Origin of the sequence: Peribacillus sp. NPDC058075, assembly GCF_042885195.1 — a bacterium.
Lineage (GTDB): Bacteria > Bacillota > Bacilli > Bacillales > DSM-1321 > Peribacillus.
In genome coordinates this window covers 322,211-370,329 of record NZ_JBHVSL010000003.1, presented here as the reverse complement: position 1 = coordinate 370,329, position 48,119 = coordinate 322,211, and the positions used below count along the sequence as shown (strand labels likewise).

General features: G+C 42.1%; 49 protein-coding genes, 2 rRNA genes, 1 pseudogene and 1 riboswitch (1 of these 53 cut by a window edge). Of the genes and pseudogenes, 42 read left to right on the top strand and 10 right to left on the bottom strand.

Annotated elements, in window-relative coordinates; all coding sequences use genetic code 11:
• The 15 genes from ACFVS1_RS22575 to purD form a co-directional block, all read left to right on the top strand.
• Positions 1-96: ribosomal RNA gene (locus ACFVS1_RS22575) — 23S ribosomal RNA — on the top strand; the annotation flags it as partial.
• A gap of 64 nt (positions 97-160) precedes the next feature.
• Positions 161-276: ribosomal RNA gene (gene rrf, locus ACFVS1_RS22570) — 5S ribosomal RNA — on the top strand.
• A gap of 551 nt (positions 277-827) precedes the next feature.
• Positions 828-1,028 carry an NETI motif-containing protein gene (locus ACFVS1_RS22565; RefSeq protein WP_095390347.1) on the top strand — a complete coding sequence of 67 codons (201 nt, stop codon included), beginning with the start codon at positions 828-830 and terminating at the stop codon, positions 1,026-1,028.
• Positions 1,029-1,102: 74 nt separating this feature from the next.
• A riboswitch (purine riboswitch) is annotated at positions 1,103-1,204 on the top strand.
• Positions 1,205-1,384: 180 nt separating this feature from the next.
• The gene (purE, locus tag ACFVS1_RS22560; protein WP_076372819.1) at positions 1,385-1,873 is read left to right on the top strand and encodes a 5-(carboxyamino)imidazole ribonucleotide mutase; all 489 of its coding nucleotides are present in this window, start codon (positions 1,385-1,387) and stop codon (positions 1,871-1,873) included.
• Positions 1,857-3,017 carry a 5-(carboxyamino)imidazole ribonucleotide synthase gene (gene purK, locus ACFVS1_RS22555; protein WP_387550644.1) on the top strand — a complete coding sequence of 387 codons (1,161 nt, stop codon included), beginning with the start codon at positions 1,857-1,859 and terminating at the stop codon, positions 3,015-3,017. The genes purE and purK overlap by 17 nt, the downstream gene beginning before the upstream one ends.
• Positions 3,014-4,306 carry an adenylosuccinate lyase gene (purB, locus tag ACFVS1_RS22550; protein WP_034306123.1) on the top strand — a complete coding sequence of 431 codons (1,293 nt, stop codon included), beginning with the start codon at positions 3,014-3,016 and terminating at the stop codon, positions 4,304-4,306. The genes purK and purB overlap by 4 nt, the downstream gene beginning before the upstream one ends.
• Positions 4,307-4,409: 103 nt before the next feature.
• On the top strand, positions 4,410-5,129 hold the full coding sequence (purC, locus tag ACFVS1_RS22545) for a phosphoribosylaminoimidazolesuccinocarboxamide synthase (protein WP_352926706.1): 720 nt from the start codon (positions 4,410-4,412) through the stop codon (positions 5,127-5,129).
• Entirely contained in the window at positions 5,122-5,376 is a 255-nt protein-coding gene (gene purS, locus ACFVS1_RS22540) for a phosphoribosylformylglycinamidine synthase subunit PurS (RefSeq protein WP_034306118.1), read from the top strand. Before purC ends, purS begins: the two co-directional genes overlap by 8 nt.
• Entirely contained in the window at positions 5,373-6,059 is a 687-nt protein-coding gene (purQ, locus tag ACFVS1_RS22535) for a phosphoribosylformylglycinamidine synthase subunit PurQ (protein WP_387550639.1), read from the top strand. Before purS ends, purQ begins: the two co-directional genes overlap by 4 nt.
• Positions 6,043-8,262: a phosphoribosylformylglycinamidine synthase subunit PurL gene (gene purL / locus ACFVS1_RS22530; protein WP_387550636.1), complete on the top strand. Its 2,220-nt coding sequence runs from the start codon at positions 6,043-6,045 to the stop codon at positions 8,260-8,262. The genes purQ and purL overlap by 17 nt, the downstream gene beginning before the upstream one ends.
• Positions 8,247-9,662: an amidophosphoribosyltransferase gene (purF, locus tag ACFVS1_RS22525; protein WP_241590149.1), complete on the top strand. Its 1,416-nt coding sequence runs from the start codon at positions 8,247-8,249 to the stop codon at positions 9,660-9,662. The genes purL and purF overlap by 16 nt, the downstream gene beginning before the upstream one ends.
• Before the next feature lie 42 nt (positions 9,663-9,704).
• Entirely contained in the window at positions 9,705-10,730 is a 1,026-nt protein-coding gene (gene purM, locus ACFVS1_RS22520) for a phosphoribosylformylglycinamidine cyclo-ligase (protein WP_241590148.1), read from the top strand.
• Positions 10,730-11,305, top strand: coding sequence for a phosphoribosylglycinamide formyltransferase (gene purN, locus ACFVS1_RS22515; protein WP_387550631.1), 576 nt, complete (start codon positions 10,730-10,732; stop codon positions 11,303-11,305). Before purM ends, purN begins: the two co-directional genes overlap by 1 nt.
• 18 nt (positions 11,306-11,323) lie before the next feature.
• A complete protein-coding gene (purH, locus tag ACFVS1_RS22510; RefSeq protein WP_387550628.1) occupies positions 11,324-12,859 on the top strand; it encodes a bifunctional phosphoribosylaminoimidazolecarboxamide formyltransferase/IMP cyclohydrolase in 1,536 nt (511 codons plus the stop codon).
• A 19-nt stretch (positions 12,860-12,878) separates the two neighbouring features.
• Complete coding sequence (purD, locus tag ACFVS1_RS22505) at positions 12,879-14,153, top strand: phosphoribosylamine--glycine ligase (RefSeq protein ID WP_387550625.1); 1,275 nt, start codon at positions 12,879-12,881, stop codon at positions 14,151-14,153.
• Positions 14,154-14,212: 59 nt separating this feature from the next.
• Here the strand turns inward: purD and ACFVS1_RS22500 are convergent, their stop codons facing one another.
• Entirely contained in the window at positions 14,213-14,470 is a 258-nt protein-coding gene (locus ACFVS1_RS22500) for a YgaP-like transmembrane domain (RefSeq protein ID WP_387550622.1), read from the bottom strand.
• A gap of 146 nt (positions 14,471-14,616) precedes the next feature.
• On the opposite strand from ACFVS1_RS22500, the gene ACFVS1_RS22495 reads away from it, so the two are divergent.
• From ACFVS1_RS22495 to ACFVS1_RS22420, 16 genes are all read left to right on the top strand, one after another.
• Positions 14,617-16,362 carry an adenine deaminase C-terminal domain-containing protein gene (locus tag ACFVS1_RS22495; protein WP_387550619.1) on the top strand — a complete coding sequence of 582 codons (1,746 nt, stop codon included), beginning with the start codon at positions 14,617-14,619 and terminating at the stop codon, positions 16,360-16,362.
• A gap of 43 nt (positions 16,363-16,405) precedes the next feature.
• Positions 16,406-17,443: a DUF3048 domain-containing protein gene (locus ACFVS1_RS22490; protein ID WP_387550616.1), complete on the top strand. Its 1,038-nt coding sequence runs from the start codon at positions 16,406-16,408 to the stop codon at positions 17,441-17,443.
• Between the two features lie 26 nt (positions 17,444-17,469).
• Complete coding sequence (locus ACFVS1_RS22485) at positions 17,470-17,784, top strand: YerC/YecD family TrpR-related protein (protein WP_034306094.1); 315 nt, start codon at positions 17,470-17,472, stop codon at positions 17,782-17,784.
• A 220-nt stretch (positions 17,785-18,004) separates the two neighbouring features.
• A complete protein-coding gene (pcrB, locus tag ACFVS1_RS22480) occupies positions 18,005-18,688 on the top strand; it encodes a heptaprenylglyceryl phosphate synthase (RefSeq protein ID WP_387550612.1) in 684 nt (227 codons plus the stop codon).
• 61 nt (positions 18,689-18,749) lie between these two features.
• The gene (pcrA, locus tag ACFVS1_RS22475; RefSeq protein ID WP_387550610.1) at positions 18,750-20,996 is read left to right on the top strand and encodes a DNA helicase PcrA; all 2,247 of its coding nucleotides are present in this window, start codon (positions 18,750-18,752) and stop codon (positions 20,994-20,996) included.
• A 103-nt stretch (positions 20,997-21,099) separates the two neighbouring features.
• Positions 21,100-23,106: an NAD-dependent DNA ligase LigA gene (gene ligA, locus ACFVS1_RS22470; RefSeq protein ID WP_387550607.1), complete on the top strand. Its 2,007-nt coding sequence runs from the start codon at positions 21,100-21,102 to the stop codon at positions 23,104-23,106.
• A gap of 11 nt (positions 23,107-23,117) precedes the next feature.
• Positions 23,118-24,287, top strand: coding sequence for a CamS family sex pheromone protein (locus ACFVS1_RS22465; protein ID WP_352926737.1), 1,170 nt, complete (start codon positions 23,118-23,120; stop codon positions 24,285-24,287).
• Between the two features lie 339 nt (positions 24,288-24,626).
• Positions 24,627-24,917, top strand: a complete 291-nt coding sequence (gene gatC, locus ACFVS1_RS22460) for an Asp-tRNA(Asn)/Glu-tRNA(Gln) amidotransferase subunit GatC (RefSeq protein WP_137018236.1) — start codon at positions 24,627-24,629, stop codon at positions 24,915-24,917.
• Positions 24,918-24,929: 12 nt separating this feature from the next.
• Positions 24,930-26,390 (top strand): Asp-tRNA(Asn)/Glu-tRNA(Gln) amidotransferase subunit GatA, encoded by a 1,461-nt coding sequence (gatA, locus tag ACFVS1_RS22455; protein WP_241590138.1) that lies wholly within the window; start codon positions 24,930-24,932, stop codon positions 26,388-26,390.
• A gap of 12 nt (positions 26,391-26,402) precedes the next feature.
• Positions 26,403-27,830, top strand: a complete 1,428-nt coding sequence (gatB, locus tag ACFVS1_RS22450; protein ID WP_251432209.1) for an Asp-tRNA(Asn)/Glu-tRNA(Gln) amidotransferase subunit GatB — start codon at positions 26,403-26,405, stop codon at positions 27,828-27,830.
• A gap of 165 nt (positions 27,831-27,995) precedes the next feature.
• On the top strand, positions 27,996-28,538 hold the full coding sequence (locus tag ACFVS1_RS22445; protein ID WP_387550602.1) for an RNA polymerase sigma factor: 543 nt from the start codon (positions 27,996-27,998) through the stop codon (positions 28,536-28,538).
• A complete protein-coding gene (locus tag ACFVS1_RS22440) occupies positions 28,535-29,002 on the top strand; it encodes a hypothetical protein (RefSeq protein WP_387550599.1) in 468 nt (155 codons plus the stop codon). Before ACFVS1_RS22445 ends, ACFVS1_RS22440 begins: the two co-directional genes overlap by 4 nt.
• Positions 28,995-30,059, top strand: coding sequence for a hypothetical protein (locus tag ACFVS1_RS22435; RefSeq protein ID WP_387550596.1), 1,065 nt, complete (start codon positions 28,995-28,997; stop codon positions 30,057-30,059). The genes ACFVS1_RS22440 and ACFVS1_RS22435 overlap by 8 nt, the downstream gene beginning before the upstream one ends.
• Positions 30,056-30,982: a LiaF transmembrane domain-containing protein gene (locus ACFVS1_RS22430; RefSeq protein ID WP_387550593.1), complete on the top strand. Its 927-nt coding sequence runs from the start codon at positions 30,056-30,058 to the stop codon at positions 30,980-30,982. Before ACFVS1_RS22435 ends, ACFVS1_RS22430 begins: the two co-directional genes overlap by 4 nt.
• A 179-nt stretch (positions 30,983-31,161) precedes the next feature.
• Positions 31,162-32,076, top strand: coding sequence for a diacylglycerol kinase (locus tag ACFVS1_RS22425; protein ID WP_241590133.1), 915 nt, complete (start codon positions 31,162-31,164; stop codon positions 32,074-32,076).
• A 62-nt stretch (positions 32,077-32,138) separates the two neighbouring features.
• Positions 32,139-32,714 carry a GNAT family N-acetyltransferase gene (locus ACFVS1_RS22420; RefSeq protein ID WP_387550589.1) on the top strand — a complete coding sequence of 192 codons (576 nt, stop codon included), beginning with the start codon at positions 32,139-32,141 and terminating at the stop codon, positions 32,712-32,714.
• 44 nt (positions 32,715-32,758) lie between these two features.
• On the opposite strand, the gene ACFVS1_RS22415 is transcribed toward ACFVS1_RS22420, so the two are convergent.
• Complete coding sequence (locus ACFVS1_RS22415) at positions 32,759-32,977, bottom strand: methionine aminopeptidase (RefSeq protein ID WP_352926759.1); 219 nt, start codon at positions 32,975-32,977, stop codon at positions 32,759-32,761.
• Between the two features lie 189 nt (positions 32,978-33,166).
• Between ACFVS1_RS22415 and rlmD the strand changes: the two genes are divergently transcribed.
• Both rlmD and ACFVS1_RS22405 read left to right on the top strand, forming a co-directional pair.
• Positions 33,167-34,537, top strand: coding sequence for a 23S rRNA (uracil(1939)-C(5))-methyltransferase RlmD (gene rlmD / locus ACFVS1_RS22410; protein WP_387550586.1), 1,371 nt, complete (start codon positions 33,167-33,169; stop codon positions 34,535-34,537).
• 193 nt (positions 34,538-34,730) lie between these two features.
• On the top strand, positions 34,731-35,252 hold the full coding sequence (locus ACFVS1_RS22405) for a YitT family protein (protein WP_352926765.1): 522 nt from the start codon (positions 34,731-34,733) through the stop codon (positions 35,250-35,252).
• Positions 35,253-35,260: 8 nt separating this feature from the next.
• Here the strand turns inward: ACFVS1_RS22405 and ACFVS1_RS22400 are convergent, their stop codons facing one another.
• From ACFVS1_RS22400 to ACFVS1_RS22380, 5 genes are all read right to left on the bottom strand, one after another.
• Entirely contained in the window at positions 35,261-36,121 is an 861-nt protein-coding gene (locus ACFVS1_RS22400) for a DUF421 domain-containing protein (protein ID WP_387550583.1), read from the bottom strand.
• A 30-nt stretch (positions 36,122-36,151) separates the two neighbouring features.
• A complete protein-coding gene (locus ACFVS1_RS22395) occupies positions 36,152-36,358 on the bottom strand; it encodes a DUF1657 domain-containing protein (protein ID WP_187050408.1) in 207 nt (68 codons plus the stop codon).
• Positions 36,342-36,503: a hypothetical protein gene (locus ACFVS1_RS22390; protein ID WP_387550580.1), complete on the bottom strand. Its 162-nt coding sequence runs from the start codon at positions 36,501-36,503 to the stop codon at positions 36,342-36,344. The genes ACFVS1_RS22395 and ACFVS1_RS22390 overlap by 17 nt, the downstream gene beginning before the upstream one ends.
• Before the next feature lie 9 nt (positions 36,504-36,512).
• Positions 36,513-37,517 carry a stage V sporulation protein AD gene (gene spoVAD, locus ACFVS1_RS22385; protein ID WP_352926770.1) on the bottom strand — a complete coding sequence of 335 codons (1,005 nt, stop codon included), beginning with the start codon at positions 37,515-37,517 and terminating at the stop codon, positions 36,513-36,515.
• A 288-nt stretch (positions 37,518-37,805) separates the two neighbouring features.
• Entirely contained in the window at positions 37,806-38,009 is a 204-nt protein-coding gene (locus ACFVS1_RS22380; RefSeq protein ID WP_352926773.1) for a DUF1657 domain-containing protein, read from the bottom strand.
• A 476-nt stretch (positions 38,010-38,485) separates the two neighbouring features.
• On the opposite strand from ACFVS1_RS22380, the gene ACFVS1_RS22375 reads away from it, so the two are divergent.
• Genes ACFVS1_RS22375 through ACFVS1_RS22365 form a run of 3 tightly spaced genes read left to right on the top strand, consistent with a single transcriptional unit; the run spans position 38,486 to position 40,208 of the window.
• A complete protein-coding gene (locus ACFVS1_RS22375) occupies positions 38,486-38,662 on the top strand; it encodes a hypothetical protein (protein ID WP_387550576.1) in 177 nt (58 codons plus the stop codon).
• Complete coding sequence (locus ACFVS1_RS22370) at positions 38,659-39,936, top strand: ammonium transporter (protein WP_387550573.1); 1,278 nt, start codon at positions 38,659-38,661, stop codon at positions 39,934-39,936. The genes ACFVS1_RS22375 and ACFVS1_RS22370 overlap by 4 nt, the downstream gene beginning before the upstream one ends.
• A 44-nt stretch (positions 39,937-39,980) precedes the next feature.
• Positions 39,981-40,208 carry a hypothetical protein gene (locus tag ACFVS1_RS22365; protein WP_352926782.1) on the top strand — a complete coding sequence of 76 codons (228 nt, stop codon included), beginning with the start codon at positions 39,981-39,983 and terminating at the stop codon, positions 40,206-40,208.
• A gap of 289 nt (positions 40,209-40,497) precedes the next feature.
• On the opposite strand, the gene ACFVS1_RS22360 is transcribed toward ACFVS1_RS22365, so the two are convergent.
• Positions 40,498-40,935, bottom strand: coding sequence for a hypothetical protein (locus ACFVS1_RS22360; RefSeq protein ID WP_387550570.1), 438 nt, complete (start codon positions 40,933-40,935; stop codon positions 40,498-40,500).
• Between the two features lie 249 nt (positions 40,936-41,184).
• Between ACFVS1_RS22360 and ACFVS1_RS22355 the strand changes: the two genes are divergently transcribed.
• From ACFVS1_RS22355 to ACFVS1_RS22335, 5 genes and pseudogenes are all read left to right on the top strand, one after another.
• The gene (locus ACFVS1_RS22355) at positions 41,185-41,841 is read left to right on the top strand and encodes a 5-bromo-4-chloroindolyl phosphate hydrolysis family protein (RefSeq protein WP_352926785.1); all 657 of its coding nucleotides are present in this window, start codon (positions 41,185-41,187) and stop codon (positions 41,839-41,841) included.
• A complete protein-coding gene (locus ACFVS1_RS22350; RefSeq protein ID WP_387550567.1) occupies positions 41,838-43,010 on the top strand; it encodes a toxic anion resistance protein in 1,173 nt (390 codons plus the stop codon). The genes ACFVS1_RS22355 and ACFVS1_RS22350 overlap by 4 nt, the downstream gene beginning before the upstream one ends.
• Before the next feature lie 11 nt (positions 43,011-43,021).
• The gene (locus tag ACFVS1_RS22345; RefSeq protein ID WP_241590121.1) at positions 43,022-43,591 is read left to right on the top strand and encodes a nitroreductase family protein; all 570 of its coding nucleotides are present in this window, start codon (positions 43,022-43,024) and stop codon (positions 43,589-43,591) included.
• A 623-nt stretch (positions 43,592-44,214) separates the two neighbouring features.
• Positions 44,215-44,292, top strand: a pseudogene (locus ACFVS1_RS22340) (SEC-C metal-binding domain-containing protein); the annotation flags it as partial.
• A gap of 318 nt (positions 44,293-44,610) precedes the next feature.
• A complete protein-coding gene (locus ACFVS1_RS22335) occupies positions 44,611-45,606 on the top strand; it encodes a S8 family peptidase (RefSeq protein ID WP_352926794.1) in 996 nt (331 codons plus the stop codon).
• Positions 45,607-45,657: 51 nt separating this feature from the next.
• On the opposite strand, the gene ACFVS1_RS22330 is transcribed toward ACFVS1_RS22335, so the two are convergent.
• Both ACFVS1_RS22330 and ACFVS1_RS22325 read right to left on the bottom strand, forming a co-directional pair.
• Positions 45,658-46,320: a YcnI family copper-binding membrane protein gene (locus tag ACFVS1_RS22330; protein ID WP_352926796.1), complete on the bottom strand. Its 663-nt coding sequence runs from the start codon at positions 46,318-46,320 to the stop codon at positions 45,658-45,660.
• Positions 46,321-46,338: 18 nt separating this feature from the next.
• Positions 46,339-47,973 (bottom strand): copper resistance CopC/CopD family protein, encoded by a 1,635-nt coding sequence (locus ACFVS1_RS22325; RefSeq protein WP_387550562.1) that lies wholly within the window; start codon positions 47,971-47,973, stop codon positions 46,339-46,341.
• 117 nt (positions 47,974-48,090) lie between these two features.
• Between ACFVS1_RS22325 and ACFVS1_RS22320 the strand changes: the two genes are divergently transcribed.
• Positions 48,091-48,119, top strand: the 5' portion of a protein-coding gene (locus ACFVS1_RS22320) for a hypothetical protein (RefSeq protein WP_387550559.1). It continues 475 nt past the right edge of the window; only the first 29 of its 504 coding nucleotides appear in the window; its start codon is at positions 48,091-48,093; its stop codon lies beyond the right edge, outside the window.

The following is a 48,119-nucleotide window of genomic DNA, read 5'->3' as shown; positions in this document are numbered from 1 at the left end:
TAAGATCCCTGAAAGATGATCAGGTTGATAGGTCAGAGGTGGAAGCATGGTGACATGTGGAGCTGACTGATACTAATAGATCGAGGACTTAACCAACGCTTTTTAAAAAATGAAATACCTTCTTATTATCTAGTTTTGAAGGAACAACGTTCCTTATATGTTTGGTGGCGATAGCGAAGAGGTCACACCCGTTCCCATTCCGAACACGGCAGTTAAGCTCTTCAGCGCCGATGGTAGTTGGGGGTTTCCCCCTGTGAGAGTAGGACGCCGCCAAGCCATTTCAAAAGATCAGCCATCCGGCTGGTCTTTTTTTTGTATTGATATACTTTCAGCTTTCGGGGAGAAGTGATGTAGATTAACATCTAGTTCGGCCTGTAGACTAATCTAGTCGACCTGTAACGAAATAGTTATACCCGCAGACTATTAATTTCCTCCAAAATTGGAAAAAACGACCTGGAACTTAATTTGATTCGACCTATCGTTAACACTTGAATTGAAATAATTCATGACAGTAAGATATGAATATGTACCGGATCATGGAGCAATGGGTAATTTTAAGAATCAGGCCATCGTAATTCAGAGGGGAAGAAGGGTAGGATATTGAAGGGGATGTATAAATTTATGGGTGCAGGTGCTTTGACGGAAGACAGGGATATCATATTCTGAGACATTATGGAATTTTCATTATAATGTAATCGGCTTTTTTGAAATGTATTCTTGTCTTTACTTGTTCTTTTCATTATACTAGGAAGAATTTATTAATGATAATAATGCAAACTGCAAGCTAAGGAAGACAGACAAAATAGAATCAAGGAAGGATCGGTATTGTGAGTAAAAAGAGTAAGGAAAAGTTTGAAGTTATCGAGGGCGAGACGATCGATGCATGTTTAGACCGAATTAAAGCGGCAGGGTATTTTCCTGTAAGGAGGACGGAAGAGCCTATCTTTGCCGAGAGAATCGAGAATGGCAAGGTCCATTATGTGCCAGTTGATCGAAAAATTGTATTTGAAGCAAAATTAATTGAGTAAAACACGAACGATTAATTAATATCATGTAAAATTATTCGATTTTAACTTGACATTAAAATGGCCGGAAGGTAAGATGAAGGTACATTAATACATCTCATATAATCATGGGGATATGGCCCAAAAGTTTCTACCTGATGACCGTAAATCATCGGACTATGAGAAAAGCATCTGACTATTTCGGAAACTAGCCAAGTCTTTTTGTGATTTTTCAAAGGGCTTTCTGTTCCGGACAGGTTGCTTTCTCAATGAGGAAGCAACCTGTCCGGTTTTTTTAATTTACATGTTATAGATAAAATGATAAGCGTCCGTCTGCATACCCGGGACGCCATAATATGAGTGTTGGAGGGAAAGATGATATGAAACCGCAAGTTGGGGTTATTATGGGAAGTGTCTCGGATTGGGAAACGATGAAGTACGCTTGTGAATCATTGGAACAGCTTGAGATTCCCTATGAAAAAAGAGTCGTTTCCGCCCACCGGACGCCGGATTTACTATTTGAATATGCAGAGAGTGCAAAAGATAGAGATATTAAAGTGATTATTGCCGGAGCAGGCGGGGCTGCACATCTTCCAGGTATGACCGCAGCTAAAACGATTGTCCCTGTGATAGGCGTGCCAATACAGTCGAAGGCATTAAATGGGATGGATTCGTTATTATCGATTGTTCAAATGCCTGGTGGCGTACCGGTTGCAACGGTTGCGATCGGAAAAGCTGGCGCAGTCAATGCCGGTTTGTTTGCGGCTCAAATATTAGCCGCTTTTGATTCTGACATTGCTGATAGGTTAGAGGCTTTACGAAACGAAACCAGAGAAAAGGTGTTACAGAGCAGTGAACAACTTAAATAATACAATCATTTTACCGGGACAGACCATTGGGATAATCGGCGGTGGGCAATTGGGCAGGATGATGGCCTTATCGGCTAAGGCATCGGGCTTTAAGATAGCGGTCCTTGAACCGACTGCTGAAGGTCCATGTGCTCAAGTGGCGGATATTGAAATCACTGGTGCTTATGATGATATCGAAGCATTGAAAAGATTGGCTGAGGTCAGTGACGTCATAACATACGAGTTTGAAAATATCAGCTCAGAAGCATTGGATTGGTTAAAGCAACATGCATTCCTTCCACAGGGCTCCGAATTATTAAAGCTGACACAGGATAGATTGACGGAAAAAAAAGCCATATCTGATGCGGGAGCTTCCGTTGCTCCATATCAGGAAATACAGGATATTTCAGAAATTTACCTTCATATAGAGAAATTAGGGTACCCTAGTGTGTTAAAAACGACGCGGGGCGGTTATGATGGAAAAGGGCAGTTGGTCATTAAGGAAGAAGCCGATATCAAAAAGGCTGAAACCCTGCTCAAAACAGGTAAATGTGTGCTGGAAGCCTGGATTCCTTTCGTAAAAGAAATCTCCATTATCGTGACGCGCAAGGCAAATGGCGAGGCAAGTCATTTTCCGATTGCGGAAAACATTCATATTGAAAACATTCTTCATAAAAGCATTGTTCCCGCCCGTATTAGTCAACAAGCTGAACGGAAAGCTATTAATGAAGCTTTGCAGCTTGCAGAGAAACTTGATTTGGTGGGGACATTGGCAGTCGAGATGTTTTTAACCGCTCAGGATGATATCATCATTAATGAATTAGCGCCAAGACCTCATAACTCTGGCCATTATACAATGGAAGCATGTGAGACCTCACAGTTCGAACAGCATATAAGGGCTGTCTGCAATTGGCCGCTCGGAAATACGGCGTTATTGAAGCCTGTGGTAATGATAAACATCCTTGGTGAGCATATCGGGCCCTTAATGGGCGAAATTCCGACGCTTTCAGATTGGAAGGTTCACCTTTACGGTAAGAAAGAAGCCAAAATTAAGCGAAAAATGGGTCATGTGAATATTTTACGTCCAACAATTGAGGAAGCTCTTTTGGAAAGTGATCGAAGCAAAATATGGAATCAACAGGTTGAAACGGAGGAAGTAAAATGATTGAACGTTATACCCGCCCAGAGATGGGAAACATTTGGACAGAAAAGAACCGCTTTAATGCGTGGTTGGAAGTTGAAATCTTAGCATGTGAAGCATGGTCTGAGCTAGGTGTCATTCCAAAAGAAGATGTGAAGCTTCTTCGTGAAAATGCCACATTCGATGTGGACCGTATCAATGAAATCGAAAAAGATACACGCCACGATGTTGTTGCCTTTACACGTGCGGTTTCTGAAACGTTGGGTGAAGAACGGAAATGGGTCCATTACGGACTGACTTCCACTGATGTGGTGGATACAGCTCTTTCATATGTGATAAAGCAAGCGAATGAGATCCTTGCCAAGGATTTAAATAACTTCGTGGAGATTCTGAAAAATAAAGCAAAAGAACATAAATACACAGTTCAAATGGGGCGTACACATGGAGTTCATGCTGAACCGACCACTTTTGGGTTGAAACTGGCTCTTTGGTATCAAGAAATGAAACGCAATGTCGAACGTTTTGAAGAAGCAAGAAAGAACATAGAGGTTGGGAAAATCTCTGGAGCTGTCGGAACTTACGCTAACATCGACCCGTTCGTTGAAAAATTCGTTTGTGAAAAGCTTGGCCTTGAAGCAGCGCCAATTTCAACACAAACATTGCAGCGCGATCGCCACGCACATTATATGAGCACATTGGCTTTAATTGCGACATCAATCGAAAAATTCGCAGTGGAAATTCGCGGCTTGCAAAAAAGTGAAACACGCGAAGTGGAAGAATTCTTTGCAAAAGGACAAAAAGGATCATCGGCAATGCCTCATAAACGGAATCCAATCGGTTCTGAAAATATGACGGGTATGGCTCGTGTCATCCGCGGTTACATGATGACAGCATATGAGAATGTGCCATTATGGCATGAACGTGACATTTCGCATTCTTCTGCTGAGCGCATCATCTTGCCGGATGCAACGATCGCATTAAACTACATGCTGAACCGTTTCAGCAACATAGTGAAGAACTTGACCGTTTATCCAGAAAATATGAAACGCAATATGGACCGTACGCTTGGATTGATTTTCTCACAACGTGTGCTGCTTTCCCTTATCGATAAAGGACTTGTCCGTGAAGAAGCTTATGATACGGTTCAGCCGAAAGCGATGGAAGCATGGGAGCTTCAGGTTCCATTCAGAAGCCTGATCGAAAAGGATGATAAAATCACGAGCTTGCTTACGAAAGAAGAACTTGATGATTGTTTCGATCCTACACATCACCTGAAAAATGTTGATGTAATCTTTGATCGTTTAGGTTTATAAAAGTGAAGGCGGCAAACATGGCACCTCTAAACGGTGATATGTTTGCCAAGCCTGATCAATGGCAGGAAGATTCATAATATTCACAATGTGGGGGTCTTGACAGATGGAAAAACGAGAATTGTTGTATGAAGGAAAAGCGAAACAGATTTTTGCAACGGACAACAGTGAAATTGTTTGGGTGGAATACAAGGATTCGGCAACAGCATTCAATGGTGAAAAGAAGTCAGAGATTGCCGGAAAAGGTAAGTTGAATAATCAAATTACTAGCTTACTATTTTCAAAGCTTGCCCAAGAAAATATCCCTTCCCATTTTATTGAAATGCTTTCCGACCGGGAGCAGCTAGTCAAAAGGGTATCCATCATTCCGCTAGAAGTCGTTGTCAGAAATACGGCTGCCGGCAGTTTTTCTAAAAGAACTGGCGTTGAAGAAGGCCAGCCGCTCAAGAAAACGCTGATTGAGTTTTACTATAAAGATGACGAACTCGGCGATCCTCTGTTAACGGAAGACCATATTGAAGAATTGGAACTTGCAAGCAAGGAAGATGTAGCGATTTTAAAAGAAAAGGCACAAGAAATCAGTATCGTCTTGACTTCCTTCTTTAAAGAGTTGGACATTAAATTGATTGATTTTAAATTAGAGTTTGGCAAAACCTCGAATGGAGACATTCTGCTGGCAGATGAAATTTCACCTGATACCTGCCGATTATGGGATATTAAAACGAACGAAAAGTTAGACAAAGATGTATTCCGCCGTGATTTAGGAAGTTTAACAGATGCTTACGAAAAAATACTAGCAAAGTTGGAGGGCACTCAACATGTATAAGGTTAAGGTATATATCACACTACGCGAAAGTGTACTAGATCCACAGGGAGCAGCAGTGCAACAATCACTTCATAGTTTGACTTATAACGAAGTTAGTGATGTTCGAGTGGGGAAATACATTGAACTTACAATTAAAGATACGGATCGTGATTTAGATCAACTTGTGAAGGAAATGTGTGAAAAACTATTGGCCAATACGGTAATTGAAGCTTACCGCTATGATGTTGAGGAGGTTATCACCCAATGAAATTTGCTGTCATAGTTTTCCCTGGTTCCAATTGTGATGTCGATATGTACCATGCGATAAAGGATGCACTGGGGGAAGAAGTGGAGTATGTTTGGCACTCTACAGACAATCTAGATCAGTATGATGGGATTCTTCTTCCTGGAGGTTTCTCTTATGGAGACTACTTACGCTCTGGAGCAATTGCAAGATTTTCGAATGTAATGGCTGAAGTCGTAAAAGCCGCACAAGCAGGAAAGCCTGTATTGGGTGTCTGCAATGGTTTTCAGATATTACTTGAAGCAGGACTTTTACCTGGTGCGATGCGCCGTAATGAAGGCTTGAAATTCATTTGCCGCAATGTAGGACTGAAAGTTGAAAATAATCAATCGTTGTTCACGACAGGGTATGAATTAAATGAAACGATTACGATCCCTGTTGCCCATGGTGAAGGGAATTACTACTGCGATAATGAGACATTGGCTGAATTAAAACAAAATAACCGCATCTTGTTCACGTATGATGGCGAAAATCCAAACGGAAGCTTGGAGCAAATAGCGGGAATTACAAATGAACAAGGAAATGTCCTCGGAATGATGCCTCATCCCGAACGTGCTGTTGATTCGCTGCTTGGCAGTAAAGACGGCTTAAAGATTTTTCAATCCATCGTAAAAAACTGGAGGGAATCACATGTTATTACAGCTTGAACCAAGTCCGGAAAAAATTAAATCGGATCGATTGTACGCAACTATGGGACTATCCGATGATGAATTTGCAATGGTGGAGAAAATCTTAGGCAGACTGCCGAATTATACGGAAACTGGATTGTTTTCGGTTATGTGGTCAGAGCATTGTTCCTACAAAAATTCAAAACCCATCTTAAGAAAATTCCCGATTACAGGGGAGAAAGTGCTACAAGGCCCTGGTGAAGGAGCAGGTATCGTTGATATCGGTGACGATCAGGCTGTTGTTTTTAAAATTGAAAGTCATAACCATCCTTCGGCAATAGAGCCTTACCAGGGTGCCGCTACTGGTGTCGGCGGAATTATCCGTGATGTTTTCTCCATGGGTGCCCGTCCGATAGCGATGTTGAACTCGCTTCGCTTCGGTGAACTAGACAATGATCGCGTGAAATATTTATTTAAAGAAGTGGTTGCAGGGATTGCAGGATACGGAAATTGTATCGGAATTCCAACTGTCGGCGGAGAGATTCAGTTTGATCCATCGTATGAAGGTAACCCTCTTGTCAATGCGATGTGTGTCGGTTTGATCGATCATAAGGACATTAAAAAAGGCCAAGCGCATGGAGTGGGCAACACAGTGATGTATGTGGGTGCCAAAACTGGACGTGATGGTATTCATGGAGCAACATTTGCATCTGAAGAGCTATCAGAGTCTTCCGAAGAAAAACGGCCTGCCGTACAAGTAGGCGATCCATTCATGGAGAAACTGCTTTTGGAAGCATGCCTTGAATTGATTCAAAATGATGCCCTTGTTGGCATTCAAGATATGGGAGCAGCGGGTCTTACAAGCTCATCTGCCGAGATGGCGAGTAAAGCTGGCTCAGGAATAAAAATGAACCTGGATTTGGTACCGCAGCGTGAAACAGGTATGACAGCCTATGAAATGATGCTTTCTGAATCACAAGAGCGGATGCTGATCGTTGTCACTAAAGGACGCGAACAGGAAATCGTCGACTTGTTTACGAAATATGACCTAGAAGCGGTTGCTGTTGGTGAAGTAACGGATGATAAAAACCTAACCCTTTCCCATCAAGGTGAAATCGTTGCTGAGGTGCCGGTTGATGCATTGGCTGAAGAAGCTCCGATTTATCATAAGCCTTCTGCAGAACCGCAATATTTCCGTGACTTCCAAAGCATGACGGCAGAAGTGCCAGTCATTGAAGATTATAAAGAAACATTGGTATCACTATTGAAGCAACCGACAATTTCGAGTAAAGAATGGGTCTACGACCAATATGATTACATGGTCCGCACGAATACAGTCGTCTCACCTGGATCGGATGCGGCGGTAGTGCGTGTACGTGGTACGAATAAAGCACTTGCCATGACGACGGATTGCAACTCCCGCTTTATTTATTTAGATCCTGAAACAGGCGGCAAAATCGCAGTGGCTGAAGCAGCCCGTAACATCATTTGCTCGGGTGCGGAACCTTTAGCGATTACGGATTGCTTGAATTTTGGGAATCCAGAAAAACCAGAAATATTTTGGCAACTGGAAAAAGCGGCGGACGGTATGAGTGAAGCATGCAGAAGCTTAAGTACTCCTGTAATCGGCGGAAATGTTTCCCTTTATAATGAAACGAATGGTGAAGCGATTTATCCGACACCTGTAGTTGGTATGGTTGGTCTGGTCAGTGACCTTAAGCACATCACAACTCAAACATTTAAAAATGAATCCGATTTGATTTATGTGGTCGGCGAAGCGAAAGTTGAATTTGGGGGCAGTGAATTACAGAAAATGCTCGAGGGTAAAATCTTTGGACGCGCTCCAGAACTTGATTTGGCTGTTGAACAAAAACGTCAGCAGCAAATTCTGACGGCAATCCAAAAAGGACTTGTTGCATCAGCCCATGACCTTTCGGAAGGCGGTTTGGCAGTAGCTTTAGCTGAATCTTTATTCGGAACTAGCAAACTGGGGGTAAAAGTGAATATATCCGGCGAACCTGTATCCGAATTATTCAGTGAAACGCAATCACGTTTCTTACTGTCCATCAATCCTGAAAATCAAGCGTCATTTGAAGCTCTTGTTGAAGATGCGATTTGCATAGGTTCAGTAACGGCTGATAATAAATTAGTCGTGGCAACAAGTGATAGCAAAGTATTGGAAGCGGACGTTGAAGATTTACAAACAGCTTGGAAGGGAGCCATACCATGCTTGCTGAAATAAGAAGCCTAAACGAAGAGTGTGGTGTTGTTGGAGTCTGGGGACATCCCGATGCTGCACAGCTTGCTTACTACGGTTTGCATAGCTTGCAACATCGTGGTCAAGAGGGAGCTGGCATCGTCGTGACGGATGGTGAGCAGATGTCCATCTCTAAGGGCGAAGGACTTGTCACAGAGATATTCACTGCGGAAAAAATGCAGGCACTTTCCGGGAGCGGTAAAGCGGCAATCGGCCATGTCCGTTATACAACGGCAGGCGGCGGCGGGTATCAAAATGTTCAGCCATTCCTGTTCAATTCGCATACAGGAGGGCTGGCCCTTGCTCATAATGGGAATATCGTCAATGCCCATCAATTAAAAGCACAGCTTGAAGGTCAAGGAAGCATTTTTCAAACGACATCTGATACGGAAGTTCTGGCCCATCTGATTAAACGCTCCGGCTACTCGGATGTAAGAGATTCCGTGAAGAACAGTTTAAGCATGCTGAAGGGCGCCTATGCCTTTGTCATCATGACCGAAAACCAAATGATCATGGCAAGAGATCCGCACGGCTTCCGTCCGCTTTCCTTGGGGAAAATAGGCGATGCATATTTCGCTGCATCCGAAACATGTGCACTTGATATTGTAGGTGCAGAATTCATCCGCGATATTGAGCCGGGTGAACTCGTTGTCATTAATGATGAGGGAATCACATCCGAATACTTTTCGCTTTCCAGCCAACAGGCAATGTGCACGATGGAGTACGTGTATTTTTCCCGTCCGGATAGCAACATTGATGGTATCAATGTTCATACGGCACGAAAAAATCTTGGCAAACAAATGGCACTGGAAGCAAGAATTGAAGCAGATGTAGTTACAGGTGTACCTGATTCCAGCATTTCGGCAGCAATAGGCTATGCTGAAGCTGCAGGCATTCCCTATGAAATGGGTCTAATAAAAAACCGGTATGTTGGACGGACTTTCATTCAGCCATCACAAAGTCTGCGTGAACAAGGCGTAAAGATGAAACTATCACCTGTAAGAGGGGTAGTAGAAGGCAAGCGGGTCATAATGGTTGATGATTCAATTGTCCGTGGGACAACGAGCAGAAGGATTGTCCGCATGTTAAAAGATGCCGGAGCGAAAGAAGTGCATGTAGTAATCAGCTCACCACCGATCAAGAATCCATGTTTTTATGGCATAGACACGTCTAAAAAGGAAGAACTGATTGCGAGCTCTAAATCCGTGGAGGAAATAAGGGAAATCATCGGTGCTGATTCCTTAACCTTTTTAAGTGTCGAAGGTATGGTCGAAGCAATTGGACGACCGTTTCCTGGAGAAACGCGCGGTTCATGCCTAGCTTGTTTCACCGGAAATTATCCGACTGAAATTTTTGAATACGAACGAGAAAAAACAAAATGTTAATCAAGTCGGCAATGATGATTGATTTTCGGAGGAGGATTTCAAATGGCTAATGCATATAAACAGGCTGGTGTGGATATTGAGGCTGGTTATGAAGCGGTAAATCGAATGAAAAAACATGTAAAGCGCACATTTCGTCCAGAAGTAATGAATGGTCTGGGCGGTTTCGGCGGCATGTTTGATTTATCTTCCTTGAACCTTAAAGAACCTGTGCTCATTTCTGGTACGGATGGAGTGGGTACTAAACTTTTGTTGGCGTTCATGATGGATAAACACGATACAATTGGAGTGGATTGTGTAGCTATGTGCGTCAATGATGTTGTCGTTCAAGGTGCTGCACCTTTATACTTTTTAGATTATATTGCCTGCGGTAAAGCAGATCCTGAACGAATTGAAATGATCGTCAAAGGAATTGCAGATGGCTGTGAGCAGGCGGGCTGTGCTTTAATCGGCGGAGAAACGGCTGAAATGCCAGGCATGTACGAGACGGAAGAATACGATGTGGCAGGTTTCACTGTAGGTGCCGTTGAAAAATCACGTCTGATTACTGGTGAAGCAATCTCGGCTGGTGATGTTGTCATTGGACTTGCTTCAAGCGGCATCCACAGTAATGGGTATTCCCTTGTTCGTAAAATCCTTCTTGAAGACTCGGGTATGGGGCTTCATGACTTCGTACCGGAACTGGATTGCAAGTTGGGAGAGGAATTATTAAAACCGACAAAAATCTATGTGAAGTCCGTTCTATCGACGTTGGAAAAATTTGAGGTTAACGGTCTTGCCCATATCACCGGCGGAGGATTCATCGAGAATATTCCGCGTATCCTTCCTGAGGGATGCGGTGTTGAAATCGAGCTTGGAAGCTGGGAAATTCCAACTATATTTTCATTCCTTGAAGAAAAAGGGAACCTTGTAAAAGAGGAAATGTTCAATATCTTCAATATGGGTATTGGAATGACGGCCGTCGTCAAAAAAGAAGTGGCATCGGATGTGCTGGCCCACCTAAAGTCTTGCGGTGAAGAAGCCTCAGTTATCGGAACGATCGTGGATGGAAATGGAGTGTCGTTCAAATAATGAAACGCCTTGCTGTCTTTGCATCAGGTAACGGTAGTAATTTTCAATCAATAGCTGAAGCAATAAAAAGTGGAAAGTTGGAGGCGGAAATCTGTCTTGTCGTTTGCGATCGTGAAGACGCCTATGTGCTAGAGAGAGCAAAGCTTGAGAATATTGACACTTTCTCCTTTTCAGCAAAGAATTACTCTAACAAGACTGAATATGAAATGGAAATACTTGGAAAACTTCGCCAGTATGAGATAGAATTCATCATTCTTGCTGGTTATATGCGTTTGATCGGTCAGACTTTATTACAAAAGTATTCACAGAGGATTGTGAACATCCACCCTTCACTTCTGCCTAGTTTTCCAGGCAAGGATGCAATTGGCCAGGCTTTTGATGCCGGAGTGAAGGAAACGGGAGTAACCGTTCATTATGTGGATGATGGAATGGACACAGGACCGGTCATTGCCCAAAAAGCAGTGCCAATTCTCGAAGGGGATACGAAAGATATCCTTCAGAAAAGGATTCAGGAAATGGAGCATGACTTGTATCCATCAGTTTTGCAGGAGCTGTGCCACAAGAAACTTACTTAATGGAGGGACCAACATAACATGAAGAAACGCGCGTTAATTAGTGTATCGGATAAAACAGGTATCGTAGAATTTGCCCAAGGTTTAATTGAGGCAGGTTTTGAAATCATTTCTACAGGCGGTACCAAAAAAACGCTTCAGGAAAATGGTATTGAGGTTATTGGAATCAGTGACGTCACCGGGTTCCCGGAAATATTGGATGGACGTGTTAAAACGCTTCACCCGAATGTCCATGGAGCAGTGTTGGCAAAACATGATGACACAAATCACGCAGCACAGCTTGCTGAGCATAATATTGAACCCATTCAACTTGTCTGTGTAAACCTATATCCATTCCAGGCGACTATTTCCAAACCGGAAGTCACTGTGGAAGATGCTATTGAAAACATTGATATCGGTGGACCGACAATGCTTCGTTCTTCTGCTAAAAATCACGAATATGTGACTGTTATCGTTGATTCCAATGATTATCCTACCGTATTGGCTGAGCTGAAACAAAACGGGGGGGTAACAAAAACCACGAATCGCCGCCTGGCTGCAAAAGTTTTCCGTCATACGGCAGCATATGATGCAGTTATTTCAGAGTATATGACAGAGCTTGCCGATGAAGAAAATCCCGAATCATTGACTGTTACCTATGAATTGAAACAGTCGCTTCGTTATGGTGAAAATCCACATCAAAAAGCCGCATTCTATAAAAAACCGCTTGGTTCCGTTTTCTCAATTGCAGAGGCGAATCAATTACATGGAAAAGAACTTTCATACAACAACATCAATGATGCTGATGCAGCACTTCAAATCGTTAAAGAATTCAATGAGCCGGCTGCTGTTGCTGTCAAACATATGAATCCTTGCGGCGTCGGTGTCGGTGCGACCATCTTGGAAGCATATGAAAAAGCTTATGAGGCAGATGCCACTTCCATTTTCGGCGGGATCATCGCTTTGAACCGTGAAGTCGATAAGGCAACTGCGGAAAAGCTTCATGAAATTTTCCTTGAAATCATCATTGCCCCTGGGTTTACACAAGAGGCAGCGGAAGTATTGACAAACAAGAAAAATCTACGTTTATTAACGATCGATTTCGACGCGGTCAAAAAGCCTGAACGTAAATTGACATCCATTGAGGGCGGATTACTTATTCAAGATCGGGATGCACATAGCTTAAAGGATGCAGAGGTAAAAGTGGCAACGAAACGTGAGCCTACCCCTGAAGAGTGGAAAGCCATGGAACTTGGCTGGAAAATCGTGAAACATGTCAAGTCGAATGCAATAGTGGTTTGTAACGATCAAATGACATTAGGTGTTGGCGCAGGTCAAATGAACCGTGTAGGAGCTGCAAAAATTGCCCTGGAACAAGCTGGGGAAAGAGCGACAGGAAGTGCATTGGCATCAGATGCTTTCTTCCCGATGGATGATACTGTAGAAGCGGCGGCAAAAGCGGGCGTCACGGCAATTATTCAGCCTGGTGGATCTGTTAAAGATGAGGATTCAATAAAGAAAGCTGATGAATATGGGATTACAATGGTGTTTACAGGAATTCGTCACTTTAAACATTAATCAAAAACGAGGTGCGATAATGAATGTACTAGTAATTGGCCGGGGCGGCAGGGAGCATGCCATAGCCCGCAAACTATTTGAAAGTAAACGGGTTGGGACTGTTTTTGCAGCACCGGGAAATCCAGGGATGACCGATGTGGCGACTCTTGTTCCAATTGATGAAAACAATCACGGGGAATTGGTTACCTTTGCCAAAAAGAATGCAGTTTCATTAACGGTGATCGGGCCCGAAACACCATTGTTAAATGGACTTGCCGATGATTTTGCGGAGTCTGGATTACAGGTATTTGGCCCTAATGGCCGTGCTGCTGTCATCGAGGGAAGTAAATCCTTTGCTAAAGATTTAATGAAGAACTACAGCATTCCGACAGCGGAATATGAAACATTCTCAGATTATGATTCAGCAAGGGCATATATCGAAAAAATGGGTGCACCCATCGTCATAAAAGCGGATGGTCTGGCTGCAGGAAAAGGTGTCGTAGTTGCCATGACGATGGAAGAGGCGTTGGACGCCATCCATGATATGCTTGTCGGAGCAAAGTTCGGAGAAGCATCTGCGAAAGTCGTTATTGAGGAATTCCTTGACGGCGAGGAATTTTCATTGATGGCATTCGTTAATGGAGAAAAAGTGTATCCTATGGTCATTGCTCAGGATCATAAGCGGGTTTTTGATGGAGATCAGGGTCCGAACACAGGTGGAATGGGTGCATATTCACCGGTGCCGCAAATTTCCGATGAAATGATTCAGACTGCAGTCGAAACGATTCTTAAGCCCACGGTAAATGCAATGATTTCTGAGAATCGGAGCTTTACAGGAATATTATATGCCGGGTTGATCGCTACTGAAAAAGGCACAAAAGTCATTGAGTTCAATGCCCGTTTTGGCGATCCGGAAACTCAAGTTGTTTTACCGCGCCTAAAAACAGATTTCGTAGATACGCTTGAAGCGGTTCTTTCTGGAGCGGATTTACAACTTGAATGGCATGATGAAGCCGTGCTTGGAGTGGTCGTCGCAGCTGATGGATATCCAGGGGAATATAAAAAGGGATCTATCATTAAAGGCTTGGAAAAGATTGATCTGAAAGCCCATGTTTATCATGCTGGAACGGCTCTCAATAATGAGGGGAACTTCATCTCGAATGGCGGACGTGTACTTCTGGTTGCTGCAAAAGGGAAAGATTTGGCCTCTGCCCAAGCTGAAGTATATAAAGAGTTAGGGTATATTGAGAAAGACGGCTTATTTTGGCGAACGGATATTGGCTATCGTGCAATAAAATACAATTTTTCATCATAATATAAAGAAGCTGACTCTAAGCGGAGTCAGCTTCTTCTTTAGAAAAAACTTAATATGTATCAATTTGATTTAGATTCATTTTCCTGTTTTGGTTCACTTTTCATCAAGTTCTGTCCGTTTTCCATCGCATCGACGACAGGACAATAGCGGAGTATGCCTTCGCCTATTTTCATGGCAGAAAGCATCACCACGATTATATAAGATTGGTTTTTCCATGGTTTTTTCACCATTTTAGTCATAGCCCATGTTAAAAATGTAAAACCACAGGTAATTCGCATTAATGCATTTATTATACTGATATTTTGTTTAAACTTCATTTAAAGTCCATCCCTTCACAAAAATTTAACAATATTCTGGCTTACATTACTGTTCTAATGGGGCAAGTATGTTACTATGAAATAAAATTGGATTGAAAATGGTTTTTTTCATACATCTTTTTCTAATAACCTATGGGGGAATGTTTATGCTTGAACAGCGCTATAGATGGAAAAATAAACATCTAAGAGAACATATAGATGTGCTGGATGGCAATAGGGCACCACACATTCTGCTTAAAAATGCGACTTATTTAAATCAGGCTTTACGAAAATGGGTGAAGGCGAATATTTGGATATATGAGGATCGCATCATATATATTGGCGATGAGCTTCCAGATAATATAGACCGCTGTGAAATGGTAGACTGTACAAACCAGTACTTGGTGCCGGGTTATATTGAGCCGCATTCACACCCTTCTCAATTATATAATCCCCTTTCTTTTTCACGTTATGCATCACATTTCGGCACAACGACATTGATCAATGATAACTTGCCGTTTCTATTGCAGTTAGATAAAAAGAAAGCGTTTTCTCTTTTGAAAGAATTACGTAATATTCCTGTAACAATGTATTGGTGGAGCCGTTTTGACGGACAAACGGAATTGATTGATGAAGATACGGTCTTTTCCCATGGCGCCGTTAAATCATGGCTGGAGCATGATGCCGTATTACAGGGCGGGGAACTGACTGGATGGCCGAAGCTTCTCGATGGGGATGACTTGATGCTGCACTGGATTCAGGAAGCCAAGCGAATGAGGAAGAAAATAGAAGGACACTTTCCAGGCGCTTCAGAGAAAACTTTAGCAAAAATGACCTTATTCGGCGCTGATTGTGATCATGAGGCAATGACAGGTGATGAGGTCATGTCTCGCTTGCTGCAGGGCTATTATGTATCGTTAAGACATTCTTCGATCCGTCCGGATTTACCAAAGCTGATACAGGAAATCCATGAACTGGGCATCGATCATTATGACAAATTCTTTTATACGACAGATGGATCGCCGCCGTCCTTTTATGAAGGTGGTTTCATAGACTGCTTGATCAAAATAGCGATAGAGCATGGTGTTCCGGTCATCGATGCATATAATATGGCAACTATCAACATCGCACGATATTATAACATTGAATACCTTCATGGCAATATTGCCACAGGAAGGGTGGCGAACATCAACTTCCTTACCGATGTAAAGGAACCCGCACCGGTTTCGGTAATGGCAAAAGGAAAATGGGTTAAAAGGGATGGTGAAATCATTCCGGATAAACAGGAAATCGAATGGAGTGATTTCGATTTTAAACCGCTCGATCTTGATTGGGATCTTAGTTTAAAGGAAGATTTTGAATTTTCCATGCCGTTTGGAATTGAATTGGTCAATAATGTCATTACGAAACCGTACTCGCTTGCCAATGATGTTGGCCATGAAGAACTGAACTTTGAGGATGATGAATGCTTTTTCATGCTTATCGATCGGGAAGGGAAATGGCGCATCAATACGATATTAAAAGGGTTTGCGGACAAATTATGCGGCTTCGCCGGCTCTTATACAAATACAGGTGATATCATACTGATCGGTAAAAGGAAAAAGGATATGCATTTGGCATTTAACCGGCTGAAGGAAATCGGCGGTGGAATCGTTTTAACGGAGCAAGGCAAGGTGATCCATGAACTGCCTCTTAAATTAAAGGGAGTCATGTCCACCAAGGAGGTTCCTCAACTGATAGAAGAAGAAAATGAATTGAAACATTTGCTGCGTGAGAGGGGCTATCGCTTCGCTGATCCTGTGTACACCCTTTCATTCTTTTCGACAACCCATCTGCCATATATAAGGCTAACCCAGCGAGGAGTATATGATGTAATGAATAAAACTATACTCTTTCCTACTATAATGCGTTAAAATATAAGAGAAGAAATGGCTAATAAATCAGAGGAGTGGAAAGATGAACCTTAAGAGAGTTCTTTTCATCGTTATTGCTATTTTACTGCTGTCAGGTTGTTCTACGAAAGAAGATCCTGCATCGGATGACAATAAGCCGAAAGACCAAGCTGTCATCAAAAATACAGATGTGAAAAATGAACCTTCCAATGAGTTTCCACTAACAGGTATAGCCACCGATGCAGGCAGTGAGCGCAGGGCTGCAGCAGTGATGATTAACAATCATCCGGAAGCACGCCCACAATCGGGCCTCTCAGAAGCAGATATCGTCTTTGAAATGCTCGCAGAAGGTGACATAACCAGATTTTTAGCTATCTTCCAAAGTGAAATGCCAAGCCAAATCGGTCCGATCCGGAGTGCAAGGGACTATTATATCGAATTGGCTAAAGGCCTTGATTGCATCTATGTCTGTCATGGGAACAGCCCCGAGGCAAAAAACATGCTGGACAAAGGGTATATTGATAACTTGAACGGATTATATTATGATGGTACTTTGTTTCAACGTTCGGCAGATCGAAAAGCACCGCATAATTCCTATACCTCCTTTGATGACATCGAGAAAGGTGCGAAGGAAAAGGGATATGAGCTGAATGGTGCACCGGAGCCTTATGCTTTCCTTACGAAGGAAGAGGCAGCTGGACTTCAAGGGGAACCGGCGTTGAAAACCGAGGTTTCCTACGGATCAGACGAGTATGATGTACAGTATGAATACGAAGCCACGGAAGAGAAATATAAACGTTATTCGAATGGAAAGCAAACAGTCGAGCATAAATCGAATAAACCTATTTTACTGGATAATATATTGATCATTGAGGCTGCTCATCAAGTGATCGACGATAAAGGGCGTCGTAAAATCGACTTGAAAAATGGCGGAAATGGTTATTTACTTCAAAAAGGAAAAGCGAATGAAGTAGAATGGGTTAATAAGGATGGTCGGATTATACCAGTGAAAAACGATAAAGAAGTAGGGTTGATCCCAGGTAAAACTTGGATCAATATTATTCCGGATGAACCTGGTTTAGTAGGAGACGTCTCATTTTGATACCCATGAAATTGAGGGGGAGTAACATGCAAATTGATAAGTTAAGAGGGAAAGAAACGGATCAGCTGTTTAAGTCGATCCTTTCCTTGCGTGATTTAGACGAATGCTATCGATTTTTTGATGATTTATGCACAGTTAATGAAATTTCATCACTGGCACAGCGTCTTGAAGTAGCCCGCATGCTTGAAGAAGGAAAAACCTATCATAAAATCGAAACGGAAACGGGTGCAAGCACGGCTACGATTTCCAGGGTCAAACGCTGCTTGAATTACGGAAATGATGCTTATTCCATGGCACTTAACCGTATTAAGGATAACGTCGAGGAAACAACCGAATCCTAATTCTTTCGATCAAAATAAAAAGCCGGGGAATTCATTTCCCGGCTTTTTATTTTGAGTTCAGGACTCTCTTTTCCGGCTGTCTTTCAACCGTATCCATGTTATATTGGATTTTAGATTCAGAGGTTCCATTTGGTAATAACATTTTATCGATACTTCTCTTTTTTAATGAAAAATCTTAATGCTATAATGGTGTAATGGGAAGTGTGAATGGAGGATTATAATGTACGATTTTCGCGAGTGGAAACATGTTTTCAAACTCGATCCAAATAAAGAAATAAGTGATGAGGCCCTAGAAAAAGTCTGTGAATCCGGTACTGATGCAATCATGGTCGGGGGAACGGATGGAATCACGCTAGAGAATGTGCTTCATTTAATGGCACGTGTCAGACGATATACCGTCCCATGTGTGATGGAAATTTCTTCAGTTGAAACGGTGACGCCAGGATTTGATTTATATTTCATTCCGAGTGTCCTGAATAGCACCAACCCGGATTGGATGATGAAATTGCATCAGCAAGCAGTCAAGGAATACGGTTACCTTTTGAATTGGGATGAAATTTTCGTTGAAGGGTACTGTATCCTGAATCCTGAGTGCAAGGCGGCCCAGTTGACGAAAGCCAATACCGATTTGGATATGGATGATGTGGGTGCTTACGCGATGATGGCAGAAAAGATGTTCAACCTGCCGATTTTTTATTTAGAATACAGCGGTGAGTATGGCGATGTCCAAATGGTGGAAGCGGTCAAGGAGAGTTTGGAGGATACCGTACTATTCTATGGCGGTGGGATAAAATCGGTTGAACAGGCCAAAGAGATGTCCAAGATTGCGGATGTCATCGTTGTCGGCAATGTGATATATGAAGATTTGAAAGTGGCACTTGCAACAGTTTCGGCAGTTAAATGAAATCATATAATAAATATAGTATACTAAAACAGAAACGAATGTTCGTATAGGTGGTGTGATAATGCAATATTTAGCGGAAAAATTACTAATAGGTTTGAATGAACAGCAACAAAAAGCAGTGAAAGCAACTGATGGCCCACTTTTAATCATGGCTGGGGCAGGAAGTGGAAAGACGCGTGTGCTGACTCACCGAATAGCTTACTTGATGGTCGAGAAGGAAATAGCGCCTTGGAACATCCTTGCAATCACGTTCACCAACAAAGCGGCACGTGAGATGAAGGAGAGGATCCGTGCCATACTTGGCGGTGCGTCCGAAGATATCTGGATTTCGACTTTCCACTCGATGTGCGTCCGTATTTTACGAAGAGATATCGACCGTATCGGATTTAATAGGAACTTCTCGATATTGGATACGACGGATCAGCAATCGGTCATAAAACAAATCATGAAAGACCGTAATATGGATACAAAGAAATATGATTATCGTGCCATTTTGGGTAGCATCAGTTCAGCGAAAAATGAATTGGTCGGACCGGAAGAGTACCTGAAGACGGCGTCTGATTACTTCACTAAAGTAACGGCCGATGTATATACGGAATACCAAAAACGGCTGCGTAAAAATTCAGCGCTCGATTTTGATGATTTGATCATGATGACGATTCAATTGTTCCAGCTCGTACCTGAGGTCCTTGAATATTATCAGCGTAAATTTCAATACATTCATGTTGATGAGTACCAAGATACGAACAGGGCTCAATACATGCTTGTTAAACTATTGGCTTCACGCTTCCGTAATCTCTGTGTTGTCGGGGATTCCGATCAATCGATCTATCGTTGGCGCGGTGCGGATATTGCGAATATCCTTTCATTTGAAAAGGATTATCCGAATGCCAACATGATTTTCCTTGAACAGAATTACCGCTCGACGAAAAAGATTCTTGCAGCGGCGAATAAGGTCATCGATAACAATCAAAACCGGAAGCCGAAAAATCTTTGGACCGAGAATGCAGATGGCAATAAGATATTCTATTACCGTGCAGACAATGAACAAGGGGAAGCGCAATTCGTAGCCGGAAAGATAAATGAGTTAGTCCAGGATGGCAGCCGGAAATATTCAGATATAGCAATACTTTACAGAACAAATGCACAATCACGTGTCATGGAGGAAGTTCTGCTTAAATCCAATATAAATTATGCAATTGTCGGGGGCACCAAGTTCTATGACCGTAAAGAGATTAAGGATTTACTTGCCTATCTTCGCCTTATTGCGAATCCTGATGATGACATCAGTCTTCGCCGGGTAATCAATGTACCAAAACGCGGAATTGGTGCAACTTCAATGGACAAAGTGGCAGATTATGCGGATCAATATGATGTTTCCATTTATAAAGCACTGGAATCCGTTGAAATGGCAGGGATAAGCGGGAAGGCTACCAAAGCGGCAAGGGAATTCCATACGCTGATCACTAACTATACAAATCAGCAGGAATACTTATCCGTGACGGAACTTGTGGAGGAAGTCATTAAGAAAACCGGTTACCGTGAGATGCTGCAGGCGGAAAAAACGATTGAATCACAAAGCCGCCTTGAAAATATAGATGAGTTTTTATCTGTTACGAAAGCATTCGAAGATAACAGCGAGGACAAATCATTGGTGGGATTTTTGACTGACCTTGCGTTGGTTGCCGATATAGACCAACTTGATGAGAATTCCGAAGAAGCTACAAATACGGTAACGTTGATGACGCTGCATTCAGCGAAGGGACTTGAATATCCGGTGGTCTTTCTATTGGGCCTTGAAGAAGGGGTATTCCCTCACAGCCGCTCGCTTATGGATGAAGAGGAGATGGAAGAAGAACGCCGTCTGGCTTATGTGGGAATTACAAGGGCTGAAAATGAACTATTCATAAGCAATGCCCAAATGCGGACATTGTATGGACGGACGAGCATGAATCCCGTTTCACGTTTCATTAGTGAAATACCAGATGAACTTCTTGAAGATCTAAAACCGAAACCGGCCCCTAGAGCTAGGCAAACACCTTTCAGTTCTTCGAGAACCGAATCTCCTTCAACTGCTTCAACAAGAAAAGTGCCTGCATTCGGAAGAGCTGTTTCTGCGCCATCCGCAACGGGCGGTGAAGAGATCGGCTGGGCTGTCGGTGACCGTGCCTCCCATAAAAAATGGGGTATAGGAACCGTGGTAAGCGTAAAAGGGGAAGGCGAAGGGAAGGAATTGGATATAGCCTTTCCAAGTCCAATCGGCATCAAGCGCTTATTGGCGAAATTTGCACCAGTTGAAAAAGCTTAAGATTAATATGTTTCCACTGGTAAAGAATAGGGATATCTGACTTTAGACACACCGCTCTTCTATAAGAAGTGCGGTGGAGTCTTCTTTAGAAAGGATTGAACGTATGGACTTACAAGCTGCAGAGAAGAAAGTTCTAGAACTGCAAACGCTGTTGAACCAATACAGCTATGAATATTATGTGATGGACCAGCCATCAGTACCTGATGCTGAATATGATCGCCTGCTCCGTGAACTTATTGAGTATGAGGAGGAATTTCCGGAACTGCAAACGGCGGACTCACCGACACAACGGGTCGGTGGCGCCATTTTGGATATGTTTGAAAAAGTGGAGCATACCACACCAATGCTTAGTTTAGGCAATGCCTTCAATGAAAGTGACTTACGGGATTTTGACAGAAAGGTCAGACAATCCGTAGGTGACGATTTTTCCTATGTATGTGAATTGAAAATTGATGGACTTGCCGTCACTCTTCAATATGAGAATGGATATTTCGTAAGAGGGGCAACCCGTGGAGATGGAACGATCGGTGAAGATATTACCGCTAATTTAAAAACGATCAAGTCGATTCCATTGAAGCTGAGGGAGCCGCTTGCCATAGAAGTGCGCGGTGAGGCCTTCATGCCAAAAAAATCATTCGAATCATTAAACAAGGCTAAGGAAGAACGCGGTGAGGAACCATTTGCAAACCCAAGAAATGCAGCGGCCGGCTCGTTAAGGCAGCTTGACCCAAAACTTGCTGCGAAACGGAACTTGGATATTTTCCTTTATGCGATTGCCGATTTGGGCGAAACAGGGGTCCGTTCCCACAGTGAGGGCCTGGATTTATTGGATCGACTCGGGTTTAAGACAAATCGTGAAAGAAAAAGATGCTCGAATATAGAGGAAGTGCTGGCCTATATAGTAGAATGGACGGAACACCGTCCAAACTTAGCCTATGATATTGATGGAATTGTCGTAAAGGTGGATTCCCTTGAACAGCAGGACGAATTAGGATTTACTGCTAAAAGTCCGCGATGGGCGATTGCTTATAAATTCCCAGCTGAAGAAGTCATTACAACCCTAAGGGATATCGAGCTGAATGTTGGCCGTACGGGTGTATTGACCCCGACCGCCGTTTTGGATCCCGTTCGGGTAGCAGGTACCACTGTACAGCGAGCTTCACTTCACAACGAAGACTTAATCCGTGAAAAGGACATCAGAATCGGAGATCAAGTGGTCGTGAAAAAAGCGGGTGATATCATTCCAGAGGTAGTCAATGTACTGGCAGAGCGCCGTACAGGGGAAGAAGTCGAGTTCCAGATGCCGACTGAGTGCCCGGAATGCAGCAGTGAACTTGTCCGGCTGGACGGGGAGGTTGCTTTACGCTGCATCAACCCGAAGTGTCCTGCACAAATACGGGAAGGCTTGATTCACTTTGTTTCCCGTACAGCAATGAATATAGACAGTCTTGGTGAAAAAGTGATTAGCTTGTTATTTAAAGAAGAACTCATACAAGATGTGGCTGATATTTATAAGCTTACATACGATCAACTGATTGCTTTGGAAAGGATGGGGGATAAATCCGTCAATAAACTTCTTCAAGCAATCGAATCTTCGAAGAACAACTCGTTGGAAAAATTACTATTTGGGCTGGGCATTCGCCATGTTGGTTCAAAAGCTGCCAAGACGCTAGCGAGGGAATTCGGGACGATGGCAGCCTTAAGCAAGGCGAGCCGTGAAGAACTAACGGCCATTAATGAAATTGGCGATAAGATGGCTGATTCCATCGTTGCTTATTTTGAATTGGAAGAAGTCGATGCATTATTGAATGAGCTGGATGCAGCCGGTGTGAATCTTACTTTCAAAGGGCAAAGAGCTGTTGCCATTGAAGATATCGACTCCATTTTTGCCGGTAAAACAGTTGTTTTAACCGGGAAACTGCATCAGTTAACACGTAACGAAGCAAAAGAGAAATTAGAGGCGCTAGGAGCTAACGTTGCTGGAAGTGTCAGCAAGAAAACCGATTTGGTCGTAGCTGGCGAAGATGCCGGTTCCAAACTGGAAAAAGCTGAAAGCCTTGGCGTCATGGTATGGGATGAAGAGAGACTAATTGAGGAACTAAATAAATAAGAGGTGTAGCTATGAGGAAACACTCTATTTTGGGGATGATTCTTATACTGCTTCTTGCTGGATGTGCGCCTAGTTTTGAGGAAAAGCAAGAGGTAGTTCAAGACTCCAAAGACAAAAAAGAAACGGCAATTATTCCGAAGTATAAAATTTCGGAAGAATATTATCAAACAATCCTACCGTTTGAACCATCAAAAGCACGCGGTTTGGTCGTATCGAATCTAAATACCCGTTATGACATTGAAGAATTCGAAAATGGTTTGATGCGGTTGGCGCAAACCCAATTCGACCCGGAAGATTATCTGTTTCAAGAGGGTCAAATGCTAGATAGTTCCACCATATCTTCCTGGCTGAACAGAAAATATACCGATAGTCAGTTGAAAGAAAAGAAGAAGAAAGCCTCAGAGAACCTTGGCTTGAATCCGGTTGATCCAGGTAAAGGTGATATTGATAAGCGGAATGAAGAAAACCCAATCTATCTTGCCCATATTTTAGAACATAATTACTTGGTCAAAACAAAAGATAATTCAGTGAACCTTGGCGGAGTTGTAATAGGTCTTGCGCTGAATTCAGTGCATTATTATCAAAAGGAGGCATTCGGTGCCACCTATGAAAATAAAATCGATAGTAAAAAGCTAAAGCAAGAAGGGGAGAAAATTGCTGCAGAAGTTTTAAAAAGGCTGCGTAAAATGGACAAGCTGAAAAATGTTCCGATTACGATTGCCTTATTCGAGCAAAATGAAAAATCTTCAGTAGTCCCTGGGAATTTCATTTCCTATACGAATATCGATAAAAACTCTGACAATATTGGAAAATGGACGAACTTGAATGAAGAATATTTCCTATTTCCTTCTGCAAGCGCTGAAAAAAAATACCGTGATGACGTCAATACTTTCACGAACTTTAAAGAAGATGTCGAAGAATACTTTCCTAACTTCAACGGAGTAATCGGCAGGGCGTTTTATATGGATGATCAATTGCAAAGTCTGAACATCGATATCCCCATTCAATTTTATGGGAACTCGGAAGCGATCGGCTTTACCCAATATGTTGCTGGACTTGTAATGGAACGTTTCCCGAAATATATTGCCGTACAGGTATCCATCACCTCTGTAAATGGACCTGAAGCACTCATAGTCCGTGAAGCGAATCAGGACGAACCAACCGTTCATATATATGAATGAAAAAAGATGAAGCTTAGCGGCTTCATCTTTTTTTGACTTGGGAAGTATCCAAAATAACCTTTAACCAGGAAGTAAACCCTTCCATTTCAGGGAGCAAATGCTTTAAAAGGGGGAACATTTGTCGAATTTTAAAGGACTTATTGTCATTTCCCCGGAAATTCCGGCAACTTTCCCATATTTCCCGGAAAATATCTCTTTTTCCTTATGAAATAATTGAATTTCGACATGGCATCTCTTGTTGCTTTACTGTGTAATAGTTTGATATGATTTAAACGATGATTATATGGAGAAAAGCGACGAAATTCAGTCGATTTGGATATTTTTTCGGAGGTGAAGAGAATGTCACGTATTTCTATGGAACAAGTTAAACACGTTGCCCATTTGGCTCGTTTGGCCATTACGGAAGAAGAAGCACAACAGTTTCAGCATCAGCTTGACCAAATGATTTCATTCGCGGAGCAGTTGAATGAGCTTGATACGGATCAAGTAAACCCGACTTCTCACGTATTGGATATGAAGAATGTTATGCGCGAAGATGTCGCAAAACCGGGATTGCCAGTAGAAGAAGTAGTTAAAAATGCACCGGATAGCAAAGATGGATATATCCGTGTACCATCTATAATTGAATAAGGAGGGACAATGATGTCGTTGTTCGAACAAAAGGTTTCTGAGCTTCATGAACGCTTACATAAGAAAGAAATCAGTGTCACTGATCTTGTTAACGAATCGTATAAGCGAATCGGACAGGTAGAGGACAAGGTGAAGGCATTTTTGACACTTGATGAAGAAAACGCCCGCAATCAAGCTAAACGATTGGATGATCAATTGGTAAAAGGCGAGAACGAAGGCGCTTTATTTGGTATGCCGATCGGAGTGAAGGATAATATTGTCACTAAAAATTTGCGTACGACTTGTGCGAGCAAAATTTTGGAGAACTTTGATCCAATCTATGATGCAACCGTTGTTCAAAAGCTACAGAATGCAGAAACGGTTACGATCGGGAAATTGAACATGGATGAGTTTGCGATGGGTTCCTCCAATGAGAACTCCGCGTTTCAGGCAACACGCAACCCTTGGAACACGGAATATGTGCCAGGCGGTTCTTCGGGTGGTTCAGCTGCATCTGTCGCTTCCGGTGAAGTCCTATTCTCTTTAGGTTCCGATACGGGTGGATCGATCCGCCAACCAGCGGCATATTGTGGAGTTGTCGGCTTAAAACCTACATATGGACGGGTTTCACGGTTCGGACTTGTAGCATTTGCGTCTTCACTGGACCAAATCGGTCCGGTTACAAGAACTGTGGAAGACAACGCTTATTTGCTTGAAGCGATTTCAGGTGTAGATCCAATGGATTCGACCTCTGCTAATGTTGACGTGCCGAATTTTGTGAATTCATTAACAGGCGATGTTAGAGGATTGAAAATAGCTGTGCCTAAAGAATATCTTGGCGAAGGCGTTGGGGAAGAAGCGCGTAATTCCGTACTGGAAGCGTTAAAAGTATTAGAGGGGCTTGGAGCTGAATGGGAAGAGGTATCCTTGCCGCATTCCAAATACGCTTTAGCTGCCTATTATCTTCTATCTTCATCGGAAGCTTCGGCTAACCTTTCACGTTTTGACGGTGTGCGTTACGGACATCGTACAGACAATGCAGAAACACTTATAGAAATGTATAAGCAAACCCGTGCAGAAGGATTCGGTGACGAAGTGAAACGCCGTATCATGCTTGGAACGTTCTCCTTAAGTTCAGGTTATTATGATGCTTATTATAAAAAGGCTCAAAAAGTACGTACGTTAATCAAAAAAGATTTTGAAGATGTCTTTGAAAAATACGATGTCATCGTTGGGCCGACTACACCTACACCTGCATTTAAAATTGGTGAGAAAGTCGACGATCCATTAACGATGTATGCGAATGATATCTTGACGATTCCAGTCAATCTTGCTGGCGTACCGGGTATATCCGTGCCATGTGGATTCGCGGCGAATGGGCTTCCGCTTGGACTGCAAATGATTGGGAAGCATTTTGATGAAAGCACGATTTACCGCGCGGCTCACGCATTTGAGCAAGCAACAGATTTTCATAAACAATTTCCTAAGCTGTAAGGGGTGAAAAAAATGGACTTTGAAACGGTGATTGGTCTAGAAGTACACGTAGAATTAAAAACGGATTCTAAAATTTTCTCAGCGAGCCCAAATCATTTTGGTGCCGCTCCAAATAGTAACACGACTGTAATCGACCTAGGCTACCCAGGTGTATTGCCTGTCGTCAATAAAAAGGCTGTTGATTTTGCAATGAAGGCTGCAATTGCCCTGAATTGCGAAGTGGCGGAAATTACGAAATTCGACCGAAAAAACTATTTTTACCCGGACAATCCTAAAGCATACCAAATTTCACAGTTCGATCAGCCGATCGGTGAACATGGTTGGATTGAGATTGAAGTGGGCGGCAAGAAGAAGAAAATTGGCATTACCCGTATTCATATGGAAGAAGATGCTGGAAAGCTGACACATAAAGGGAACTACTCACTTTGTGATTATAACCGCCAAGGTACGCCTCTAGTTGAAATCGTATCCGAACCGGATATCACTTCCCCGGAAGAAGCTTATGCATATTTGGAAAAATTGAAATCCATCATTCAATACACCGGCGTTTCCGATTGTAAAATGGAAGAAGGCTCACTTCGCTGTGATGCCAACATTTCCTTGAAACCTGTCGGCCAAAAAGAATTCGGTACGAAAACCGAATTGAAAAACTTGAACTCATTCAACTTCGTCCGCAAAGGGTTGGAGCATGAAGAAATCCGCCAAGCGGAAATCTTGAATGAAGGCGGCATAATCGAACAGGAAACACGCCGGTTCGATGAAGCTACAGGCAGAACGGTACTAATGCGAATTAAGGAAGGCTCCGATGATTATCGTTACTTCCCTGAACCGGACTTATTGACAATCCATATCGATGAAGAATGGAAAGCGCGTATCGCAGCCGAGATTCCGGAACTTCCGGATGCCCGGAAAAAACGCTATGTCGAAGAATTTGGCTTACCGGAATATGATGCAGCCGTTTTAACGGTAACGAAAGAAAGTGCTGATTTCTTTGAAGCGACAGTCGCTTCAGGCGCGGATGCTAAGCTGGCATCTAACTGGATCATGGGCGAGGTTTCCGCTTTCTTGAATGCAGAAGGTAAAGAGCTGCATGATGTCAAATTGACTGCTGAATCGTTGGCTGGAATGATCAAGCTTATTGAAGATGGCACGATTTCTTCTAAAATCGCGAAAAAAGTTTTCAAAGAATTGATTGAAAACGGCGGGGATGCTGAAACGATCGTCAAGGAGAAGGGACTAGTCCAAATTTCCGATGAAGGCGCATTGCTTACAGCCGTTGAAGAAGCTTTGAATAATAACCCGCAATCAATTGAAGATTTTAAGGCCGGTAAACAAAAAGCAATCGGCTTCCTTGTCGGACAGATCATGAAAGCGACAAAAGGACAGGCCAATCCACAGCTTGTTAATAAAATTTTGGTGGAAGAAATCAATAAACGTTAATATTGACCGTATCACTTTTAAAGTGGTACGGTTTTCTCTTGATTAAGAAAAGAGTTACCGTGAAAAGGCGGAAAAATATTTTTGATTTTTTTTTGAGTTATCTGTAGGGGTAACTCCTTTTTGTGCGTCTATTACATGAATGATTAAAGGAAAGGAGGAAGAGAAGTGACGGATGAGTTAGTTGAAAAGGTAAGGGCTGGGAATGATCATGCATTCCGAATGTTGATTGAAACATATAAACAGACGATTTATAGGACTGTCTATTCCGTCTTGCGGAATCAAAAGGATGCAGAAGATGTTACCCAGGAAGTCTTTATCAAAATCTACACCTCTCTTCCTCAATATAAGAACCAAGGCTTCAAAACCTGGATTACCCGAATTGCGGTCAATCATGCTATCGATCTAAAGAGAAAGAGGGAACGCCAAAAGGAAGATTTGCAGGAAGAACATTCATCGGAAGCTAATTTGGGCTTAACGGATGATGCCGAGGCCGTATTCTTTCGGAATGAAAGGCGAAAGCAAGTATTACGGAAGCTGAATGACATTCCAGAGGGATATCGGGATGTTGTATATAGCTATTACATAAAGGAAAAGACATTCAGGCAAATTGCAGAGGAACAGCATATTCAAGTGAAATCTGTCGAGGTAAAGCTATATCGGGCAAGAAATTGGATGAGAAAACATTGGAAAGAGGAGGATTTTTCATGAATCATGTTCCTGGATCAGAATGGGTGGCATATTTGGCAGATGAAATACCAGAGGCTCTAAAAATTGAATATGAAAATCATCTATACTCCTGTGACAAGTGTTTGTCCGCCTATATGGAAGCGATGGAAAATGAAGAAACCAGTCTGGACATCGAAGGATTTGATATTGCAGGTCCTGTCATGGACTCGATTAGCCTATTGAAAGAAGGTTCTGGTGAAGAGGCTAAGCAGCACCGAAAAGAGAAATCACTTCGGACGATTACAAGACATTACCTGATTGCGGCCGGGTTTACGATTTTATTGATGGCAGGCGGAGTATTTCAATCATTGACGGAATACGTGGATTCTGTGGAATCAAGCAGCGGTAAGGAAACGCAGTCCTTGACCGATGGGCTTATTGATAAAACATTTAATTGGATGGACACAATCGAAAAGAAAAATAAGGAGGGGTTTAGAAATGAATAAAAGTCCGGTATTAGCTTTTTTATTATCGTTTCTGCCAGGTTTCGGACATTTTTACCTAGGAAGGAAATATAAAGGGTTATTTTATTTTCTTGCCACGGCTGGATTGGGGCTTGGAGGTCTATTTCTTTCGTTAATCAGTCAATCGGATGCGTTTCTGGCTTTTTCCGTTGTTGGAATGGTGTTTTATTTCATCAGTATATTTGATTTGGTGGTCACCTCACTGAGGAATCCTAAAAGTGAAGAGAATGTAGGGGCCGATCAGCCGGAGGCGGAAAGATTTTATGTAATCATCCTTTCATTCGTTCCAGGATTAGGACATTTTCAGCTGGGTCTCATGAATCGGGGACTCATTTTTCTCATCGGCTTTTTAGGCCTTGGCATCATGGTGGCATTCATCAGTGTGATGACACAAATGGAAGGTCTGTTAATATTCATGGCATTATTGCCTGTTATCTGGATTTACAGCTTTTTTGATTCTGTACAACAGCTGAATAAAAAGCAAAGAGGTGAGGATCTTATCGATCAGACCGTTTTGGAAGATTTCGAGGAGAGAAGGGATTCAGGGAAGAAGAGCAAATCGGTAGCGACTTTATTCGCCATTTTTCCTGGTGCAGGTCACTTATATTTAGGACTGCAAAAACGTGGGATTCAATTGATGGCAGGCTTTTTATTCGCCATTTACATACTGGATTTACTCCGGTTAGGTTTCTTCTTTTTCCTTATTCCGATTATCTGGTTTTATAGTTTTTTTGATGGATTGCAAAAAGCCTCGAAAATGGAAGAGGGTCCAGTAGAAGATACGCCAATCATATCGGGTATGGTCAATCACCAAAAATGGCTAGGGCTGGGGTTGGTGGGAATTGGAATCTATTTCTTGGCCAGTAATATAATTGTCCCGGCCATTGCCCCTCATTTAGATGAATGGATTGGAAGCAATTTGGAGTATTGGTTTAGAGATTATTTTCAAAAAGGACTTGTATGCATCCTTCTCATAGGCGGGGGAATCAAATTGCTATCGGGAAGTAAAAAAGGGAGAGTCGAGGAGGAGAAAAAATGAGAACATGGAGAGTCGGAACGATTTCGATGGGGATCTCCCTGGTTGGTTTGGGTTTGGTTTTACTCGTTTCTCAAATTGCGGATATGAATTTGACGACGATTCTGCTATCGTGGTGGCCGTTGCTGTTCATTATCTTGGGGGCAGAGATTCTCTTCTATATTTATTTTTCCAGAAAAGAAAGTTCTTTTGTAAAGTATGATATTCTTAGCATTCTTTTTGTGGGATTGCTTGGAACGACGGGAATAGTTTTAATTCTGCTTACTTCCAGCGGATTGATGGATCAAGTTAGGGCTGTCGTTAATAGTGAAGAGAAAACGGTCAATTTGCCTGGTTTTAATCAAAAGGCAGGGAAGGGCATACAGAGAGTTGTCCTGGACACTGGCTCATACCCATTGACGATTGAAAGTGGTAAGGACGAAGAAGTTTCCGTTTTTGGAACATATGGTGAGCGGGTAATGGAAGATGCTGATTCATTGTTGAACAAGGCGGAAGATTATTTACTTGTTAAAAGAAATGGTGATACTCTTTATATTAGCTTCAAGGATTTGCCGAGTCAAAATGGACTTTTAGACGGTGGTACAAGGAATCTTAAGGCAACCCTTATAATCCCTGCTGAGTTGGCAGTGGAGATAGACGGACAAAGTACCGATCTTGTCTTGAAGCCTAGAAAGCTCTTGAATGACTGGAGTGTGAAGGACAGCGGAAGTCTAAGTGTATTCCTTCAAGATAATAGTGATATCAAGATAGATGCCAGAGGGGTTGAGGAACTTGAAGGCCCTAAGAGTGGCTGGAAGATGACTGAAGTGAAAGAAGGAACAAGTGAAGATGGCATTGTAAAAAAGAACGGGATATTCAATACTGGTGAAGGGAAACATACTTTAACGGTTACCGATACATTTAACGTGAACGTTCAAAATCCATGATTGAAATCATTTACTAGAATAAAATTGAAAAAAGCATTATAATTTCCCTGATACGATTTCTAGTGAAATGTAAAAGATATGGACCGAAATACGGTCCTCTTTTTTTCGAATATTGCTTTTCATGTAATGAAGGATTAAGATGTAAATTATGGAATCAATATGTATAAGGATGATGGGAAATGAAAAGAGCAAGGTTGATTTACAACCCGACTTCGGGCCGGGAAGCCATTAAGAAGAGCCTGCCAGGTGTGCTAGCAAAACTTGAAGAAGCTGGTTATGAAGCTTCTGCACATGCGACGACCGGTGCCGGGGATGCGACGAAAGCGGCTAAGATAGCGATTGAACGCGGCTATGATGTAGTTATTGCAGCAGGGGGCGACGGTACGATTTATGAGGTTGTTAATGGACTGGCCACTGCAGAGAAACGTCCTAAACTAGGTATCATTCCGACGGGAACGACCAATGATTTTGCACGGGCGCTGCATTTACCGAAGTCGATCGAAGGAGCAGCCGAAATTATTGCAAGTGGGCATACGATGCCGGTCGATATTGGGAAAATGAACGATAAGTATTTCATCAATATTGCTGGCGGGGGCAGATTGACCGAATTGACCTACGACGTGCCGATCAAGCTGAAAACCATGCTTGGTCAGCTAGCGTACTATATTAAAGGAATTGAAATGCTCCCTTCAATTAAGCCGACGGAAGTTTCTATTGAATATGATGGAAAGCTTTTTGAAGGAGAGATCATGCTTTTCTTGGTGGCTAACACGAATTCGGTCGGGGGCTTCGAGAAATTGGCACCTGACGCCTCTTTGAATGATGGGATGTTCACGTTGCTTATTTTGAAAAAGGCAAACCTTGCTGATATTGTCCGTGTTGCAACATTGGCAATGCGCGGTGAGCATATCCATGATAAAAACGTCATTTATGAAAAAGCCAATCGAATTAAAGTACATGCCAAAAAGGACATGATGCTTAACTTGGATGGGGAATTTGGCGGGATGGCCCCAGCTGAATTCGTAAATCAGTACCGCCATTTTGATGTATTCATCCCGCAAGGAATACTGCCGGACGATCCGGCAAATAAATAGGTTGAAGTGGCCACTGAATCTGGTGGCCTTTTCAGTTTAATGAAGCAAGGAGAATTACAAACATGTATATCAGGAAAGCGACGCCGGAGGATGCGGAAAAGGCAGCCGTATTGACCCGGTTAGCGATTAAGGAAATTGCAGAGGTTTTGACAGGTGAAACGGAAGAAGAAAAGATACTTTCCGTTCTTGCCGATTTGTTCAGGAAAAGTGGGAATCGGGTCAGCTATGAAAATACGCTTGTCAGTGAACATGATGGACAAGTATCTGGATTGATCATTGCTTACCATGGCAAGGATGCAGAAAGCTTGGATGAACCGATAGTGAAACAATTAAGGATGAAGATGAAAGACCCAAGCGTTACGCTCGATAAGGAAGCGGAAATGAGAGACTTTTATTTGGATACAGTATCCGTCGACCCGGATTTTCAAGGAAAAGGTATTGGCAGTGCACTGATTCAATATGTTGAGGGATATGCTAAACATAAGGGATACCCAACGATTTCTTTAGTCGTTGAAAAGGAAAATGAAGCGGCGAATCGTCTCTATAGCAGATTGGGGTATGCGGAAATTAAAACCATTTCGATTAGCGGTCATGAATTTCGCTATATGGTAAAGGAAATAGAAGAACCTCCTGTTTAACAGGGGGTCCTTTTTACTTATTTGAGATTTGGCACTGTATGCGATTACATTTGCTGTCCATTCATGGCGGCCCAATCAGCGTAAGATCCGGTGCCATTACAGCCGGGACAGTCGTGTATATCGGAAAAATGATATTCCGTAGGTACGAAGGAACTGTATCCACGTCCGTAACAATCCGGACAGAGGCCTTTTTCCTCCATACTTGCACGATGTTTTTCTAACCTTGTAGCATTCCAGGCCGATATAGAGTTAAATAAACCCATTTCCTCACCTCATCTGTTTTTCCTTATTTTTCTTTTTTTAGTGAACTTTTATTCATGGAACTATGAAAAATCCGTAATTCCTTCCACTATATTTTTATGAAAACCAAGGTAAATTGGTGAGTGGTTTTGTGACAAGGCCTCTATTGTGGTAAAATACAGGCTAGCATAAAAAAGAAAAGAGAAGATGATATGAAAAAAACAGCACCAGTTGCTAAAAATGATATTATAGAAGTTTTATTTGAAGATTTAACACATGAAGGGGCTGGCGTCGCTAAAGTCGATGGCTACCCGATCTTTGTTCAGAGCGCCCTTCCAGGTGAAAAAGCAAAAATTAAAGTGATGAAGGCTAATAAGGGTTATGGCTTTGGCCGCTTGATGGAGATAATCGAAAACAGTCCATACCGTGTTGAGGTCACGACCGAAGATTACCCTAAATACGGTGGTTGTCAGCTGCAGCATATGAGCTATGAAGGTCAGTTGGAATTCAAGGAAAAGCAAGTCCGTGAAGTGATGACACGTATCGGGAAACTTGAGGATGTGAAGGTTCACCCAATCATCGGGATGGAGAATCCAACCCATTATCGCAATAAAGCGCAAGTGCCTGTTGGTGAAAAGGATGGCAAGCTAATAGCAGGGTTCTTCAAACCGCGGACACATGAAATCGTTGAAACGAAAGAAAGCATTATTCAAAATGAAGTGATCAATGAAGCGGTTCAAGTTGTTAAAGAGATTTTCAGTAAACTTGGTATCCCTGCTTATAATGAAGAGGCGCATAAAGGTGTTTTGCGGCACATCATGGCCCGTTATGGCAAGCAAACAGGCGAATTAATGATCGTTCTTGTTACAAGAACGAAGAGTATCCCTTTCATCGAAACCATCGTGAAGGAAATCGTTGAACGTCTTCCACAAGTGAAATCCATCGTTCAAAACGTGAATTCCAAGAAAACGAATGTTATCTTGGGCGATAAAATGACTGTACTATGGGGCGACGAAGTGATCCATGATATGATCGGTGAAGTGAAATTTGCGATTTCAGCAAAATCCTTCTACCAAATCAATCCAGATCAAACGAAAGTCCTTTATGATAAAGCACTTGACTATGCAGGGCTGACTGGTGAAGAAACGGTGATTGATGCCTATTGCGGCATTGGAACCATCTCTTTATTTTTAGCTAAAAAAGCGAAAAAAGTAATCGGTGTCGAAGTGGTCGAAGAAGCGATAGAAGACGCACGCCGCAACGCTGAATTGAATGATATCTCAAATGCAGAATTCATGGTTGGCGATGCAGGTAACGTTATTGCTGAATGGTATCAAAATGGTAACACTGCGGATATCATCGTCGTGGATCCTCCTCGCAAAGGTTGTGAAGAGTCCCTTCTGAATACGATCATCGAGATGAAGCCAAACAAAGTCGTCTACGTATCATGCAACCCGGGCACTCTGGCGCGTGATCTTCATATCTTGGAAGAAGGCGGCTATAAAGCAGTTGATATCCAGCCTGTTGATATGTTCCCGATGACGACACATGTTGAAAATGTAGTGTTATTAGAGTTGAAATGATGGAATGGGGCCCGGTCTAAATGACCGGGCCCTTTTTCACGCAGTTAAATCGAAGTAAAAGAAGGGGAATTTTTTTTTGAATGGATATTCTTGACGCCCTGACTTGGACATATAGTAAGAAATATATGAAATTGAGGCAGGTGATTTTATTAATTTTCAAAAAGCGGTTGCTGTAATTGTCGGTAGCTTTTTGGTGGGTATTGGAATCAATGGCTTTTTAGTTCCGCATCATTTAATAGATGGCGGCGTTATTGGGATTGCACTCATCCTTCATTATTTCTTTGGTTTTCAAACAGGGCTATCCATGTTGATCCTTAGTATTCCTATATTTTTATATGCCTGGTACTATGAAAGGCCTTTTTTCTATAGCAGCGTTCACGGATTGCTTCTGACATCCCTTTTTATGGATTGGCTTAATCCATTGAAAAAGATCTTTTCCATGTCGATACTAACAAGCTCTTTGATTGGCGGTGCCATCATAGGGATGGGCATAGGACTCATGCTTCGATATGAGACAAGCAGCGGGGGAACGGATATGTTAGCTAAAATCATTTCAAAATCTACCTCCATGGATATTGCTTTGGCGATTATCGTCATAGATACACTAATCATTTCAGCTGCAGCATTCACCTTAGGTATCGAAATATTCCTTTTTTCATGTGTGACGATCGTCATCATTGGACTGATCACATCGCTTATGAAAGTGAGGAAGTGAATATATAATCAGTTCCTTAAGATATGGGTTACTTCATCTATTGCCCTTTGAAGCTTTTCGCTATTTTTGCTAAACATCTCTTTAGCTTCCTTTGATTCAGTTCCAAGGGCAAATAACTCTAAGTCCGCTTGGCATTTTTTCAAGGTCGCGAGCAAAAGAGGTTTTTCTTGAGGAGAAGGAACTTTAAGTTTATCATCATAAAGGTCCACAGTTAATTCCCCGTTAGAATTAGCTTGACCAAGAAACACATTTTCTAAGAGTACACCCAACTTATCCAGTTCAGTATGAAGCCAATTTCGGTTCAGACCAATCGTGGAAAGCGGTTCATCAAGTATGCTGCCGTCCATAATGATGGTTTGCGGCTCCTTTACTGCAGCCACTGGCAGGTTAAGGTCCTTGGGTGTTATAGGTTGATTTTGCTTCTTTAGCATGACGGAAAAATCCCCGTCGGCTTCCAATAAGGCAAACTCAACTTCGGAAATGTCGAAAACATCCTTTTTCCGGAGCAATCCCAATAATTCATCGATGGTATATTTCTCTTTTTTTAGATTATCTTCCATTACTTTCCCATCTTTGATGAAAACTGATGCTTTTCCTTCCACAAGATCACGGAAAGTTTTACTTTTTAGGGATATTGATCCTGCAATGAAGGGTGCTATGGCAAAAACGAGAATGGACAGTACGCCATGTATAATATTGCCCTCCACTTTCGTAGCTAATTCTGCCCCAACATTACCAATGGTTATGCCCGTTACATATTCAAAAAAGGAGAGCTGGGACAATTGCTTTTTGCCTAACACTTTTGTGATCACAAAAAGAACAATTAAAAAAAATAATGAACGCAAAACAATTTCTATCCAATCCGGCATTACCAAACACCTCCTGCTTGATCATTGTATTTAAAAACCTTTATATTGTGGTTCTTCCCGTTCTAATTCTCCCACGCGCTTCTGTACATCCTTCATAACTTCATTCACCACCAGCATCGTTTCATGCAAGATGCGTTTAGATTCATCATCCTGAGTCCGGAGTGCTAAGCTGGATAAACCTGCTTCAATTCCTTTAAGGCTAGAGACACATTGTTTTACATTAGAAGCTATTGTCATGCAGCATCCTCCTAATTTTTAGTTCATGGGTCGGTACACTCCAGGCTGTTATCCATGCGAGCGACAACAACCGAACAATCCCATTCTTTTCCGCATCCGCTAATGCTTCCGAAACCACTTCAAACCCGTTACACAAGTAAATCATGGTTGTGGCTCACTCATTTTCAATCGATACGGCATGGGCAATGCATGGAATCGTCTCACTTTGTTGAAAGGATAGGGGAGATAACAAGGCACCGGTAGCCACGACGAGCAATCGTTTTATCTCTCCCCTTTTCATGCGATTTAATAAATGACCATAAACAACGGTTGCGGAACATCCAGGGCCACTTGCCCCGGATAAGACCGGTTGACCATCCCTGTATATCATTAAACCGCAATCTTTATATTGCTCTTCTTTAATCGGCGTACCGTGTTTTTCAAATAATGCCAAAGAAACTTCATGTCCAATCTTTCCTAAATCCCCAGTCACTATTAAATCATAATAGGATGGGTCGAGGTTTCTTTCTCTTAAATGGGCTTCAATCGTATCCACAGCGGCCGGGGCCATGGCACCACCCATATTGAAAGGGTCAGTCAATCCCATGTCGATGACACGGCCTATCGTAGCCGAGGTGACCCTTGGACCTTCCCCGGCGCTGCTTAATAAAGCCACGCCGGCTCCCGTAACGGTCCATTGGGCTGTCGGAGGTTTTTGCCCTCCGTATTCAGTTGGGTAGCGGAATTGCTTTTCCACTGCGGCGTTATGACTTGATGCTCCTGTCAATAAGTACTCTGCTCCTTTGGTATTGACAAGGTAAGCACCAAGTGCCAATCCCTCCATGGAGGTGGAGCAGGCGCCAAATAAGCCGAGATAAGGTGTTCCCAGTGTTCGGCAGGCAAAACTAGTAGGTGTTATTTGATTGATAAGGTCTCCTCCAAGGAAAAATTGTATCTGTTCCTTCTGAAGACCAGCCTTTTCGATTGCTTTTGTGCTCGCTTCTTCCAATAAAACTTTATGTGCCTTTTCATAGGAATCTTGATTTATCCATAAATCGGAATGGAGAAGGTCGAAATCATCCGCAAGCATACCGTTTGCTTCAAATGGACCGCCGACAGTTCCTGTGGAGACGATGACAGGCTTTTGATCAAACACCCATGTACGATGCCCCGTAAGCATTATAAACCACCCCAATGTATGAGAATTGTCAGTGCTAAGGTAAAACTAATAAAATAAATGCTTCAGCCAATTTGACTATTGGTGCCATTTCCTAAATCGAAAACAGAAATAGCGGCATTACCGAAAGCTGAAAGTGGACCAAAGCCGCTCATTCGTCCAACACCCCAAGTCAGGTAAGGAGAGGGCCGACCTGAAATTTTCGAGAAAATCTTGTCTTTGATATATAAAAGAACTGAATGGATATAAAAAAAAGGCTGGTTGCTTTAACCAACCTTTTTTTATGAATGATTATTGCTTATATTGAGGTTCCTCGTTTTGAATCTCTTCAATGCGAGGAGTGATGCTGTCAACAATTGTTTGTGTTTGTTGCGCAGCTTGCTGGTACATTTGTTTGGCTTGCTCATTATCTGTGGAAAGGGCGAAGGTTTCAAAGCTCGCCTGAGCACTTTTCAGCCCTGCAATAGTTGTTTTGACATCGTTTATTACTGTCATATATAAACCTCCTTAGTGTTTTAACTGCCTTATTAGGATAAGGAAAAAATGATTATCTATACCTTCCAAATTTCTCTAGGAATTTCATTAATCAAACGTTTGATTAATGAAGGACAACGACAAGAAGTGTGGTTAATAGCATTCTTTATGCAAAGTGTTTTTATTGTTTAATTATTGACTGAATTCAGAATTATTAATATAATGAGAAAACATAACGTGACTACGTGAGGTGATGTAACATTTATATTCGTGATGATTTATATAGTAGAGTTGTTTTTGAAATTTCATCTGAAGAAGTTGTAAAAGGACTGCTATTCCATAAAAGCAAACAAGAGTCGGAAATTGAATCGATCAAAGGTAAAATTCATAAATATGAGCAAAAACGAAGAGCTGAGGAAGCTTGGTATCAATCCCTATCACCATTTAAACGTTTTTTTACAGGGCGTGCTCCAAGTCATCACCAGGCCGTTGAGCATTTGGTGAATGTTAAAGATAGATATAAACAGATCGAGAAAATAAAACAGAAGGTCGATTTTTTAAATGAGATGATCGGTTTACTTGAAGCTGAACCGGAAAAACGGGAAATGAATTTACCATCTGACATCATTAACGATATAATGGCCTGGCAGAAAGCGGAGGGAACGCAAAGATGACTCTAGAAACGTTAAACGCTGGCTTGGATACAATTTGGGTGGTTCTGACTGCAGCCATGATTCTATTGATGGAAGGCGGGTTTGCTTTATTGGAGGCAGGTTTCGTCCGAACGAAGAATAATGTGAACATCATCATGAAGGTTTTTGCCGATATTACGATTGGAACGCTTTGCTATTTCGTCGTTGGTTTTGGCTTAATGTATGGAGCGGATGTATTTGGAATTATTGGAGCAAGCGGCTTTCTGCTGAAAGGAGATTTGTCGCATATAGACCTAACGATTTCCATCGACGCATTTTGGTTATTTCAAGGCGCATTCGTCATCGCCGTCATTTCCATCGTTTCGGGTGCCGTTGCAGAAAGGATCAATTTTCGGGCGTATCTTATTTTTGTCATAATGATGACCGCATTCATCTATCCGATTGCCGGTCACTGGGTATGGGGTGGTGGCTGGTTAAGCAGGTTGGGCATGCAGGACTTCGCAGGGTCTGCGGTCATTCATGCACTGGGCGGTTTTTCTGCACTTGCGGCTGCCATTGTAATTGGGCCGAGAGCAGGTAAATTCACTTTACGGGGGCCTAGCTCCATTTCACTGCCGAGCAATCTCCCACTTGCATCTGTTGGGGCATTTCTTTTATGGTTTGGCTGGTTTGGGTTTAATGCTGGAAGCACCTTGCAAGCTACTGATGGACGCATTGGCCATATTGCCATTGTCACGATGCTCTCAGCCGCATCAGGGGGAGCGGCGACCTTGCTTTATACACTTTTTAGATATGGACGCTCGGATGCACCTTCCGTCATCAATGGCTCACTTGCAGGTCTTGTCGGGATTACGGCTGGCTGTGCATTCGTTAGTGATCTGGCGGCATTGTTGATTGGAGCGGTATCGGGAATGTTGATGTTAGCTGCGACAAATTGGCTGGAAGCCCGAAAAATCGATGATCCGGTTGGTGCCTTTCCCGTACATGCGGCATCAGGGATGTGGGGTACGATAGCGGTAGGGCTTTTCTCCACTGAAAATGGATTGTTTGCAGGTGGGGGATGGCATTTGCTCGGAGTTCAAACATTAGGATTATCAGTGTTATGCATCTGGGGCTTTTCAGTGACATGGCTCGTTTTTAAAGTTATAAATGTTTGGCTGCCTATAAGATCCACTGAAGAAGAAGAAGAACTTGGGCTGGATATCAGTTATCATGGCATCATGGCCACACATACCTCGCCGGAGTTCATCAAGGTAGAGGACTACTATAAGCAGGATGAAGAATTGACAAGGTAATGTCCATAATACAATGGTAGAAACAATTAAGAGGTGAATTTTAAATGAGTGCATGCAATCTTAATCATTCGCAGCAAGATGTCAGGCTGAAATTTGAGAGTCAAAAGGCATTTTTACCATCCGAATTGAGTCAAACATTAGATCGATATCTTGAAAAAAGGAATTCGCAGGAAACATTGAATGAACTTTTTCATCTATTGAAGAAGTATGACTTGTCTACCCAGGAGGAACAGGAATCAAGAAACGAAAAGTTTAAACGGATAATGCTGTAAACGAGAAAGAACGAGGGTGCAAGTATACTCCCGTTCTTTTTTGTTTTTTGCAGCATTATGGAATCTTCTGTTAAATGATTTAAGGGATTCCGCGGGAATGGGCTAACTAGCATTTTCTTTTTAATCTGCGCTTCAGTAATCATTTTAAGTAACGCAGACAAGGGTTAAGTGTAGCTTTAAAGATCTAATCAATCGTTTGATTAAATCTCATGAAATGACTACCAGGCCTTCAATAGAAGCATGGAGAAAATAAAAAAGCGGGAGCCCATAAGGAGCTCCTGCTATTTCTTTAAAAACCATCATCTGTTGCGGTGAAGGGGATGTTAAGGTTTCGTTCAACGGCACGAAGTCTTTGATTTAGTCGATTCAGCCTATTCGTTTGACGTTGATCATTCTGACTCAGTCTGGTTATTTCTTGGTTTACACGGTTCACTTCTCGATTTATCCTTGTAATTTCTTGGTTCTGCCGAGTGAGCTCCCTCGATTGGCGCTCGTTTTGACGCTCAAGTTCCCGGACTCTTCTTTCAAGTTGTTGAGGCTGCCTTTCAACATCGAATTGGTCAGGCACCTGGCTATATGGATTTTCTTGTACCTGCTGAAGGTTCCAATCTTGCTGTGGCATGTAATCAAATCGTTCAGGCTGTTGGAAATATGGGTTATAATTAGGCTCAAGGTACTGGTAATTTCCATTTTGTTGTGGAAAAGGGTAAAATCCGTATGAATTCATGGTCAACTCTCCTTTTTTAATCAGGATGGATACGTTATAACTTATGTAAGTTTCGGTGAAGTGACTAGGCGTTAGCCCATAAAAGCGGGGAGAAGTGTTAATTTACAGAAAAAATTTCAATAAATTTGCAGAAACCATCCGGTTCCTATATCGTTTAGGATAGGAGAAATTCTTTTAATCCATCTTGAAACCAATTCCAAGGATAATCCGTATATATAGAAAAGAGTGTAAGTCAGGAGTGTAATGATTATGAATCGATTTCTTGCTGATTTTTTTCCGATATTGATCGCATTTCCAATGGTTTTGCCGGTTTGGATAATTAGTTATTTTGTATTGAATCAACCGTTTGCCCTGTCCGTTGTCATATCTTTAGCGGGAGGGGTGCTTGCATACTGGCTAAGTTCCGTATATTTTTCATCGAGATACCTCAAGAAACATGAATTGACGAGAAAAGAATATCAATATATAAAGAAAAATTTAACGGAAGCAAAACCGAAGATTTGGCGGGTGCAAAAAGCACTAATCTCGGTCAGGCATATCTCTTCTTTCAAACAGAGGAAGGATATGATTAAAATGATCAGGAAAATTTATAGTCTGACGAAAAAAGAACCGAAGCGGTTTTACCAGGCGGAACAATTTTATTACTCGCATTTGGATTCCGCCATGGAGCTTGCGGAGAAATATGTTTTTTTAGCACAGCAGCCAAAAAAGAATAGGGGACTCGAACTCTCCTTAACAGAGACTCGTAAAACTTTAAAGGAACTCACTAATACGATAGAAAAGGATTTATATAAAGTGATTGCCGATGATATCGATCACCTTAACTTCGAATTGGATGTTGCGAAGCAATCCATTAAAACGAGAAAAGAGTCACAAGTAATTGATGAAAGCAGGAGGTTAAAATGAATAACAATGATCCAAACCTGTTGAATAAAACGAACAATGCCAGTTTGATCGATGATCTTTTAGCCAATCCATTTGATGGGGTTCAGGAGCTGGAGAAAGCATCTTCACAGGAAGCGAAACCGGTTAAACTGATTGATGTCATTCCTGAGGAGAACAGGGCAAAGGCTTTTCAGCTTGCCGAACAAATCGACCCAACGAATCATCAGGCGATGATTTCCTATGGTACACCCGCCCAATCAAAGCTCCTGACCTTTTCTAATTCCATGCTTGAGCATGTCCAGAAAAAAGATGTGGGTGAAGTGGGCAACATTATCAGTGATTTAATGAAAAAGTTAAACGAGCTTAGCCCGGATGAGCTAAAACCGGATAAGCCCTCATTCTTTGCACGTATGTTCGGGAAGCTCTCAGGATCTGTACAGGAGGTGCTATCCAAGTATCAAAAAACAGGGGCCCAAATTGATCGTATCAGTGTGAAACTCGATCGGAGCAAGAATATCCTGCTATCGGATATCGTAATCCTTGAAAAGCTATATGAAACGAATAAGGATTACTTCCAGGCATTGAATGTCTATATTGCAGCTGGGGAAATCAAACTCGAAGAAATCCATGGGAAAACGATTCCGGAGCTAAGGAAGTCCGCTGAATCAAGCAATGATCAAATGAAGTTTCAAGAAGTCAATGATATGCTGCAATTTGCTGAACGGTTGGATAAAAGGCTTCATGATTTGAAATTGAGTCGCGAAATCACGATTCAAAGCGCACCGCAAATCAGGCTGATCCAAAACACGAATCAGGCACTAGTCGAGAAAATCCAATCTTCGATCATGACAGCGATTCCGCTTTGGAAAAATCAGGTTGCGATTGCATTGACCTTAATCAGGCAAAGGCATGCTGTAGAAGCACAAAAGCAGGTTTCCAAGACTACGAATGACTTGTTATTGAAGAACTCTGAGATGCTGAAAACCAATACCATTGAAACGGCTAAAGAAAATGAGCGCGGACTTGTGGATATTGAAACATTAAAGAGCACTCAAGCTAACTTGATTTCCACGCTTGAGGAAACCATGAGGATTCAAGAAGAAGGAAGGCATAAACGCCGGCAAGCGGAACAGGAATTGGCAACAATGGAAAATGAACTGAAACAGAAACTATTAGAGATAAAGGGATGAGGGGAGATAACATGGAAACTATCGAAGCTATAAAAACGAGAAGAAGCATTGGAATCGTTAAGCAAGATCCGGTACCTAAGGAAATGATCGAGCAAATCATTGAAGCTGGAACGTATGCACCCAATCATCATCGAACGGAGCCTTGGCGTTTTTTTGTTTTGACTGGAGAAGGAAGAAATAAACTTGGCCAGGTATTCGAAGAAATCACAAGAATTGAAAATGCTGATGATACCCCTGAAAGTTTAATCAGCAAGCTCGAACGGCAAAAAAAGAATCCATTAAGGGCTCCAGTCATCATCGCAGTGGGCATAGAGCCTAGTGATAAGAATAACGTCCTTGTGGCAGAAGAATATGCGGCAGTGAACAGTGCCATTCAAAACATGCTTCTTGCAGCACATTCCCTAGGTCTGGGAGCAGTATGGAGAACGGGGAAAATAACTTATCATGAAAAGGTCCGTGAATTTTTCAATTTATCCTCTAAAGGAGAGGTATTGGCTTTCATATACTTGGGTTATCCTGACATGGAGCCGAAACCTGCTAAGAAAACACCGTTTGATGAATTGACCACATGGATCGGATGAAGGATTGAGGGGCGGCTGCATCAGTGTATAGACACTGATGCAGCTTTTTTTTTGCCGTCAATAAGGCTTCCTTAAAACTGATTTTCCTGAAAGGGATTTGGATCCGTCAGGCTTCGTTTCAAGTGACGATTGATCAATTAGGTTGTACAATACATAGGAAGAATAAATTTTGATGAATTAGGATGTGTCTATAGATGAGAACGATTGATCCATTTGAGATACTTGATGGAAAAGCGATAAAATATCTGGATGTTTTTGGCGTGGAGGATGGAATTGCTTTAAAGAGTAAGTATGAAGATAAAACGTATTGGATATATGATTATTATTGCATGCACCAGACTTGTGATTGCCAGGAGGTATACCTTGAATTCGTTGAGGAACTTAAAGGCAATAAACAGGCAGGACAGCATTTTGGTGTGAGGGTTTCTTTTGGTGATAATAAATTTGTCCTTGAGGATTATAATATTTCCAAGCAAAAGGCGATGGATATTGCGGAAGATACGTTAAAATACAGTAAAGATGTAATGGAGTTATTTAAACAGCGGTATCAGCAAATGAAGGATAAAGGCACGCAAATCATCACGGAAAGTGCAAAGGCGGCTAAAATGCCGCATGTTCATACAGAACCGATCATTGGCAGAAACGAACCTTGCCCATGTGGAAGCGGGAAAAAATACAAAAAATGCTGCGGCGCGGCTTAACATCTCATGGAAGCTGACTCGATTCGGGTCGCTTCTTTTTTATTTGGTAAAAAATTGAGTAATGAATAAAAAAATATGGTATTTAACGAACGTTTGTTCTATAATTAGGATACCAGATAATAACACAAAAAGAAATAAAAAGTAGTCATTTAGACGGAATTTTCCAAAAACTTCTTTTTTATTTTCATAAATCTGGTATATATAAGAGAGAAGGGTTTTTTGATCTCATCTCTTTCAACGGTAAACGGCAACCAGACGGGATGAAAATCCCCACACTGATGGCAGTTTAACTTATTGAACGAAGGAAGGGGTAATCAAATGACAAGAGAAAGAAGATTAATACCTTACAAAGTTCTTGAAGTAATGGAAACGGTGAAAGAGAAGATTCCTGAGGGTGTCGAGCTTGTGAAAGCACCGGCGATTTGGGAGAAAAGCAATTATGGTGAGGGCGTGGTAGTTGCCGTCATCGATACAGGCATTGACAAGGGACATCCAGACCTCAAAGAAAGAATCATTGGCGGGAAGGATTTTACCAATACTGGGGATTATCAAGATGATAATGGACATGGGACACATGTCAGCGGTACGATTGTGGCTGCCATTAATAATGCTGGTGTAGTGGGAGTGGCTCCGAAAGCGAGCATATTAGCGTTAAAGGCCCTAAATGGTCAAGGGCAAGGTGATATAGATTGGATTAATGGGGCTCTAGAGTATGCAATCAATTGGCGGGGACCTAATGAAGAAAAGGTTTCGGTTATTTCACTTTCACTTGGCGGGCCTCCGGATGAGGCTGAACACAAACTCATTCAAAAAGCCCTTCAGAACGATATCCTTGTTGTTTGTGCAGCCGGAAATAGCGGTGATGGGCGTCATGAAACGGATGAATTGGATTATCCAGGAGCATATCCCGAGGTAGTGGAAGTCGGAGCTGTGGACTTAAGCAGAAATTTAGCGGATTTTTCAAATACGAATGATGAAATTGACTTGGTGGCGCCAGGGGTTGATATTCTTTCTACGTATCCAGGAAATAAATATGCCAGGTTGAGCGGAACGTCAATGGCTACGCCACATGTCAGCGGTGCAGCAGCCCTCTTGAAAGTGATTGCTGAAAAGGAATTTGACCGCAATTTAACTGAAGCGGAATTATATGCACAGCTGGTGAAAAGTACGGAAGATCTGGGAATAAGCAAAAAAGCACAGGGAAATGGGTTGCTTAACTTAACGATAGCGGACCAAAGAGCTGATAAATCGATTAAGATTACAATAGAATCAGAAAACATTAAGTTACCGAGTAAATCGGTGGTCATGGAATAATAGAAGAGAAAAAAGGTGCCTCAAGAATTTTTGGGGCACCTTCCATAATGATTATTTTTTAGTTTTCCTTAGAGCTGCAAAAAGCGCTACAATAGACAGAATTAGTGAAATGACAGCCAGAGTGATGATCAGCGTTTGATTGCCATCACCTTCTGATGTTGCTGAATCCTTTGAATTGTCAGTTGCCGTGGAATCATTAGTGTCAGCCTCATCTTTGTGGCCATGGTCCGCAGGTTCTGCATCAGCCTTGGGCGCAACTGTAATCTCCGTTACAGAATGCGGTAGGTCTGAGCCTTCATCACCGCTCCATTCAACAATTTCACCATCTTCGTAATACTGAAATGCATCCCATGCAACTTTCGTTTCTTCTTTAGGATTTTGTGCTACGAAAGAGAATTGCTGGAATTGTCCAGCTGCTATTCCTTCATCAGTTGCTGCCCAAGTTACCGATTTTACATGCCCATCTTTGTCACCTTCTGTCGTTACTTTCCACCCCGGTACAGGCTGATAGCTTTCAAAAGTAACCCCTTCAGGTACTTTTAAAGTCACCTTTGTAGTGGCAGTTTCTTTTTCTACTGGTACTTTGAGTGTATAAGTTTCCCACGCCTCAGGTGCAGATGAACTAGGCTTGACTGTAACGTGAGCATATGCTGAACCGGAAAAAATGAATAATGCGGCAAAAGTAAAAATAAGAAGCTTTGAAATGTTTTTCATTAGTATTAATCCCTCCTGTCATGAATTTCCTATGAAAACTATAAAATCAGCATTGATTGAATCCAGGCTTTCAGTTAATCCGTGAACATGGATACTCCACTTTCCTGGCATGGTTAATATAGACTTTGATGTAAATGTACCTGTGTTTTTCTCCTTCATCTGCAGCTTCATTTCACCATTTGGCGTATCTAATGGCTGCATTGTGATTGTAAGCTGCTCTATATCAGCAATTGGCTTCCCTTCATTGGAAAGGTTTACTTGAATCAGGTTATCTCCAACTTCATTGGGGGTCACCATTAATGTAACCTCATTATTTTCTTCAGTCAGCAAGGTCTTTTCAATGGGCCCGGGAGAAGACATGGCAGTTTGGATATTTGTCAATAGAGCTGCAACGAGTAGTATGACGACCCCTAAACCAAACTCCATTCCCACACTATAACCAAGTTTTTTCGTTTGCTTTTTCCCTCGGAGAAAATGAAAGCCTCCTAGAACGATCATGACTAACATGAGACCGACTTTCGCTAGTAACAATTGGCCATATGTTGTGTTAAACAATGAATGGATAGTCGGTACATGCTGTAAACTGCTATATATCCCGCTGACAATCAGTATGATTACAAACAGAAATGCCCATTTGGAAAACCTTGAAATGATCGACCAATAAAACGTTTTCTTATCTTCTTGAACTGCCTGCCGATCGGCAAGCCCAGGCAAAATCACCAATAAGGCCATAAGGCCGCCGAGCCATAAAGCCATGGACAATAAATGAAGGAAATCCATCAAAACGGCCAGTACCTGATTAGGAACGGCTGCTGTATGTCCAGTAAAAGCCTTACAAATCATCAAGCAGGCAATTATGATGAAAGAGAGGTAAGGTAGTGATTTATTCAGGGAGTTCTCAAGCATGAAATAAATCACTAAAAATAGAAGCAGCAATATTAGAATTTCAATGATCCAGACCGATCCAAAGTTTGTCCCATTCAATACTTCTTTTATATAACTAACTTTAAATGCATCAGTCCAACCTACGCCAGCATCAATTGTAACTTTTAAAGGCAGACTGCAGAAGATGGAAAATGCTAAACCTGCATATGAAAGCCAAAGGTATAGACGAGTTCTTCTGCTAGCTTCAAAAAGTCGAGAATCCTGTATTAACGATAATCTAAAAAAAAGGATTCCGGTTAGGGCAGCGAAGCATATGTATTGAAGACTTTGCAGGATTACATTGAAGGAATTCGGAAAACTTGCATTCACTTCGGAATTTTCTTGGTCTGAAAGACCGGCTGAGTCTCCGAATTGAAAGGGTATTGTTCCTTCAATGGGATGGCCATCACTCGAAACCACCCTCCATTTAATGTAGTAAATCCCTTCATCGATAGTGCCATTCCATCTAGCTTCCAGTACTTTTTCACTTTGTTCCGAGATTGCACTGTCTTGGATTTGAATTTTGTCCCCATCTTGGCTGAATACCTCAAGCGAATGGAAAGCTGGTTGTATATTCTCACTGAATTGAATGCTGATTTTTTCAGGAAGAGTATCCATCGCTTCATTCGGGCTAGGATTAGAGCTTATTATTGTAGCATGACCAAAAGCCATTGCCGGGTTTAAAAGCAAAACGAACAGGCTGACTATCAGCCAAAAATATTTTTTCATCTTTGTGTGCCATCATCCTTTCATCAGATTATGTAAGTTTATTATAAAAGGAAAATGTGAAAAAACAGTGAAAATAAATTAGTTATCTAAAGGCAGTTTAAGAGGTTCGCTAGAAAAGTGATAACAATAAGGTTAGGTGACCTGCC

Bases quoted from the DNA above. Each gene is read 5' to 3' on its own strand.
- ACFVS1_RS22490 (WP_387550616.1), top strand. From the start codon at position 16,406: ATGAACCTTAAGAGAGTTCTTTTCATCGTTATTGCTATTTTACTGCTG.
- ACFVS1_RS22465 (WP_352926737.1), top strand. From the start codon at position 23,118: ATGAGGAAACACTCTATTTTGGGGATGATTCTTATACTGCTTCTTGCT.
- ACFVS1_RS22380 (WP_352926773.1), bottom strand. From the start codon at position 38,009: ATGACAGTAATAAACGATGTCAAAACAACTATTGCAGGGCTGAAAAGT.
- ACFVS1_RS22430 (WP_387550593.1), top strand. From the start codon at position 30,056: ATGAGAACATGGAGAGTCGGAACGATTTCGATGGGGATCTCCCTGGTT.
- purB (WP_034306123.1), top strand. From the start codon at position 3,014: ATGATTGAACGTTATACCCGCCCAGAGATGGGAAACATTTGGACAGAA.
- ACFVS1_RS22500 (WP_387550622.1), bottom strand. From the start codon at position 14,470: ATGAAGTTTAAACAAAATATCAGTATAATAAATGCATTAATGCGAATT.
- purQ (WP_387550639.1), top strand. From the start codon at position 5,373: ATGAAATTTGCTGTCATAGTTTTCCCTGGTTCCAATTGTGATGTCGAT.
- ACFVS1_RS22345 (WP_241590121.1), top strand. From the start codon at position 43,022: ATGGAAACTATCGAAGCTATAAAAACGAGAAGAAGCATTGGAATCGTT.
- ACFVS1_RS22370 (WP_387550573.1), top strand. From the start codon at position 38,659: ATGACTCTAGAAACGTTAAACGCTGGCTTGGATACAATTTGGGTGGTT.
- ACFVS1_RS22390 (WP_387550580.1), bottom strand. From the start codon at position 36,503: ATGATTTACTTGTGTAACGGGTTTGAAGTGGTTTCGGAAGCATTAGCG.
- ACFVS1_RS22495 (WP_387550619.1), top strand. From the start codon at position 14,617: ATGCTTGAACAGCGCTATAGATGGAAAAATAAACATCTAAGAGAACAT.
- ACFVS1_RS22420 (WP_387550589.1), top strand. From the start codon at position 32,139: ATGTATATCAGGAAAGCGACGCCGGAGGATGCGGAAAAGGCAGCCGTA.
- gatB (WP_251432209.1), top strand. From the start codon at position 26,403: ATGGACTTTGAAACGGTGATTGGTCTAGAAGTACACGTAGAATTAAAA.
- ACFVS1_RS22425 (WP_241590133.1), top strand. From the start codon at position 31,162: ATGAAAAGAGCAAGGTTGATTTACAACCCGACTTCGGGCCGGGAAGCC.
- purF (WP_241590149.1), top strand. From the start codon at position 8,247: ATGCTTGCTGAAATAAGAAGCCTAAACGAAGAGTGTGGTGTTGTTGGA.
- purC (WP_352926706.1), top strand. From the start codon at position 4,410: ATGGAAAAACGAGAATTGTTGTATGAAGGAAAAGCGAAACAGATTTTT.
- ACFVS1_RS22355 (WP_352926785.1), top strand. From the start codon at position 41,185: ATGAATCGATTTCTTGCTGATTTTTTTCCGATATTGATCGCATTTCCA.
- purN (WP_387550631.1), top strand. From the start codon at position 10,730: ATGAAACGCCTTGCTGTCTTTGCATCAGGTAACGGTAGTAATTTTCAA.
- purE (WP_076372819.1), top strand. From the start codon at position 1,385: ATGAAACCGCAAGTTGGGGTTATTATGGGAAGTGTCTCGGATTGGGAA.
- purH (WP_387550628.1), top strand. From the start codon at position 11,324: ATGAAGAAACGCGCGTTAATTAGTGTATCGGATAAAACAGGTATCGTA.
- ACFVS1_RS22400 (WP_387550583.1), bottom strand. From the start codon at position 36,121: ATGCCGGATTGGATAGAAATTGTTTTGCGTTCATTATTTTTTTTAATT.
- ACFVS1_RS22485 (WP_034306094.1), top strand. From the start codon at position 17,470: ATGCAAATTGATAAGTTAAGAGGGAAAGAAACGGATCAGCTGTTTAAG.
- ACFVS1_RS22350 (WP_387550567.1), top strand. From the start codon at position 41,838: ATGAATAACAATGATCCAAACCTGTTGAATAAAACGAACAATGCCAGT.
- ACFVS1_RS22360 (WP_387550570.1), bottom strand. From the start codon at position 40,935: ATGAATTCATACGGATTTTACCCTTTTCCACAACAAAATGGAAATTAC.
- gatA (WP_241590138.1), top strand. From the start codon at position 24,930: ATGTCGTTGTTCGAACAAAAGGTTTCTGAGCTTCATGAACGCTTACAT.
- ACFVS1_RS22335 (WP_352926794.1), top strand. From the start codon at position 44,611: ATGACAAGAGAAAGAAGATTAATACCTTACAAAGTTCTTGAAGTAATG.
- ACFVS1_RS22330 (WP_352926796.1), bottom strand. From the start codon at position 46,320: ATGAAAAACATTTCAAAGCTTCTTATTTTTACTTTTGCCGCATTATTC.
- ACFVS1_RS22395 (WP_187050408.1), bottom strand. From the start codon at position 36,358: ATGACAATAGCTTCTAATGTAAAACAATGTGTCTCTAGCCTTAAAGGA.
- pcrA (WP_387550610.1), top strand. From the start codon at position 18,750: ATGCAATATTTAGCGGAAAAATTACTAATAGGTTTGAATGAACAGCAA.
- rlmD (WP_387550586.1), top strand. From the start codon at position 33,167: ATGAAAAAAACAGCACCAGTTGCTAAAAATGATATTATAGAAGTTTTA.
- purL (WP_387550636.1), top strand. From the start codon at position 6,043: ATGTTATTACAGCTTGAACCAAGTCCGGAAAAAATTAAATCGGATCGA.
- purD (WP_387550625.1), top strand. From the start codon at position 12,879: ATGAATGTACTAGTAATTGGCCGGGGCGGCAGGGAGCATGCCATAGCC.
- pcrB (WP_387550612.1), top strand. From the start codon at position 18,005: ATGTACGATTTTCGCGAGTGGAAACATGTTTTCAAACTCGATCCAAAT.
- spoVAD (WP_352926770.1), bottom strand. From the start codon at position 37,517: ATGCTTACGGGGCATCGTACATGGGTGTTTGATCAAAAGCCTGTCATC.
- ACFVS1_RS22415 (WP_352926759.1), bottom strand. From the start codon at position 32,977: ATGGGTTTATTTAACTCTATATCGGCCTGGAATGCTACAAGGTTAGAA.
- ligA (WP_387550607.1), top strand. From the start codon at position 21,100: ATGGACTTACAAGCTGCAGAGAAGAAAGTTCTAGAACTGCAAACGCTG.
- purS (WP_034306118.1), top strand. From the start codon at position 5,122: ATGTATAAGGTTAAGGTATATATCACACTACGCGAAAGTGTACTAGAT.
- gatC (WP_137018236.1), top strand. From the start codon at position 24,627: ATGTCACGTATTTCTATGGAACAAGTTAAACACGTTGCCCATTTGGCT.
- ACFVS1_RS22325 (WP_387550562.1), bottom strand. From the start codon at position 47,973: ATGAAAAAATATTTTTGGCTGATAGTCAGCCTGTTCGTTTTGCTTTTA.
- ACFVS1_RS22435 (WP_387550596.1), top strand. From the start codon at position 28,995: ATGAATAAAAGTCCGGTATTAGCTTTTTTATTATCGTTTCTGCCAGGT.
- ACFVS1_RS22365 (WP_352926782.1), top strand. From the start codon at position 39,981: ATGAGTGCATGCAATCTTAATCATTCGCAGCAAGATGTCAGGCTGAAA.
- purM (WP_241590148.1), top strand. From the start codon at position 9,705: ATGGCTAATGCATATAAACAGGCTGGTGTGGATATTGAGGCTGGTTAT.
- ACFVS1_RS22440 (WP_387550599.1), top strand. From the start codon at position 28,535: ATGAATCATGTTCCTGGATCAGAATGGGTGGCATATTTGGCAGATGAA.